Source organism: Polaromonas sp. P2_G11 (genome assembly GCF_056403595.1).
In genome coordinates this window covers 571,250-625,619 of sequence record NZ_JBFUFE010000002.1, presented here as the reverse complement: position 1 = coordinate 625,619, position 54,370 = coordinate 571,250, and the positions used below count along the sequence as shown (strand labels likewise).

Annotated in this window: 59 protein-coding genes (2 of these 59 cut by a window edge); 28 read left to right on the top strand and 31 right to left on the bottom strand. The window is 62.6% G+C overall.

Annotated elements, in window-relative coordinates; all coding sequences use genetic code 11:
- The 4 genes in view from AC1DWQ_RS09525 to AC1DWQ_RS09510 are tightly spaced (at most 49 nt apart) and all read right to left on the bottom strand, a layout consistent with a single transcriptional unit that may run on beyond the window.
- Positions 1-55, bottom strand: partial view of a TfoX/Sxy family protein gene (locus tag AC1DWQ_RS09525; RefSeq protein ID WP_477669401.1) — the 5' portion only. 275 nt of this gene lie to the left of the window's left edge; 55 of the gene's 330 nt are visible here — the first part of the coding sequence; the start codon lies at positions 53-55; the stop codon falls past the left edge of the window.
- Between the two features lie 49 nt (positions 56-104).
- The gene (locus tag AC1DWQ_RS09520; RefSeq protein WP_477648716.1) at positions 105-305 is read right to left on the bottom strand and encodes a hypothetical protein; all 201 of its coding nucleotides are present in this window, start codon (positions 303-305) and stop codon (positions 105-107) included.
- Between the two features lie 20 nt (positions 306-325).
- The gene (locus AC1DWQ_RS09515; RefSeq protein WP_092127875.1) at positions 326-541 is read right to left on the bottom strand and encodes a helix-turn-helix domain-containing protein; all 216 of its coding nucleotides are present in this window, start codon (positions 539-541) and stop codon (positions 326-328) included.
- A 33-nt stretch (positions 542-574) separates the two neighbouring features.
- Positions 575-1,144 (bottom strand): DUF2975 domain-containing protein, encoded by a 570-nt coding sequence (locus AC1DWQ_RS09510; protein ID WP_477665937.1) that lies wholly within the window; start codon positions 1,142-1,144, stop codon positions 575-577.
- Positions 1,145-1,358: 214 nt separating this feature from the next.
- Between AC1DWQ_RS09510 and AC1DWQ_RS09505 the strand changes: the two genes are divergently transcribed.
- Complete coding sequence (locus AC1DWQ_RS09505; protein WP_477669400.1) at positions 1,359-2,291, top strand: CoA transferase; 933 nt, start codon at positions 1,359-1,361, stop codon at positions 2,289-2,291.
- Between the two features lie 76 nt (positions 2,292-2,367).
- On the opposite strand, the gene AC1DWQ_RS09500 is transcribed toward AC1DWQ_RS09505, so the two are convergent.
- The 4 genes from AC1DWQ_RS09500 to AC1DWQ_RS09485 form a co-directional block, all read right to left on the bottom strand.
- Complete coding sequence (locus AC1DWQ_RS09500; RefSeq protein ID WP_477669399.1) at positions 2,368-3,210, bottom strand: hypothetical protein; 843 nt, start codon at positions 3,208-3,210, stop codon at positions 2,368-2,370.
- A 153-nt stretch (positions 3,211-3,363) separates the two neighbouring features.
- The gene (locus AC1DWQ_RS09495) at positions 3,364-3,909 is read right to left on the bottom strand and encodes an RNA polymerase sigma factor (protein WP_477669621.1); all 546 of its coding nucleotides are present in this window, start codon (positions 3,907-3,909) and stop codon (positions 3,364-3,366) included.
- Positions 3,909-4,367: a YgaP family membrane protein gene (locus AC1DWQ_RS09490; RefSeq protein WP_477669398.1), complete on the bottom strand. Its 459-nt coding sequence runs from the start codon at positions 4,365-4,367 to the stop codon at positions 3,909-3,911. Before AC1DWQ_RS09490 ends, AC1DWQ_RS09495 begins: the two co-directional genes overlap by 1 nt.
- A 53-nt stretch (positions 4,368-4,420) precedes the next feature.
- Entirely contained in the window at positions 4,421-6,820 is a 2,400-nt protein-coding gene (locus tag AC1DWQ_RS09485; RefSeq protein ID WP_477669397.1) for a YgiQ family radical SAM protein, read from the bottom strand.
- A 176-nt stretch (positions 6,821-6,996) separates the two neighbouring features.
- On the opposite strand from AC1DWQ_RS09485, the gene AC1DWQ_RS09480 reads away from it, so the two are divergent.
- Positions 6,997-7,413 carry a DUF2784 domain-containing protein gene (locus tag AC1DWQ_RS09480; protein ID WP_477669396.1) on the top strand — a complete coding sequence of 139 codons (417 nt, stop codon included), beginning with the start codon at positions 6,997-6,999 and terminating at the stop codon, positions 7,411-7,413.
- 2 nt (positions 7,414-7,415) lie between these two features.
- Here the strand turns inward: AC1DWQ_RS09480 and AC1DWQ_RS09475 are convergent, their stop codons facing one another.
- The 6 genes from AC1DWQ_RS09475 to AC1DWQ_RS09450 all read right to left on the bottom strand — a co-directional run bounded on the left by AC1DWQ_RS09475 (position 7,416) and on the right by AC1DWQ_RS09450 (position 12,887).
- Positions 7,416-7,760 (bottom strand): antibiotic biosynthesis monooxygenase family protein, encoded by a 345-nt coding sequence (locus AC1DWQ_RS09475; protein ID WP_477669395.1) that lies wholly within the window; start codon positions 7,758-7,760, stop codon positions 7,416-7,418.
- Positions 7,761-7,782: 22 nt separating this feature from the next.
- Positions 7,783-8,949, bottom strand: coding sequence for a cytochrome P450 (locus tag AC1DWQ_RS09470; RefSeq protein WP_477669394.1), 1,167 nt, complete (start codon positions 8,947-8,949; stop codon positions 7,783-7,785).
- A 266-nt stretch (positions 8,950-9,215) separates the two neighbouring features.
- A complete protein-coding gene (gene fahA / locus AC1DWQ_RS09465) occupies positions 9,216-10,493 on the bottom strand; it encodes a fumarylacetoacetase (protein WP_477669393.1) in 1,278 nt (425 codons plus the stop codon).
- 5 nt (positions 10,494-10,498) lie between these two features.
- Positions 10,499-11,803, bottom strand: coding sequence for a homogentisate 1,2-dioxygenase (gene hmgA, locus AC1DWQ_RS09460; RefSeq protein WP_477669392.1), 1,305 nt, complete (start codon positions 11,801-11,803; stop codon positions 10,499-10,501).
- A gap of 60 nt (positions 11,804-11,863) precedes the next feature.
- Complete coding sequence (locus tag AC1DWQ_RS09455; protein ID WP_477669391.1) at positions 11,864-12,322, bottom strand: MarR family winged helix-turn-helix transcriptional regulator; 459 nt, start codon at positions 12,320-12,322, stop codon at positions 11,864-11,866.
- 103 nt (positions 12,323-12,425) lie between these two features.
- Positions 12,426-12,887: a CHRD domain-containing protein gene (locus AC1DWQ_RS09450; protein ID WP_477669390.1), complete on the bottom strand. Its 462-nt coding sequence runs from the start codon at positions 12,885-12,887 to the stop codon at positions 12,426-12,428.
- Positions 12,888-13,103: 216 nt separating this feature from the next.
- Between AC1DWQ_RS09450 and ku the strand changes: the two genes are divergently transcribed.
- The 5 genes from ku (at position 13,104) to AC1DWQ_RS09425 (ending at position 17,759) form a co-directional block, all read left to right on the top strand.
- A complete protein-coding gene (gene ku, locus AC1DWQ_RS09445; protein ID WP_477669389.1) occupies positions 13,104-14,045 on the top strand; it encodes a non-homologous end joining protein Ku in 942 nt (313 codons plus the stop codon).
- 27 nt (positions 14,046-14,072) lie between these two features.
- Positions 14,073-16,748, top strand: a complete 2,676-nt coding sequence (gene ligD, locus AC1DWQ_RS09440; RefSeq protein ID WP_477669388.1) for a DNA ligase D — start codon at positions 14,073-14,075, stop codon at positions 16,746-16,748.
- A gap of 154 nt (positions 16,749-16,902) precedes the next feature.
- Positions 16,903-17,175 carry a hypothetical protein gene (locus AC1DWQ_RS09435; protein WP_477669387.1) on the top strand — a complete coding sequence of 91 codons (273 nt, stop codon included), beginning with the start codon at positions 16,903-16,905 and terminating at the stop codon, positions 17,173-17,175.
- Between the two features lie 93 nt (positions 17,176-17,268).
- Complete coding sequence (locus AC1DWQ_RS09430; RefSeq protein WP_477669386.1) at positions 17,269-17,442, top strand: hypothetical protein; 174 nt, start codon at positions 17,269-17,271, stop codon at positions 17,440-17,442.
- Entirely contained in the window at positions 17,439-17,759 is a 321-nt protein-coding gene (locus tag AC1DWQ_RS09425; protein WP_457280711.1) for a hypothetical protein, read from the top strand. Before AC1DWQ_RS09430 ends, AC1DWQ_RS09425 begins: the two co-directional genes overlap by 4 nt.
- Positions 17,760-17,879: 120 nt before the next feature.
- Here the strand turns inward: AC1DWQ_RS09425 and AC1DWQ_RS09420 are convergent, their stop codons facing one another.
- Both AC1DWQ_RS09420 and AC1DWQ_RS09415 read right to left on the bottom strand, forming a co-directional pair.
- Positions 17,880-18,845 carry a ferritin-like domain-containing protein gene (locus tag AC1DWQ_RS09420; protein WP_477669385.1) on the bottom strand — a complete coding sequence of 322 codons (966 nt, stop codon included), beginning with the start codon at positions 18,843-18,845 and terminating at the stop codon, positions 17,880-17,882.
- 334 nt (positions 18,846-19,179) lie between these two features.
- Positions 19,180-19,908 (bottom strand): glutathione S-transferase, encoded by a 729-nt coding sequence (locus AC1DWQ_RS09415; protein WP_477669384.1) that lies wholly within the window; start codon positions 19,906-19,908, stop codon positions 19,180-19,182.
- Positions 19,909-20,124: 216 nt separating this feature from the next.
- Here AC1DWQ_RS09415 and AC1DWQ_RS09410 point away from each other — a divergent pair, with 216 nt between their 5' ends.
- Positions 20,125-20,466 (top strand): MoaF N-terminal domain-containing protein, encoded by a 342-nt coding sequence (locus tag AC1DWQ_RS09410; protein ID WP_477669383.1) that lies wholly within the window; start codon positions 20,125-20,127, stop codon positions 20,464-20,466.
- On the opposite strand, the gene AC1DWQ_RS09405 is transcribed toward AC1DWQ_RS09410, so the two are convergent.
- Positions 20,463-21,131 (bottom strand): DsbA family oxidoreductase, encoded by a 669-nt coding sequence (locus AC1DWQ_RS09405; protein WP_477669382.1) that lies wholly within the window; start codon positions 21,129-21,131, stop codon positions 20,463-20,465. The genes AC1DWQ_RS09410 and AC1DWQ_RS09405 overlap by 4 nt on opposite strands.
- A gap of 268 nt (positions 21,132-21,399) precedes the next feature.
- Here AC1DWQ_RS09405 and AC1DWQ_RS09400 point away from each other — a divergent pair, with 268 nt between their 5' ends.
- The 7 genes from AC1DWQ_RS09400 to AC1DWQ_RS09370 all read left to right on the top strand — a co-directional run bounded on the left by AC1DWQ_RS09400 (position 21,400) and on the right by AC1DWQ_RS09370 (position 29,703).
- On the top strand, positions 21,400-23,358 hold the full coding sequence (locus AC1DWQ_RS09400) for a PhoX family protein (RefSeq protein ID WP_477669381.1): 1,959 nt from the start codon (positions 21,400-21,402) through the stop codon (positions 23,356-23,358).
- A gap of 301 nt (positions 23,359-23,659) precedes the next feature.
- Positions 23,660-24,709 carry an Ldh family oxidoreductase gene (locus tag AC1DWQ_RS09395; RefSeq protein ID WP_477669380.1) on the top strand — a complete coding sequence of 350 codons (1,050 nt, stop codon included), beginning with the start codon at positions 23,660-23,662 and terminating at the stop codon, positions 24,707-24,709.
- A gap of 290 nt (positions 24,710-24,999) precedes the next feature.
- Positions 25,000-26,016, top strand: a complete 1,017-nt coding sequence (xylF, locus tag AC1DWQ_RS09390) for a D-xylose ABC transporter substrate-binding protein (protein ID WP_457280705.1) — start codon at positions 25,000-25,002, stop codon at positions 26,014-26,016.
- 162 nt (positions 26,017-26,178) lie between these two features.
- The gene (locus tag AC1DWQ_RS09385; RefSeq protein WP_477669620.1) at positions 26,179-27,309 is read left to right on the top strand and encodes a sugar ABC transporter permease; all 1,131 of its coding nucleotides are present in this window, start codon (positions 26,179-26,181) and stop codon (positions 27,307-27,309) included.
- Between the two features lie 146 nt (positions 27,310-27,455).
- Entirely contained in the window at positions 27,456-28,235 is a 780-nt protein-coding gene (locus tag AC1DWQ_RS09380) for an ATP-binding cassette domain-containing protein (RefSeq protein ID WP_477669379.1), read from the top strand.
- 15 nt (positions 28,236-28,250) lie between these two features.
- The gene (locus AC1DWQ_RS09375; RefSeq protein ID WP_477669378.1) at positions 28,251-29,429 is read left to right on the top strand and encodes an ROK family protein; all 1,179 of its coding nucleotides are present in this window, start codon (positions 28,251-28,253) and stop codon (positions 29,427-29,429) included.
- A 103-nt stretch (positions 29,430-29,532) separates the two neighbouring features.
- The gene (locus tag AC1DWQ_RS09370; RefSeq protein ID WP_457280702.1) at positions 29,533-29,703 is read left to right on the top strand and encodes a hypothetical protein; all 171 of its coding nucleotides are present in this window, start codon (positions 29,533-29,535) and stop codon (positions 29,701-29,703) included.
- 22 nt (positions 29,704-29,725) lie between these two features.
- On the opposite strand, the gene AC1DWQ_RS09365 is transcribed toward AC1DWQ_RS09370, so the two are convergent.
- Positions 29,726-30,241 carry a MarR family winged helix-turn-helix transcriptional regulator gene (locus AC1DWQ_RS09365; protein WP_477669377.1) on the bottom strand — a complete coding sequence of 172 codons (516 nt, stop codon included), beginning with the start codon at positions 30,239-30,241 and terminating at the stop codon, positions 29,726-29,728.
- 60 nt (positions 30,242-30,301) lie between these two features.
- Between AC1DWQ_RS09365 and AC1DWQ_RS09360 the strand changes: the two genes are divergently transcribed.
- From AC1DWQ_RS09360 to AC1DWQ_RS09340, 5 genes are all read left to right on the top strand, one after another.
- Entirely contained in the window at positions 30,302-30,706 is a 405-nt protein-coding gene (locus AC1DWQ_RS09360; protein ID WP_477669376.1) for a GFA family protein, read from the top strand.
- A gap of 196 nt (positions 30,707-30,902) precedes the next feature.
- The gene (locus tag AC1DWQ_RS09355) at positions 30,903-32,111 is read left to right on the top strand and encodes an acetyl-CoA C-acetyltransferase (protein ID WP_477669375.1); all 1,209 of its coding nucleotides are present in this window, start codon (positions 30,903-30,905) and stop codon (positions 32,109-32,111) included.
- 118 nt (positions 32,112-32,229) lie between these two features.
- Complete coding sequence (locus AC1DWQ_RS09350; protein ID WP_477669374.1) at positions 32,230-34,377, top strand: 3-hydroxyacyl-CoA dehydrogenase NAD-binding domain-containing protein; 2,148 nt, start codon at positions 32,230-32,232, stop codon at positions 34,375-34,377.
- Positions 34,378-34,441: 64 nt separating this feature from the next.
- Positions 34,442-35,185, top strand: a complete 744-nt coding sequence (gene fabG, locus AC1DWQ_RS09345) for a 3-oxoacyl-ACP reductase FabG (RefSeq protein ID WP_477669373.1) — start codon at positions 34,442-34,444, stop codon at positions 35,183-35,185.
- A 147-nt stretch (positions 35,186-35,332) separates the two neighbouring features.
- Positions 35,333-35,671: a hypothetical protein gene (locus AC1DWQ_RS09340; protein ID WP_477669372.1), complete on the top strand. Its 339-nt coding sequence runs from the start codon at positions 35,333-35,335 to the stop codon at positions 35,669-35,671.
- 2 nt (positions 35,672-35,673) lie between these two features.
- On the opposite strand, the gene AC1DWQ_RS09335 is transcribed toward AC1DWQ_RS09340, so the two are convergent.
- Positions 35,674-36,531, bottom strand: coding sequence for an AraC family transcriptional regulator (locus AC1DWQ_RS09335; RefSeq protein ID WP_477669371.1), 858 nt, complete (start codon positions 36,529-36,531; stop codon positions 35,674-35,676).
- A gap of 99 nt (positions 36,532-36,630) precedes the next feature.
- Between AC1DWQ_RS09335 and AC1DWQ_RS09330 the strand changes: the two genes are divergently transcribed.
- The 4 genes from AC1DWQ_RS09330 (at position 36,631) to AC1DWQ_RS09315 (ending at position 39,379) form a co-directional block, all read left to right on the top strand.
- Positions 36,631-36,987 (top strand): cupin domain-containing protein, encoded by a 357-nt coding sequence (locus tag AC1DWQ_RS09330; RefSeq protein ID WP_457280693.1) that lies wholly within the window; start codon positions 36,631-36,633, stop codon positions 36,985-36,987.
- A gap of 81 nt (positions 36,988-37,068) precedes the next feature.
- Positions 37,069-38,058, top strand: a complete 990-nt coding sequence (locus AC1DWQ_RS09325) for a bifunctional helix-turn-helix transcriptional regulator/GNAT family N-acetyltransferase (protein WP_477669370.1) — start codon at positions 37,069-37,071, stop codon at positions 38,056-38,058.
- 164 nt (positions 38,059-38,222) lie between these two features.
- Positions 38,223-38,798 (top strand): chromate transporter, encoded by a 576-nt coding sequence (locus AC1DWQ_RS09320; RefSeq protein ID WP_457280691.1) that lies wholly within the window; start codon positions 38,223-38,225, stop codon positions 38,796-38,798.
- On the top strand, positions 38,795-39,379 hold the full coding sequence (locus tag AC1DWQ_RS09315) for a chromate transporter (protein WP_477649214.1): 585 nt from the start codon (positions 38,795-38,797) through the stop codon (positions 39,377-39,379). Before AC1DWQ_RS09320 ends, AC1DWQ_RS09315 begins: the two co-directional genes overlap by 4 nt.
- Before the next feature lie 18 nt (positions 39,380-39,397).
- Here AC1DWQ_RS09315 and AC1DWQ_RS09310 read toward each other — a convergent pair whose 3' ends face one another.
- Positions 39,398-40,549 carry an NAD(P)/FAD-dependent oxidoreductase gene (locus AC1DWQ_RS09310; RefSeq protein ID WP_477669369.1) on the bottom strand — a complete coding sequence of 384 codons (1,152 nt, stop codon included), beginning with the start codon at positions 40,547-40,549 and terminating at the stop codon, positions 39,398-39,400.
- Positions 40,546-41,298: a 23S rRNA (guanosine(2251)-2'-O)-methyltransferase RlmB gene (gene rlmB, locus AC1DWQ_RS09305; protein WP_477649216.1), complete on the bottom strand. Its 753-nt coding sequence runs from the start codon at positions 41,296-41,298 to the stop codon at positions 40,546-40,548. Before rlmB ends, AC1DWQ_RS09310 begins: the two co-directional genes overlap by 4 nt.
- 159 nt (positions 41,299-41,457) lie before the next feature.
- Here rlmB and AC1DWQ_RS09300 point away from each other — a divergent pair, with 159 nt between their 5' ends.
- Both AC1DWQ_RS09300 and AC1DWQ_RS09295 read left to right on the top strand, forming a co-directional pair.
- Positions 41,458-42,336: a c-type heme family protein gene (locus AC1DWQ_RS09300; protein ID WP_477669368.1), complete on the top strand. Its 879-nt coding sequence runs from the start codon at positions 41,458-41,460 to the stop codon at positions 42,334-42,336.
- A gap of 59 nt (positions 42,337-42,395) precedes the next feature.
- A complete protein-coding gene (locus tag AC1DWQ_RS09295) occupies positions 42,396-44,675 on the top strand; it encodes a protein kinase domain-containing protein (RefSeq protein ID WP_477669367.1) in 2,280 nt (759 codons plus the stop codon).
- Between the two features lie 113 nt (positions 44,676-44,788).
- Here AC1DWQ_RS09295 and AC1DWQ_RS09290 read toward each other — a convergent pair whose 3' ends face one another.
- Entirely contained in the window at positions 44,789-45,535 is a 747-nt protein-coding gene (locus tag AC1DWQ_RS09290; RefSeq protein WP_477669366.1) for an ABC transporter ATP-binding protein, read from the bottom strand.
- 103 nt (positions 45,536-45,638) lie between these two features.
- Between AC1DWQ_RS09290 and AC1DWQ_RS09285 the strand changes: the two genes are divergently transcribed.
- A complete protein-coding gene (locus tag AC1DWQ_RS09285) occupies positions 45,639-46,244 on the top strand; it encodes an arylesterase (RefSeq protein ID WP_477669619.1) in 606 nt (201 codons plus the stop codon).
- The gene (mnmH, locus tag AC1DWQ_RS09280; RefSeq protein ID WP_477669365.1) at positions 46,241-47,308 is read left to right on the top strand and encodes a tRNA 2-selenouridine(34) synthase MnmH; all 1,068 of its coding nucleotides are present in this window, start codon (positions 46,241-46,243) and stop codon (positions 47,306-47,308) included. The genes AC1DWQ_RS09285 and mnmH overlap by 4 nt, the downstream gene beginning before the upstream one ends.
- Before the next feature lie 147 nt (positions 47,309-47,455).
- Here mnmH and AC1DWQ_RS09275 read toward each other — a convergent pair whose 3' ends face one another.
- From AC1DWQ_RS09275 to hflK, 9 genes are all read right to left on the bottom strand, one after another.
- Positions 47,456-47,641 carry a hypothetical protein gene (locus AC1DWQ_RS09275; RefSeq protein WP_477669364.1) on the bottom strand — a complete coding sequence of 62 codons (186 nt, stop codon included), beginning with the start codon at positions 47,639-47,641 and terminating at the stop codon, positions 47,456-47,458.
- Positions 47,642-47,708: 67 nt separating this feature from the next.
- Positions 47,709-48,899, bottom strand: coding sequence for a PLP-dependent transferase (locus AC1DWQ_RS09270; protein WP_477669363.1), 1,191 nt, complete (start codon positions 48,897-48,899; stop codon positions 47,709-47,711).
- Positions 48,900-49,019: 120 nt separating this feature from the next.
- Positions 49,020-49,637 (bottom strand): hypothetical protein, encoded by a 618-nt coding sequence (locus AC1DWQ_RS09265; protein ID WP_477669362.1) that lies wholly within the window; start codon positions 49,635-49,637, stop codon positions 49,020-49,022.
- Between the two features lie 39 nt (positions 49,638-49,676).
- Complete coding sequence (locus AC1DWQ_RS09260; protein WP_411877599.1) at positions 49,677-50,201, bottom strand: phosphoribosyltransferase; 525 nt, start codon at positions 50,199-50,201, stop codon at positions 49,677-49,679.
- A 75-nt stretch (positions 50,202-50,276) separates the two neighbouring features.
- Positions 50,277-51,617 (bottom strand): adenylosuccinate synthase, encoded by a 1,341-nt coding sequence (locus AC1DWQ_RS09255; RefSeq protein WP_457280680.1) that lies wholly within the window; start codon positions 51,615-51,617, stop codon positions 50,277-50,279.
- A 45-nt stretch (positions 51,618-51,662) separates the two neighbouring features.
- Positions 51,663-52,853 (bottom strand): ATP phosphoribosyltransferase regulatory subunit, encoded by a 1,191-nt coding sequence (locus AC1DWQ_RS09250; protein WP_477669361.1) that lies wholly within the window; start codon positions 52,851-52,853, stop codon positions 51,663-51,665.
- A gap of 129 nt (positions 52,854-52,982) precedes the next feature.
- Positions 52,983-53,171, bottom strand: a complete 189-nt coding sequence (locus AC1DWQ_RS09245) for a DUF2065 domain-containing protein (protein ID WP_457280678.1) — start codon at positions 53,169-53,171, stop codon at positions 52,983-52,985.
- A 6-nt stretch (positions 53,172-53,177) separates the two neighbouring features.
- A complete protein-coding gene (gene hflC / locus AC1DWQ_RS09240) occupies positions 53,178-54,080 on the bottom strand; it encodes a protease modulator HflC (protein WP_457280677.1) in 903 nt (300 codons plus the stop codon).
- 11 nt (positions 54,081-54,091) lie between these two features.
- A protein-coding gene (gene hflK / locus AC1DWQ_RS09235) for an FtsH protease activity modulator HflK (RefSeq protein WP_477669360.1) crosses the window boundary here: on the bottom strand, positions 54,092-54,370 show its final stretch. 1,146 nt of this gene lie beyond the right edge of the window; only the last 279 of its 1,425 coding nucleotides appear in the window; the start codon falls outside the window, past its right edge; its stop codon occupies positions 54,092-54,094.

Sequence of the window (54,370 nt, the reverse complement as noted above, 5' to 3'; positions counted from 1 at the left end):
CCAATGGCACCAGTAGCTCCTGCACATAACGGACGAATTCGGCGCTGGCGCTCATGCTGCCCGCCCGGCTGCAGAGATTTTTTGTTTGATTTTCATGAAGGCCATTATGGCGATGGCCGCCTGCCGGCCGTCAGGCATTGCGGGTCATTGAAGGTGGCCGGATTGGCGCGGTCACAGGGAATGCTGCAATTGCCCGCACCCCGGCAAGCCGACTTGACGGATTCCTTGGCAGTTTGTTCCCAGTTGATATCAGCGCAGGCGCTGAGCAGGGCGACCAGGGCCGCGGCGATGGCAAGGCGTTTCATGAGGAAGCTCCGAAGCAGGATCAGGTGGTGTCGTCCGGCCGGGAAACCAGCAGGTCCCCCGGCTGGCAGTCGAGGAATTCGCAAATGCGCATCAGCGTGTCAAAGCGCACGCCCTTGACCTTGCCCTGCTTGAGCAAGGACAGGTTGGCTTCGGTGATGCCGACATACGCGGCCAGGTCTTTGGACCTGGCCTTGCGTTCAGACAGCATCACATCGAGCTTGACAACGATGGGCATGCGGCAAGCGGTGATCTGTGATCGGCGAAAGAGTCAGACGAACTGCGCGTTCTCTTCGGCCAGTGCCACTGCCCGCGCCATCACGGCGGCGATTTGCCAGACCATGCCGGCAAACAGCAGCGTCAGCAGTTCATTGCTGCCCATGCCCAGGGACAGCGCACGTTGGCCGGCCGGTGCGCCGGATGTCAGCACCAGGGTGATCAGCGTTGAAGACACCACGCTGGCCACCACCGACGCAAAAATACCGGCGGCAAAACCGCGCAGGTATTTGACAGTGCGCACACTGAAATATTCGGCCTGCGAAAAGCCGGAGAAGCAGCGCATGGCACACACCAGCCCGTACGACGCGCAGCACACCGGCAGCACGCCCAACAAGGCAGCAAAGCTTTTCTGGGCCAGCGTGACGTCAAGCGCCGCAGCCTGCGATGCCGACAACACAACCCCGGCGCGCAACAACAGGCTTTCAACGGGCGTACTGAGCAGGTGGTAAGCCACCGCCAGCGGCAATGCCACCGCCAGCAAGGCACAAGCCCAGGCCAGCACGCTGCTAATACCCTGAACATCCGGCCCGGCGGGGGCCATGGGAGTTGCCGTATTTTTCAAGGGAGCACCTCTTTGCCTTGTTTAAAGGCTTCCAGTGTCTCAGATTAATTACTGTTAAACAATAATTAATAGTCATAAAACAGAAATTTTCTTCCCCTCCAACCAACCGGCAATGACACCTGTGAAGCCGCCACTCAAGGGTTTGAGGTAAATTGACCCCACAACCGCCCGGTGCCCGACGCTTTGCGGCCCCCACCCGTTCACAGTGACCTCCATGCCGCCCTCACCCTCCAAACCCAACCCCGCCAAAGCGCTCCAGCCGATGCAGTCACTCAAGGGCGTGCGCGTGCTGAGCCTGGCGCTCAACCTGCCGGGCCCGGCCGCCCTGATGCGCTGCCGCGAGATGGGCGCCCGCTGCATGAAGCTGGAACCTCCGCCGCACGAAGGCGCGCCGGCCGGCGCATCGGGTGACCCGATGAAGCTCTACAACCCCACCGCCTATGCAACCCTGCATGCGGGTGTGCGCATCGCCACAGCCGACCTGAAAACCGAACGCGGCCAGACACTGCTGCACCGCGAACTGGCCCAAACCGATGTGCTGCTCACGTCGTTCAGGCCGGCGGCGCTGGCCAAGCTGGGGCTGACATGGAAAGCACTGCACAAACAGCACCCGCACCTGAGCCAGGTCGCCATCGTCGGCAGTCCGGGGGAACGGGCTGACGAGCCGGGCCACGACCTCACCTACCTCGCGCAGAACGACCTGATCACCGGTGTGGACCTGCCCGCCACGCTGTACGCCGACATGGGCGGCTCACTGATGGCCGGCGCAGCCGTGCTGCAGGCCGTGATGCACCAGCGGGCGAAGGGCAAAGGTGTTTTTCTGGAAGTGGCCCTTTCCGGCGCAGCGGCTTACCTGGCCCTGCCCCGCGCCTGGGGACTGACCCAGCCCGGCGCGGCAGTGGGCGGCGGACATGCGGGCTACCGCGTTTACCGCTGCAAGGACGGGCGCGTGGCACTCGCCGCGCTGGAGCCGCACTTTGCCGCGAGCCTGTGCGCGGCGGCTGGTATGGCGGCCTCCAGCATGAAGGCCATGTTTGCGCCCGCCATGCATGCGGCTATTGAGGCCTGGCTTCTGGGCAAGACGCGCAAGGAGCTGGACAAGCTGGCGCAGGACCAGGACATCCCACTGCATTCGCTATCAAATTAGGAGCTTCTTGCGCTTGTCCTTATTGATCAAACGGCCGATTTGATGCACGAACCGGATGCGCCGGTACCCTCGCGCATCAACATAGGGTGGAGGCTGCCGGCCGCCTTTGCCAGCGCTGCCCCAGCAACACCTGCCTGACGAAACCGTACAGGGCCCACAACAGCAGCAAGGGGATCACCAGCGTCTGCAGCACAAAAATCACAATGAGCCGGACGATGTGTTCGGTGGCCTGCTCGGCCGCCCGCTTAAGGTTCTCGAAGTGTTTTGTCACATCGCCGTTTTTTGCCAGCCAGTCTTTCAGGCTGTCCACCAGGCCGCGGTTGTCGGGTGCTGCGGCAGCCGGCGAATTGAGCTGGCTGGCCTTGCCGGTGGCGCTGTCGATCAATTGCTGGCTGGCGGCGTAGTCGGCCGCGAGGAATTTTTGCCACAGTATGTCGGTGCCCAGCGTGACCACCGGAACCGCAAAGCGCAGCATCAGCAGGATCACCAGCAGCCTTGACAGCCACAAAGGCACGTGCGGCCTGCGCAGGTAACACCACCACCAGCCCAGCACCGTGGCACTCAGCGCCAGCGATACCGGCCAGTAGCTGCCGATGCTGATCAAGGCTTTTTGAACGCCGAACGCGACACTGGCCGCCAGCATCAAATGCGAAAACTGCTCCACCAGGTCGTTGACCGGATCCAGGATTTGCCCCGGCGCAAACGTGACACCCACGCCGAAAGGCTGCACCGAAGCTTCGGTCCCCTGCGCCACCGAAATCACGCCGTTGAGCAGCCTGGCCGTGGCAAAACTCAGCAGCGCCCTTTTCAGGCCGGCATCCACCTGCCGCATGGCGGGGGCATCCAGCGGCGCCAGCCATGCGCAGGCCAGCACGGCGGCCATGGTGAAAGCGGCAAGTGCTTTGCGGGCAATGTCCATGGTGTCTCCAGAAGGTGTGAATGAAGCCAGGGCCAGTGGAAGGTCTGAGGCCTGGCGGCTTGCCTCCACTTATCTTGCCAGAGAACCCCATCACATGCGGCCATAACTACCCTCTCCTGCTGATCGCAAGGAATCCATGACGGTGAAGCGGCGTCATGCACCGGTCTTCACGCGGACAGCTCCATCAGGCCGCAGGTATTCACGCACCATCGCACGCGCCCGGTGAATGCGGCTTTTGGTGGCTTCGCGGGTGAGCTGCAGGCGCTGCGCTATTTCGGTGATGGTGAGCTGCTCCATGTCGCGCAGCAAAACCACCTCGCGGTACATCAGCGGCAGGGACTCCAGCGCACGGACCAGGTCGATGCGCAGTTCGTCCTGCGGCATCTGCGCAAAGTACTGGTCCTTGTCGTAGTCGGTAAGCGCCTGGGTGCCGCGCATCAGCGCAAGCGCCGGCAGCATGCACAGCCGCGCGATGATCTTGAACATCCAGCCGCCCAGGGCTGCGGCGTCGCGCACGGTGCCGACGCGGCGGTAGATGATGATGAGCGCCTCCTGCACCACGTCTTCGATGGCCGAGCCGCGGTGGCATTGGTAGCGGGCGTAACGGCGGGCATCGGGCTGCAGCTGCCGCAGCAGCGAAGCCAGCGCGGCCGGGTCACCGGCCTGCGCTGCGGCAAAAAGCGCCGTTTCAATGGCCATCACCAAGGGCCCGGCTTTTCCAGCTTGCGGCCCACCATGGCGCAAGCCGGGCAAAAACCCAACAGCCCTGTCAGCACTGCGACCACGCCGGCGCAGGCCGCGAGCAAACCAAGCGGCGTCACACCCAGCACCAGCAGGCCGCAAACGACCATCAAGGCGCCGGACACACCACGCGCCCACCGCTCTTTGGGCCCCACATTTTTGCGATAGAACATGAACTTTCCTTTAGCTGCCGTCAAAACCGCGGCATCGCTGCAAGGAGAGGTCATGCGGGCAAAAGGATTCACGTTGGGGAAAATATTGTTGAAATATTTGCTGGAATATCGTTCGCATGAAGAACCGGCCAAGCTTAGCCGGGCATGCCGGAGCTGCCGGGCTACTAATTCGCGCATTCCGGGGCTATCAATTCGATAGCTGCTCGCGCATGTTCCTATTGGGTCAGAAGCCAATTTCGTCATAAAAAAGGCTCCATCGGAGCCTTTTTACCTCGAAATGCCTGCGTTGGCAGCGCCTAGCGGCCCTTGCGGCCACCGGGCTTGCCACCGGCGCCCTGCGCCAGCGGCGGCAGGCCGGTGTGGCGCGTCAAGAGGCGCCCCTTGACCACCGGCGAAGCTTTCACCGTGGCGGCAGTGCCGGTCGAGTTCTTGCGCCGCGCGCTGGTGTAGCTGCCGTCGGTCATCGGCTGGAAGGTCGGAATCAGGTGGTGCTTGCCGTTACCGATCAGATCCGCCCGGCCCATGGCCTTGAGCGCTTCGCGCAGCACCGGCCAGTTGTTCGGGTCGTGGTAGCGCAAAAAGGCCTTGTGCAGCCGGCGGCGGCGCTCGCCGCGCACGATGTCCACCGTCTCGCTGTCGCGCGTGATCTTGCGCAGCGGGTTCTTGTTGGTGTGGTACATCGTCGTGGCCGTGGCCATCGGGCTTGGGTAAAACGTCTGCACCTGGTCGGCGCGGAAGCCGTTTTTCTTGAGCCAGACCGCCAGGTTCATCATGTCTTCGTCGCTGGTGCCCGGGTGGGCGGCGATGAAGTACGGAATCAGGAACTGCTTCTTGCCGGCTTCCAGCGAATACTTGTCGAACATCTGCTTGAACTTGTCATAGCTGCCGATGCCGGGCTTCATCATCTTGGTGAGCGGGCCCTGCTCGGTGTGCTCGGGCGCGATCTTGAGGTAGCCGCCCACGTGATGGCTGACGAGCTCCTTCACGTACTCGGGGCTTTGCACGGCCAGGTCGTAGCGCAGGCCCGAGCTGATGAGAATCTTCTTCACGCCCTTCAAGGCCCGCGCGCGGCGGTACATCTTGATGAGCGGGTTGTGGTCGGTGTTGAGGTTGGAGCAGATGCCCGGGTACACGCAGCTTGGCTTGCGGCAGGCAGCCTCGATTTCGGGCGACTTGCAGCCGATGCGGTACATGTTGGCAGTCGGCCCGCCCAGGTCGGAGATCGCGCCGGTAAAGCCCTTGACGGTGTCCCGGATGGCCTCGATCTCACGGATCACCGAATCTTCAGAGCGGCTCTGGATGATGCGGCCTTCGTGCTCGGTGATGGAGCAGAAGGTGCAGCCGCCGAAGCAGCCGCGCATGATGTTCACGCTGAAGCGGATCATCTCCCAAGCCGGGATCTTGGTGGCGCCGTCATGGCCGCCGTTTTCGTCGGCGTAGCGCGGGTGCGGTGAGCGCGCGTAGGGCAAGTCGAAGACGTAGTCCATCTCGGCCGTGGTCAGCGGGATGGGCGGCGGCGTGATCCACACGTCGCGCGCCGTGGCGCCCTCGCCGTGGGCCTGCACCAGGGCGCGGGCGTTGCCGGGATTGGTTTCGAGGTGCAGCACGCGGTTGGCGTGGGCGTACAGCACTGCGTCGCTCTTGACCTGCTCGTAAGACGGCAAGCGGATCACGGAGCGGTCGCGCGGCGGAACCTTGATCTTGCCTTGCGCGGTGTGCACTGTGGACGGCAGGTTGGGGTTGGCCACGAAAGTCAGCGGCTTGATGGCCGGGTTGGCCGCGGCGGCGGGCTTGACGGCCTTGGCGAGCACAGGCGAGCCTTTTGCTTCAGCCTCCACCGCCACTTCGGTGGCTTCCTCTTCGCGCGCGCAGGTAGCGCCCTGCTCCCGCGCCTGGTCGGAAATCATCAAATACGGGTTGACGTGCGCTTCGACGCGGCCGGGTGCGTCAACGCTGGTGGAATCGATTTCAAACCAGCCGTTGGCGGTTTCATCGCCGCTGCGGCGGATGAAGGCCGTACCGCGCACGTCGGTGATGTTGGCCACAGGCTCCTTGGCCGCCAGGCGGTGGGCAATTTCAACAATCGCGCGTTCGGCATTGCCGTACAGCAGCAGGTCACACTTGGCGTCGACCACCACGCTGCGGCGCACTTTGTCGGACCAGTAGTCGTAATGCGCGATGCGGCGCAGCGAGCCTTCAATGCCGCCCAGGATGATGGGCACGTCTTTGTAGGCTTCGCGGCAGCGCTGCGAATACACCAGGGCCGCGCGGTCGGGGCGTTTGCCGCCCACATCGCCGGGGGTGTAGGCGTCGTCGCTGCGAATCTTGTGGTCAGCCGTGTAGCGGTTGATCATCGAGTCCATGTTGCCGGCGGTCACGCCGAAGAACAGGTTGGGCTTGCCCAGCACGCGGAATGGGTCGGCGCTTTGCCAGTCAGGCTGGGCGATGATGCCCACGCGAAAGCCTTGCGCCTCCAGCATGCGGCCAATGACGGCCATACCGAAGCTCGGATGGTCTACATAGGCGTCGCCCGTGACGATGATGATGTCGCAGCTGTCCCAGCCGAGCGCGTCCATTTCGGCCCGGCTGGTGGGCAAAAATTTGGCCGTGCCAAAGCGGGCCGCCCAGTACTTGCGGTAACTGGTGAGCGGCTTGGCGGCGCGCGTAAAAAAGGAGACGTCGACAGGGGCGTTCATGGACTTGAGGTAACCCTCTTGGGTAACCCTCCATTGTAAGGTTTACCCTGAGTTTTGCCTCTTTATTCGGCATTTAAGCCCTACAAACACCTGTCCATGCGCTATTGGCATGTTTAAAGTGGCCTCATGACCACGAATGGCCACGAATTACCCCGCATCCTTACTCCATCATGCCCATGAGCCCTTTCACTGCGGCCCTACTTGCCGACTCCATTCTGGTGCTGCACGTGGCGATCGTCGCCTTTGCCGTGCTCGGCCAACTGCTGTTCATGGCCGGCGGCTGGCGCGGCTGGGCCTGGGTTCGCGCGCCGTGGGTCAGGCTCACGCATCTGGCGTTGATCGGCTTTGTGGTGGCGCAAAGCTGGCTGGGAGAGGTCTGCCCGCTCACCATTTGGGAACAGGCCCTGAGGCTGCAGGCCGGGCAAGCCAGTTATGGCGGCTCCTTCATTGAGCACTGGCTGTCGCGACTGATCTTTTTCGACGCGCCCGCCTGGGTGTTCATGACGGCCTACACCGGATTCGGCGTGCTGGTGCTGCTGAGCTGGTGGTGGTGGCCGCCCCGCTGGAAGCGCGCCAGGCCTCACCCCGCCTGAATTTAGCCGTGCTGCTCACGGCTGTCCGCGGGCGCCTCGTCGCGCTCGTTCAGGCCATAGTCGCGCAGCACATGGGCCACACGCAGGCGGTAATTCTCAAACACGCCGCCGCGCCCGCGGCTTTGCGCCTTGCGGTGGGACTCAAGGCGGCGCCATTCCATCACGGCGGCTTCGTCCCTGAAGAATGAGAGCGATAGCAGCTTGCCCGGGTTGCTCAGGCTTTGAAACCGTTCAACGGAAATAAAGCCGTCGATTTGCTCAAGCTGCGGTTTGAGCGCTGCGGCAATATCAAGATAGGTTTGCATGTTGCCCCCGGCGGGCTGCACTTCAAAAATGATGGCGATCATGTGGCGCTTTCAGTCGTGGTACTCAATCAGAAAAAACCGGGATGCGGGCATTCAGGGAGGGCCGGTGGTGCCAGCCTCCCGGTTTCGGCAACCGCAGCTTGCCTGAATCCAGCAAGGCCTGGACGGCCGCGGAAGCAATGATGCAGGCCAGCGACTGCCCCGGGCACTGGTGTGCGCCCCTGCCGAAGCCGGGCACCTCACGGCTTGCGCGGTCCAGCAAAAACCGTTCGGGCTCCGGGTTGCACAAGGGGTCACGGCCGGCGGCCGCCAGAACCACCAGGATGGCATCGCCCGCCTTCAGGGAAACCCCCGCCACCTCTGTTGCCTCTGCCACAAAACGGCGCGTGTTGTGAATGGACGGATCATGGCGGCTGACCTCGTACGCCATCTGAAGCAACTTGCCCGGGTCCTGACGCACGGTTTCGGCCAGGCCCGGTTGCGTGGCCAGGGCCACCAGGCTGTTCCCGACAAGGCCGGCAGTCGCCTCGCAGGTCTGCGACAGCAGGCCGACCAGGTTGGCGAGCAACGCTGCGGCGTCATTCCAGCCCGCCTTCTGAGCTTCCTGCTGGACACGGGCAACGGCGCTGTCCGGGTTTGCCTCCGCCTGCACCAGCACCGAGAACCTTGCCAGCAAGGCCGCTGCTGCATCACCCGCCGCAGCCAGTTGCTCCGGCGTGCTGAGCGGCGAGAGGCAGGCCACAAAGTCGCGCGTCCAGCCCGCAACGCGCGGCAGCTCGGCCTGCGCAAAACCCAGGGCATCGGCGACTGCCATCACAGGCACGTCAAAAGCCCAATCCGACAACGCCGCTCCGCGCAAGGGTTCGCCACCCACGGCCTTCGCCGCAATCAACCTGGTGCGCTCGCCAACACGGTCCAGATCCAGCGCGGCCAGAAAACGCTGCAAGGCCAGTTTGGGTGCGTCGTGCCGGATGCCGTCGTTCATGCGAACCAGGTGGCCGAACACCTCACCCGCCGCCGACCCGACGATGGCCTGCGGCACGGGCTCAGCCGCAGGCCGTACGCGGCACGCCGGGTTGCGCAGCACGGCATTGACCGCTGCCGCACTGGCTGCGATCCAGAGCTTGCGTGCTGCGTCAAACACCAGCGGTGGGCCGGCCACCAGCGCGGCGTAATAAGGATAGGGGTTGGGGTGGCTGGGTGCCGCGAGGACGTGTTCGGGATGCTGCATGAGCGCCATTTTTGCCCAGGTGGCCGGCGGGATGCTTCGTTGCGGGGCGAAGTGTTGGCAGTTGCCCGCCGAATGCTTACGTGCGGGGACATGGATACAACCTGCCGGCAGGGTTAAAGAGCTTCGAAGCAGCTGTTTGGGGGATTCACCGGCCCTGAAATGCTAAAAATCAGCATTTTCAGAACGAAAAGTGCCGACAGCCCTTATGTAACAAGCGCGAGCAGCTATCAACTTAATAGCAAAACGCATCTACAACACAAGGTGCCTTACAGGCCCCTGGCCGGCAGCACCTGCCCACGGCACTCGCCAAAACCAATCCGCCGGAAGCCTTCGCGCACGCAGCTTGCACGCAGGATGACGGCGTCCCCGTCCTGCAGGAAGGTGCGCTTTTCGCCATTGGCCAGGGTCAGCGCATTCTTGCCGCCCGAGCTCAGCTCCAGCAACGAGCCGGCCTGTTCCGGCGCCGGGCCTGACAGCGTGCCCGAGCCCAGCAAATCGCCGGGCTGCAGGTTGCAGCCGTTGACGGTGTGGTGCGTGAGCAGCTGCGCCACCGTCCAGTAGGCGTCACGAAAGTTCGATTGCGACAAGCGCTCGGGGCCCCGGCCAGCTTCCCGCATGGCCTCGGTCTCTATCCACACTTCCAGCGCCACATCCATACCACCCAGGCGGCGGTTGCCTTCCGAGTCCAGGTACGGCAATGGCTGCGGGTCGCCTTCGGGCCGCACGAACGGTGCGCGAAACGGCGCCAGCGCCTCCATCGTGACGACCCACGGCGAGAGCGTGCTGGCAAAGTTCTTGGACAGGAACGGTCCGAGCGGCTGGTATTCCCAGGCTTGCACGTCACGCGCCGACCAGTCGTTCAGCAGCACCATGCCAAAGGCATGTGCTTCAGCCTGAGCCATGGCGATGGGCTCGCCCAGCGCGTTGCCCTGCCCCACCAGCACGCCGAGTTCCAGTTCGTAGTCAAGTCGCTGGGTGGGACGCAACACAGGTGCCGCGTCGTCCGGGCCTTTGGTCTGGCCCATCGGGCGGGGAAAGGCCTGGCCGCTCACACCGATGGACGACGCGCGGCCGTGATAGCCGATGGGAACCCACTTGTAGTTGGGCAGCAGCGGTGCGTCAGGCCGAAACAGCTTGCCGACGGTGGTGGCGTGGTGGATGCCGGTGTAGAAGTCGGTGTAGTCGCCGATGCGGCAAGGCAGGTGCAGGGTGACCGAATCCTGGGGGGACAAAAAGTTCTTCCACTCAGCTTGCTTTGAGCTGCCCTCTGCGAGGCCTCGCGAGATCGCCGCTCGCAGCGCACTGATCGTCGCCGGGTTTTGTGCCATCAACTCATTCATGTCACCGGTATCGAGCAGCCCGGCCGCCCGAACATCCAGCACCTGGTCGCCAATGGCCACGCCAATCTTCCGCTCCCCGCCCGGCCCATGGCTGTAGGTGCCAAAAGGCAGGTTCTGGATCGGAAAGTCTGTTCCCGCGTCATTCGCAGATGCGACCCAGCTGCGCAGCTCAGGGTCGTGGGTGGCGTTGAGGGACTGGTTCATGCGCGTCAGCCCTTGAACTGGTCTTTGAGCCCGGCCCAGCAACTGCTGTAGCCGGCATCCAGTGCTCCGCCCTCTATCGCATAGGCCGTGGGAATGAAGCGGTAGCGGCTTTCAAACATGAAGGCCAGCGTGTTGTCCAGCTTGTGCGGCGCCAGCGGGGCCGTGCTGGCTTTCTCGAAGGCTTCGGTGTCCGGGCCGTGCGGCACCATGCAGTTGTGCAGCGACGCGCCGCCGGGCTTGAAGCCTTCGGGCTTGGCGTCGTACTGGCCATAGACCAGGCCCATGAACTCGCTCATGAGGTTGCGGTGGTACCAGGGCGGGCGGAAGGTGTTCTCGGCCACCAGCCAGCGTGGCGGAAAGATCACGAAGTCGCAGTTGGCCGTGCCCGGCGTGTCCGAGGGCGAGGTCAGCACGGTGAAGATGGACGGGTCCGGATGGTCATAACTGATGGAGCCGATGGTCATGAAATGAGCCGTGTCGTACTTGTAAGGCACCAGGTTGCCGTGCCAGGCCACCACATTGAAGGGGCTGGCGGCTTGCCTGGCCGACCACAGGCGGCCGCCGAATTTCTTGACGATTTCAAAGCCGCCCTTGGGTGCAGGCGCGCTGTCGAACGCCGCCGTGGGTGCCAGGAAGTCACGCGCGTTGGCCAGGCCGTTGGAGCCGATGGGGCCGAGTTCCGGCAGGCGAAAGTGCGCACCGTAGTTTTCACAGATATAGCCGCGCGATGCGCCGTCGGGCAAGGCCACGCTGAAGGCCATGCCGCGCGGTACCACGGCGATTTCCCCGGGCTTGACATCCAGGATGCCCAGCTCGGTCGTCACCACCAGCCGGCCCTGCTGCGGCACCAGCAGCATCTCGCCGTCGGCATTGACCAGCGCGCGTTGCGACATGGAACGATTGGCGACATACACCTGCGCGGCCATGCCCGTCTGCGCTTCGGCGTCGCCATTGGCGGCCACAGTGCGAATGCCGTCCACAAAATCCAGCGGCTCCGGGGGAATGGCGAATGGATTCCAGCGCAAGGGATCGGGCGGCACGGCGCAGCCGCCCGCCGCGCCGGTCGTCCACTGCGGCTGTTCATACGGCTTGTAGCCACCCGCCATTACCGAAGGCTGGCGGCGGTACATCCAGGTGCGGCGGTTCTCGGCGCGCGGTGCGGTGAAGGCGGTGCCGGAAATCAGCTCGGTGTACAGATCGTGCGGCGCGCGCTGCGGGCTGTTGCGCCCTTGCGGCAGCGCGCCGGCAACGGCCTCGCTGGCAAATTCATTGCCGAAGCCGGACTGGTAATGCAAGGTGTTGGTGCTCATGGATGTTTCTCCCGGGAATCTGCAATGTTCAGAAAAGTTCAGTTCAACGGCTCAATGCCATCAATCTTCGGCATCGTCAGGCTCACCGCCACCGGCCCTGGCCTTCTCGATCAACCTGTCGAACAAATCACTGAGCTGCGTGCGCTCGGCCGCGCTCAGCACACCAAAAATGTCCTGGTTGCGCTGCCCCACCACGTTCATGGTGCGCTGCCATGCTTTCTTGCCTTTGGGTGTGAGTGTCAGCACCACGCCGCGCCCGTCCGTCGGGCTGGCGGCCTTGACCACCAGACCCTGATCAACCAGGGACTGGGCTGCCCGGCTGGCCTGGCCTTTGTTCAGATTGGCTTTTTGCGCGAGGTCGTTCACCGACAGCGGCGCGAAGGTGCCCACGGCCGTGAGGCAACGGGCATCACTCATCGACAGGCGCGCGTCCGCCAGATAAGCACGCTGGCTTTCAATGTCCGTCAGCTTGTGCAGAAGGTGCAGGCGATAGGTCAGGGTTCTGTCGAGCTTGATCATGTAGCGACCGGGTAAGTTTATGGTTGCGCCCGCAACTATAAACCGATCCGGTTGCGCCCGCAACCATCTATAAAGGCCGGCCCGGGGGCCTCTTCAGAAGGCCCTAGTTACGCACCATCGTCATCTGGCCACGCACTTCCCCTGCGGGATAAGCGGCCGTGTGGATGTTGGCATACCAGCGGCCCGCCATCAGGTCGGCGGCCTGGGCCGCCGTCAGTGTGGCGCTGCCGTCCATAGGGGTACGGAGGGGGCTGGCCCACCCCAAAGCAACACCGGCGTTGGCGCCAATGGCGGCCGGGCCGTGAAAGTGTCCCGCAGTCGCCGGGCCGGTCAGACGGGTGTAATTGACTTTCCAGCGCAGCAGGTTGGTACTGGTATCGAAAACGGCATCGACCGAGCCGCTACCGATGCTGGCATTGGCGGGCACCTCATTGGCGCCGCGAAGCTGTGTGGTGAAGGCGACCAGGGGGGATTGCTTGTTCATCACGCCGCAGCCCGTGATGGCGGCAGCGGCTACGGCCATCGCGGCAAGGGAAACTCGGGTGGCGGTGCGGCGTGAAAGCATGGGTCAGCTCCTTGAAAAGTTGCAGCCGATTGTGCGTGCTGCACGCTGGTCAAACCCGTAGGACAAACCCCATGCGAACAGTCGGTTCCGGACGACGCCCGTACCCCATCGCACACCGACACGCCTGCCTGCGCGCGGGCTGGAGACTGGCCTGATAGTTGTGGCCTGCATCCTTCCCCAGGCCAGCCCGCAATCCTCAGTAGAAAGACTCACACCATGGCATCGCGCGTTTTATGGAAAGGGGCCATCAGTTTCGGCCTGGTTCACATCCCCGTAGCGCTGCATTCGGCCACCTCGGAGAGCGGCATTGACTTCGACTGGCTGGACAAGCGCAGCATGGACCCTGTGGGTTACAAGCGCGTCAACAAGCGCACGGGCAAAGAAATCACCCGGGAAAACATCGTCAAGGGCGTCGAATACGAAGACGGCCAGTACATCGTGCTGTCGGAAGAAGAGATCAAGTCCGCCTACCCAAAGACCACCCAGACCATTGAAATCGAAAGCTTTGTGCCCAACACGGAGATTCCCTTCGTTTACCTGGAGCGGCCCTACTACATCGCCCCCATCAACAAAGGGCAAAAAGTCTACGCACTGCTGCGCGACACCCTGCTGAAAACCCAACGCGTGGGCATCGCCCGCGTCATCATCCAGACCAAGCAGCACCTTGCCGTTCTGGTGCCTTCAGGCCCGGCACTGATATTGAACCTGCTGCGCTGGGGCGCCGACATCCGCTCGCTGGAAGAACTGGACCTGCCGCCTGTCGGCGCCAAGGCCGCGGGCCTGTCTGACAAGGAACTGGCGATGGCCAAACAGCTGGTGGACGACATGACCGGCAAATGGGACCCGGAGCAGTTCTCCGACTCCTTCAGGGACGACATCATGGCGCTGGTCAAACGCAAGGCGAAAGAAGGCAAACTGGAAAGCGTGGTGCAGCCGGAAGAATCCGACGAACCCGAAGCCCGCTCCGGCGCCAAGATCATTGACCTGACGGAGCTGTTGCAGCGCAGCCTGCGCAAAGGCGGCGGCGATGCCTCCAAAACCAGGGCAGCCGACAAAACCACAGCGAAAACCAGCAAGGCTGCAGCCAAAAGCCCGGCGCGCAAAAAACCCGCCGCGAGGGCGCGCGCGCATGCTCCCGCCAAACGGCGCGCCGCCTAGCCCGTTGCTTACCTGCAGGCTGACGACATGGGCGCCCGCGACCTGCTGAAACCCTACCGCGCCAAGCGCGATTTTTCGCGCACACCCGAGCCGGCGCAAGGCGGCACGCGCTCAGACAAGGCGCTGAGTTTCGTGATCCAGAAACACGACGCACGCAACCTGCATTACGACTTCCGCCTGGAACTGCAGGGCACGCTCAAGAGCTGGGCAGTTCCCAAAGGGCCCAGCCTGGATCCGTCCGTCAAGCGCATGGGCATGCATGTGGAAGACCATCCCATTTCCTATGCAGGTTTCGAGGGCAGCATTCCACCGAAGCAATACGGCGCGGGCGACGTGATTGTCTGGGACCGTGGCCTGTGGACGCCGCATGGGGACCCTGTCAAAGGGTTCAAGGATGGAAAACTCAAATTCGAACTGCATGGCGAAAAACTCAAGGGCGGCTGGACGCTGGTGCGAATGCATGGGCGCGGCAACGCCAAGCAGGAGCCGTGGCTGCTGATCAAGGAGCACGACGGCTACGCCCGCCCGGAAACGGAGTTCGACGTACGCGAGGCCCTGCCCAACAGCGTGCTCTCGGGCAAGCCACTGCCACGCGACACCGCGGAAAACTTCGGCAAGGCGGGCGCTTCGGCCGGCGCTGCCGTCAAGAAGGCAGCCGCCACCCGAAAGACCGCCAGGAAGATTGCCAAACAGGAACGCAGAAGCACACCCGCTACTGACATCCCCGAAGGCGCCGTCGCGGCAAAGCTGCCGCAGACACTGGCTCCGCAACTGGCCACCCTGGTCGCACGCCCTCCGGCCGCCCCGCAAGGCTGGGCCTACGAGATCAAGTATGACGGCTACCGCCTGCTGGCCCGCATCGACGGGCCGTCGGTTCGCCTCATCACGCGCAAAGGCAACGACTGGACCAGCAAGCTGCCCAAGTTGGCCAACGCCGTGGCCGCGCTGGAAATTTCCTCAGGCTGGGTGGATGGCGAAATCGTCGTGATGAACGAACACGGCGTGCCAGACTTCGGCGCGCTGCAAAACGCGTTTGACCATGCCAGCACGGCCCGCATCATTTTTTACGTGTTCGACCTGCCCTACTTTGACGGACTGGACCTGCGGCAACTGCCACTGGCACAGCGCCGTGAAATCCTCTGCGCGCTGGTCACCCGCAATCCGCAGGACACCATCCGTTTCAGCGATGCGTTTGACGAAGCACCGCAAGATCTGCTTGAGTCGGCCCGGCGTGTCGGGCTGGAAGGCGTGATCGGCAAACGCGTGGACTCGGCTTACGTGTCACGCCGCTCGCCGGACTGGATCAAGCTCAAGACCCAGCTGCGCCAGGAGTTCGTCATCGGCGGTTACACCGAACCCAAGGGTTCGCGCGCCGGCCTGGGTGCGCTGATGCTGGGCGTGCATGACAGCGAAGGCGGGCTTCTTTACGCCGGCAACGTCGGCACCGGCTTTAACGATGCAACGCTCAAGGACCTCAAGGCGCGGCTGCAGAAGATCCACGCCGAACGCAGTCCTTTTACCAAGGTGCCCGCCGGGGTCAAGGGCCAATGGGTCAAGCCGCGTCTGCTGGCCGAAGTGGCCTTTGGCGAATGGACCCATGGCGGCCATATCCGCCACTCCGTATTCCAGGGCCTGCGCACCGACAAACCCGCAACGAACATCCTCCGTGAAAAACCCGCCGTCCTGGAGCGCGGCAAGAAAGGCGCCACCGTGAATCCCGCCAAAAAAACCTCCACCGAAAAGCCCAACGCGAGGGGTAGCTTGAACGTCCCCGAAAAAAGGACCGCGAAGTCCGCCCCTGCAGCGCTGAAGTCCCTGCGTGTCACGCATGCTGACCGGGTGATCGACAGCAGCACCGGCTTTACCAAACAAAACGTGGTCGAGCACTACGCACAGGTCGCGTCGCTGATGCTGCCGCACCTCAAGGCCCGTCCCACCGCGCTGGTGCGCGCGCCCTCGGGCATCGGTGGTGAGCTGTTCTTCCAGAAGCATGCCGAGGCTACGTCAATTCCCGGCATCAAATTGCTGGACCCCGCGCTGGACCCCGGCCATGGTCCGCTGCTGGAGATTCCCTCCACAGCCGCCCTGCTGGCGGCCGCGCAGATCAACGTGATCGAGTTCCATACCTGGAACGCCACCACGCGCGCCATCCACAAGCCCGACCGCATGACGTTCGACCTGGACCCGGGTGAAGGCGTTGCCTGGCCGCAGGTTCAGGAGGCTGCGCAACTGGTGCGCGCCTTTCTCGACGAACTGAAGCTCGCGAACTTCCTGAAAACCAGCGGGGGCAAAGGCCTGCACGTGGTGGTGCCGCTCAAGCGGCAATACGACTTCGACACCGTGAAGGATTTTTCGCATGCCATCGTGATGCACCTTGCCGCCGTGATTCCCCAGCGCTTTGCCGCCAAGAGCGGCCCTAAAAACCGCATCGGCAAGATTTTTCCGGATTACCTGCGCAATGGATTTGGCGCCACCACCGTCGCAGCGTGGTCAATGCGTACCCGGCCGGGCCTCGGCGTGTCCGTCCCTGTCAATTGGGATGAACTGGCCTCACTGACCGGCGGCGCACACTGGACGGCGCAAACCCTGGGCGGGCGCCTGGCAATCGGCAACCAGCCCTGGGAGGCTTACGAGGCGTCACGCAACGGGCTCACCGCCGCCATGAAACAAGTGGGCTTCAAGGCGCCACCAGCCGCGAAATAGCCCTCTTGGCGGCCCTGCCTGGGTTGTCGTTGCACTCCTACAGACCGAAGGCCGATGGCCTGACACGCGGGTGAAGGGCTTGAGCCTAGATTCGCCTGGATAAGGAGTTCTGTTTGCCCGGCCTTATTCAAGGGATGAACCAGAAATGCTCACCATGAAGCAGCTCGATGAAATGGATTTGACGCTTTACCTGCAGACTGAAGGTCGGCGAATGGCCGCGGAGCTCCGAGGCAAGACGCTGCCGGACGCAGAAAACCGGTCGCCCGCACCGCCTGACTCCTGTCCGCCCGCGGCTCGGCACCCCAGTGCCCACGGGCCCGCTCAACAGCAATGCGCAACCCCGGCCGCCAGCCAAAAGCCGGCACGCACCCTGAGCGAGGCCTTGCAGCGCATGGGTGTGACGGGCTCACCTTCGCGCCGGGTGTAGGCATTCGCCGCGACTTGCGGCCCAAGGGCTGGCCCTGTTGCCGGCTGCGTCCTATTATTCAGACAGCGCCATAGAACGCACCTGGAGACACCCATGAAACCCTACCTGCCCTTTGTACTGGCGACCTTGTTTTTCCTGTCCGGCTGCCCCGACAACAAGGTTCCCAAAGCGCCACCCAAGGCGCCCGAGCCCAAAGCCGAAACTGTCGCCACGCCGATACCTTCCATGGTTTCAATCAAAAGCAGCCTGTCCGGCCCCCTTTCATGAAAAACCGTGGATGGCCATCCGGCATGTTTGCGGCCATTTGCCTGGCCGGATGTGCCGGCACAACAGCAGAGCCGCCCCCGCACCCCGTTAGCGTCGACGGGCAGACCTATCTCATCAGCCAGCTGACAGCCGGCACCTGGACAGCCATTGCTCCAGGGTCAAAAGGCGGCAGCGTGATATCGACCCCTGCGGGCCGCGCAGCGTTGCTGCAGGCGATTGAACTGCGCTCCGGCTGCAAGGTCACCGATGCTGACTATTCACGCAACGGCGTACAGCTCGACGCCCAGGTGGATTGTGCGAGCAGCTTGAAGAACTAACGAGGGCACTCCCGGCATGAAGGAATAAAAAAAGGGGCGACAAATGCCGCCCCTTGGTTTGCCGAGCCTCGAGTGCCGACAAAAAACAATTGATTCCTGTGTGAGCGACAGTCCTTGCGGTTATGAAGCAGTCTTCAGCGCGTCACGCAGGGCCTTCACCTGGTCATGATTGCGCTGTGCGCCCTGGGCCTGGCGTTCCACCACGGCTCTGATCCCGGCGGGGAAATTGCGCTTCAGGGCTTTGCGGTAGCGTGCCACCGCGGCGTCTTCGCCGCGCTCGCATTCATTGAGCATCGCCTGGTCGCTCAACGCGCTCAGCGTGGCCCGCACGGAAACCCATCCGCGATGCAATGCACCGCTGACCGAGCCGCCTTCGTCGGGTTTCCCGCCGAGCTGGCGAATCAGGGTTTGCAGCTCCAGGCCCGCAGCCCGGCATTCATCGGCATGGCGAAGCAGCAGTGTCTTGATGTCCTGCGCCTTGGTGTGCTCGGCGCATTCGCGGAAACCATACTCCCCGTCACGGCAGGATTCGAGCAGGTCGTTCAGGTTTTCGATGATTTCGTCATCGCCGTCCACTCCTGCCTCGCCCGTTGCGACAGCATTTTCAAAAGCACCCGGGTACAGGCTCTCAACCCGGGTCCATGCCGCGCGGCTCGCTTCCCTGGCCTGCGGCCAGGTCAATGTGGAACGCTCTCTCTTCGTATCCCAGTGGGTCCGCAAGCGGCTTTCGGTTTCGTCAAATGAACCCGTATATTCCTGCCGGCCATAGAGCCCCAGACGATAGGCCGGCGCATAGTCGTCAAAGGGCCGCCCGTCTTCGTAATAGCTTTCACGGTTGTAGTTGCCGCGCCAGTAGGCATCTTCTACAGTCGGGTCCAATGCTTCGGCAGCTTCCTTGCCGCCCAGCCCGCCAGCGACGGCGCCTGCAATGCCGCCCACTACCGCTCCCACCGGTCCGGCCACCGTTCCAGCAGCCGCGCCGGCAGCAACACCACCCGCCGCTGCGCCAATACCGGTTCCAACCGGATGGGCACCCGGCTCCTTGCTGATGGGATCAAGATTCTGATCGTGCTGTTCCTTTGCCATGGGGTACTCCTTTGTCTCTTGCAGCGTTGTAAAAAACTGCCCGGACGTTTGCTCGCACCATCGTGATGTGATGATGATTGCCAAGCAGGTAGATTGATGGTGCAACCCAGGGATGCACTGCGCGGTCAGGCAAGCACAGCCTCCTTTGTAGGAGAACGCCGCGCACCCCCCAGTCAGGTTATCGCGTCAGAAATTTGCGAAATTTCGGCCTGCAGGCCTTTCAGGAACAGCGCAGGCAGCTATCAAAACAGGAGCAACAATACGGAAGAAGACCTGGGCTTTGGCGTGCGCAGGCGATGGCAACAGCACGGCAACTGAAGACCCGGTCCACCACTCAGGCATCGAGCTCCGGGTAACGGCGAAAGATGCCGTCTTCGTTAAAGGCAATGCGCCGCTCGCTCGCAAGATAGGCTTCCACGCGCCGGTGCTGGGCCACGCTGTCGTGCAAAGCCGCAACGCGCGGCACGGTTTTCAGTGCGCGGCGGGCCGCCTTGGGAAACGCATACAGCAGCCCTTCCACCAGCTGGAACAGGGAAAGGTCGGCATAGCTCAGCCGGCCACCCACCAGATGCGCGCTGCCGCGCGGGTTGCGCTGCAACACGGTTTCAAACCAGCCCAGAAATTTCTTCACGCGCGCCGTCCTGAATTCTTTTGCGCGGCGCAGCGCTTCCTTTTTCTGGTCTTCGTAATACAGGCCGGTTCCTACCGGATGATGGGTGTCGTGCGCCTCGGCCACGACGTCGGCAATCGTGAGCTGCAGCTGGTGCGTCCACAGGCGTTGAGCCTCGCTCTTGCCCACCAGGCCCAGGCGCGGACCCAGGTAAAGCAGGATGGCTGCCGACTGCCCGACGATGGTTTTTCCGTCCACCAAAAACGGCGGCGCGAAGGGCGGGTGCGGCACGTCCGCACTCTCCATGAAGTGCATCATGGCGGGAATGCCCTGGCCGTCGCCCTCGCAGCCACGCGCCACGTCGAGGTAATTAGCGCCTGCGGCCTCCAGTGCCAGCCGGACAAATTCGCCGCGCCCCTGGATGGTGGGCCAGTAGTGAAGCTCGTAGGGCATGGATGGGAAACTCCTGTGCTTGGCGTTTCATTTTGCGTGAAACCGGGCCTTGAATCCACGGCAAATGCCAATGCGTCCGCTTGTCCTACACCCAATTGACCCACGTCCCACAAATATCCGCCTGTAGGGGAGCTAAGTTGACATTGTCGGCAAGCGAGCCCGCCTTCACCGGTCATCCAGTCGCGCTGACGTTACCTTCTACTTTTGGAGCTCTCCATGACAACCGCCCTCAACGAATCCTTGCACGGCAAGACCCTGCGCTGGAGCTTCAAGGACGGCCCGACGAAGGGCCTTAGCTTTGAGCATATTTTTTCGGGCGACGGAGGGGTGACCTGGCGCAGCACCGGTCCGGGTTCAAAAGACCACCACGAAAGCGCCAGCGCCGCCGTGAAAGTGTCGGACGACGTGCATGTGGTGTCTTATCTCTCAGCGGAAAGCGGCTACACGATCACGGTAGCGCTCAGTCTCAAGACCGGCACAGCCACAGGGTTTGCATCCAACGGCAAGGACTGGGTCCAGCAGTCGGGCACTTTTGAAGTGCTGGGCGCGAGCCGTTAGCCGGCCGCGGCGATCTGCCGCAAGGCCTGTTCGAACACCTCAGCAGGCTGTCCACCGGAGATCAGATGGCGGTCGTTGATGATGACGGCCGGCACGGAATGAATGCCCTGCGTCAGGTAGAACTGCTCACGCTCGCGCACCTCTGCCGCATATTCGCCTGACGCCAGCACCTCCCGCGCGCGGGCTTCATCCAGGCCCGCTTCGGCAGCCGCTTTCGCCAGCACCTCGTGTGAAGCCGGGCTCTGGCCGTCGGTGAAGTAGCGCTTGAACAGCAGTTCCTTCAGCGCCTTTTGCTTGCCCACCCCTTCCAGCTCGGCCCAATGCAGCAGGCGGTGGGCGTCAAAGGTGTTGTAGATGCGACTGCGACCGCCGCCGGGCTCATCGGCCATGCTGAACTTGAAGCCGACCTGCGCGCCGCGCGCGCGGATGTTCTCGCGGTTGGCCTGGGCCTGTGCGGGCGTGATGCCGTATTTCTCGGTGATGTGCTCGGTGATTTCCTGGCCTTCGGGCGCCATCTTCGGATTGAGCTCAAAGGGCTGAAAGTGCAGCTCGGCCTGGATGTCGTCGCCCACGCGCTCCAGCGCCTGGTCCAGGGACTTGAGGCCGATCACGCACCAGGGGCAGGAAACGTCGGACACAAAATCGATTTTGAGTTGGGTGGTCATAGGGGCCTTGAGGGTTGCTGTTCTGGCAGACCGATTTTGGCCCGCAGCAAAGCAGCTTGCGGTTCGCCCGGGGATATTCAAGTACCGGGCGCGAGGTTAATCAGCGGGGGCCGCCCCTGCCTGGGGCCGTCTGTGGCAGCCCTTTTCAAGAAACTGTCACACAAGCTTCCTAAGATTCCCGCAGCGCAGCCCGACTTGCCCCGCCGGAGTGCGCGGCCAGGGCTGCGGCTTCACGACCACTCCACCTGAAACACTGGAAACCATAACAATGTCCGACCTGGCCACCCCCTCCCTTCCCTCCCGCCGCACGGCCCTGAAATTCCTGGCGACCGCGCCCATGCTGCCGCTGGGGGCCCTGGCCTCCAGCACCCTGCTGTCGGGCTGCGCCACCGGAAGCGGCCCTGCCGCAGCGGGCAATTACATGGCTTCCAGCTTCACGTCCATGGCCGCCCCAACGCTTGCTGATGCGGCCGCCATGGCCACCACCACTGTGGGCTCCAGCCTGCAGGTCCGCCTCAAAGACAACAGCACGCAGAGCTACAAGCTCGCCTACCAGCCCTTCTTCGTCACCGGCGACATGGTGCCGGACGGCAAGGGCGGCACCATCCTTGCCGGCGGCTATGTGGACATCAACAACCGGCCCATCATCGACCGCTCGGTGCCGGGCAAGGAACGCCAGATATTCTCCGACTCGCCCGACGGCACTTCGCTGCTGGGTCTCGCCAACGCCAATGTCCCCGGTATCAAGGGCAAGGCGGTGTTCGCCGTGGTGCAGTTTGAATACACCACACGCGACCAGGCTGGCGCTGACGCTTACGGCAACCTGCCCTCACCCATCGCCGTGCTGACGCTGGACCAGGACCAGGCCACCGGCAAGCTCAGCCTGGTGAAGTACCACAACGTCGACATGTCCAGGGCGCACGGCCTGTGGATCACCTGCGGCGCCAGCCTGTCGCCCTGGAACACCCACCTCTCCAGCGAAGAGTACGAGCCCGACGCACCTTTTGCCGCCGAAAGTGCACAGTTCAGGAAGTTCAGCAAGAACGTCTACGGCGACGAAACCAAAGCGAACCCCTATCACTACGGCCACCTGCCTGAAGTCACCGTGCATCCCGACGGCACCGGCACGGTCAAAAAGCACTACAACATGGGCCGCATCTCGCACGAGCTGGTGCAGGTCATGCCAGACAACCGCACCGTGCTGATGGGCGACGACGCCACCAACAGCGGCCTCTTTGTCTTTGTGGCCGACCGCGAAAAAGACCTGTCTTCCGGCACGCTGTATGTGGGCAAGCTGGGCACCGGCTTCTCGGTCAACCCCGCCGATCAGGGAGCGAAGATTTCCTGGGTCAAGCTGGGCCACGCCACCAGCGCCGAGATCGAAAAAATGGCCGACACGCTCAAACCCGCCGACATCATGACGGTATCGAAAACAGACCCCGGTGATGCGAGCTTCACCAAAGTGTTCTACGGCGGCAATGCCAACTGGATCAAGATCAAGCCCGGCATGGAAAAGGCTGCCGCCTTCCTGGAAACGCACCGCTATGCCTACCTGATGGGCGGCAGCATGGGCTTTTCCAAAATGGAAGGCACCACCGTCAACATCAAGGACAAGGTCGCCTACTCGGCGCTGCAGAACATGCAGGACTCCATGGTCAAGACCGGCAAGGGGTGGAACGCGGCCAGCGGCATCGCACTTGACAAGGCCCTGATCGCCGGCGGCGTGATGGTGCACAAGCTGGACGGCGGCCAGAAAGACCTGGCCGGCACCGCCATCAACAGCGAATGGATGCCGGTGCACACCAAGGCCCTGCTGGTCGGCGAAGACATCGCCGGCGATGCACTGGGCAACAAGGCCAACCCCAACAAGGTGTCCAACCCCGACAACCTGAAGTTCTCCGAAAAAATGCGCACACTCTTCATCGGCGAAGACAGCAGCACCCACGTCAACAACTTCATCTGGGCCTACAACGTCGACACCCAACAGCTGTCGCGCCTGATGTCCATGCCTTCGGGCGCCGAAGCCACCGGCCTGCATGTGGTGGACGACCTCAACGGCTGGACCTACATCATGAGCAACTTCCAGCACGCCGGCGACTGGATTCCGGCGCTGCATGGCAAGGTGCAGGCCACGCTGGACCCGCTGGTGCGCGCGAACTACAAGGACCGCTTCGGCGCGGCTGTCGGCTACCTCACCGCAGACCCCAGCAGCATCAAGCTGGGCTGACTGACGGCATAGCCATAAACATGGTTACAGGCACCGGCTTCGGTGCCTCAGGCGGAAAGCGGGCTCATGGCCCGCTTTCCGCTTTTTGCCCCGTATGAAATGCCGCGCACGGGTTGTGCGATGTGCGACCTTACGTGTTCGTCCCTAGAATGTTCAGGACAGCGACGGCCGGCCTGACGTGGCCTGACGCGTTGGGTTATGTGCATAAAAAGCCCATCTAACCCATACAGGACGGGCGCAAGCGGCTATCAAAAACAGAGCATCTGCAGTGACAACACTGAAACAGCACCGAGACAAATCCATGCGATACGCCCAGATCGATCTGATCAACTACGCCCGAACCCTGCTGACCACCGCCGGGCTGGAGCACGACAAGGCCGCCGCCGTGGCCGACATCCTGGTCCAGGGCGACCTGATGGGCCATAACACCCACGGGCTCGCCCTGCTGCCGGGCTACCTGGCAGAGCTGGAGTCTGGCGCGATGGAAAAACTCGGCACCCCAGCCGTGCTGGCCGACCATCCGGCCGCCGTGACATGGGACGGCCGCCGCCTGCCCGGCCCCTGGCTGGTTCTGCAAGCGATGGCATTGGCCACTGAGCGTGCCGCCACCCAGGGCACCTGCACTGTTGTGATTCGCCGCAGCCACCACATCGCCTGCCTGGCCGCCTATCTCCAGCGCGCCACCGATCAGGGCCTGATGATGCTGCTGACCTGCTCGGACCCGAACACGGCCAGCGTTGCCCCCTTTGGCGGCCTGGACCCGGTGTTCACACCCAATCCGGTTTCTGCCGGCATTCCCACCAACGGCGTTCCGGTGCTGATGGATGTGTCTACCTCGGCCACGACCAACGGCATGACCAACCGGCTGCACAAGGAAGGCAAGCGGCTGCCTGCTGCCTGGGTGATGGACGGTCACGGCGTGGCCAGTGACAACCCTTCGGTGCTGTTCGACGAACCCAAGGGCACCATCCTGCCGCTGGGTGGCATGGACTCGGGCCACAAGGGTTATGGCCTCACCTTGCTGGTAGAGGCATTAACCGGCGGCCTCGCAGGTCATGGCCGCGCCGACCCGAAGGAAGGATGGGGCGCCACGGTCTTCCTGCAGGTGATTGACCCGCGCGCTTTTGCGGGCCTGGACGCATTCACGCGCCAGACTGGCCATGTCACGGATGCCTGCCGTGCATCACGACCCGCGCAAGCAGGGTCTGCCGTGCGCACTCCGGGGGAAAAAGGCATTGCGCTGGCAGCCGGGCAAATGGAATCGGGCGTGGAGCTGTATCCCTCCATCCTGCCCGCACTGTCAAGCTGGGCCATCAAGCTTGGGGTGACAGAGCCGTCTGCCGCCCACTGAAGCGCAGCCTTTCCAGCGGAAAACCGATCCGGCCAGCCGTTGCCGCTGACGGATTTTCTGCTTGCTGCGCCTGCTGATCAGCCTTTGGTATTACAGAAACCATCAAAAATTTAAAGCGCCCCCCGCATACCCGGGGTTTGTCCCTAGGCGGGGAATTTTTCAGGTCCACATAATTAGTGCGTCGTTCAAACTAATTCTGAAGTGCTGCGTTTTGCAGCGGAACGATTACCGGGATTCAGCTGGGTTTTCAAAACTACACGCCCGACTGGGCAGAACTATCGGAGACATTCATGAAACTAAAAAATTCCCTCACCGCAATGGCACTCAGCCTGGCCGCTGCCGGCGCATTTGCGCAGGTCACTGTCGGCGTCAGCTGGTCCAACTTCCAGGAGGAACGCTGGAAAACCGACGAGGCCGCCATCAAGACGCAACTTGAAAAACTGGGCGCCAAGTACATCAGCGCAGACGCAGCGGGCTCCCCTGAAAAACAACTGGCGGACATTGACGGCCTGATGGCCAAGGGTGCCAAGGTCCTGATCGTGCTGGCCATGGACAAGGACGCCATCCTGCCCGCCGTGAACAAGGCCACCAAACAAAAAGTGCCGGTTATTGCCTACGACCGCCTGATCGAGGCTCCCGGCGTGTTCTACATCACCTTCGATAACAAAGAAGTCGGCCGCATGCAGGCCCGCGCGGTGTTCCAGGCCAAGCCCAAGGGCAACTACGTGATGATCAAGGGCTCCCCCACCGACCCGAATGCAAATTTCCTGCGCGAAGGCCAGCAGGAAATCATTGACGCTGCCGTCAAGAAAGGCGACATCAAGATCGTGGGCGAGGAATACACCGAGGGCTGGAAGCCCGAAGTCGCCCAGAAAAACATGGAACAGATCCTGACCAAGAACGGCGGCAAGGTCGATGCCGTGGTGGCTTCCAATGACGGCACAGCCGGTGGTGTGGTGGCGGCTCTGAGTTCCAAGGGCCTCAAGGGCGTGCCGGTGTCCGGCCAGGACGGTGACTTTGCCGCCTTGAACCGCGTAGCCATGGGCACCCAGACCGTGTCGGTATGGAAAGATGCGCGCGACCTCGGTAAACAGGCGGCCAGCGCCGCTGTCAATCTGGGTGCCGGCAAAAAAGTCGACGGCGCGACTTCCTGGAACGGTGGCGAGAAAAAGATCGCCCTGCAGGCCCAGTTCCTCAAGCCTGTGCCCATTACCCGCGACAACCTCGACGTGGTGGTGAAGGCTGGCTGGATCAAGAAAGACGAACTCTGCAAGGGTGTCACGGGCAACGTCGCGGCCTGCAAGTAATACAGGCTTTAATACAGGCGTTCAACCACCTGCTCCCCATTCTGCGCAAGCAGGCAAGGCAACCGGCCTGTAGGTTGCCTTGGGGAGTGCCGCATCCTCAAGACCATGCAATTTCCCGTTCGATTCCTGCGCAACGCTGCTGTCGACTGGCGGCTGGTGTTCATGGGGGGCGTGCTCGCCGTCCTGGCGGGCGTATTCCAGGTCCTGTCGGGCGGCATTTTCCTGTCGCCTGAAAATCTCTACAACATTGCCCAGCAAACCGCGGTGGTGGGCATCGTGTCCACTGTCATGGTGCTGATCATTGTGGCCCGGCATATTGACCTGTCGGTCGGTTCGGTGATCGGTTTTGTCGGCGTGCTCATCGCCTATCTTCAGTACACCCTGGGATGGTCCTGGCCGGCGGCGTCACTCGCCGGGCTGGCCGCGGCGCTGGTGGTGTCGGTGTACCAGGGATGGCTGACCGCCATGCTCGGCGTCCCTTCTTTTGTGGTCACGCTGGGAGGGCTGATGTCCTTGCGCGGCGCGGCTTTTCTGGTGGCCGACGGCAAGACGCAGCCCGTCAGCGACGAGACTTTTCTGCAACTCGGCGGCGGCTATGACGGCGGCATCGGCGTGACCGCCACCTGGGTCCTGACCGCCTGCGTGAGTGTGGTGCTGGTGGTTCGCATGCTGCTGCGCCGCCGTGCCTCCACGCGCCATGAGATGCCCAACCAGCCCGTGTGGGTGGATGTACTGCTGGTGGCGGCACCGGTGGCCCTGCTGGCCGCGTTCGCCGCGACCATGAACAGCTACCTGGTCACCAACAAGGACGCCCCCCAGGGCATCCCGATTCCGGTGCTGATCTGGGCGGCCGTGGCGGTGGTGATGTCATTCATCTCCCAGCGCACCCGTTTTGGCCGCTATGTTTACGCCATGGGCGGCAACCCCGACGCCGCGGTACTGGTCGGCATACCGGTCAAGCGGGTAACGCTCATGCTGTTTGCCCTGCTCGCCGTGCTCATCACCATCGCGGCCATCGTGTCGGTGGCCCGCCTGAACGCAGGCACCAACTCGCTGGGCACCGGGATGGAGCTCTTCGTGATTGCCGCCGCAGTGATCGGCGGCACCGCACTGGCCGGAGGCAGCGGCACCATCATCGGCTCGGTCCTGGGTGCGCTCATCATGCAGTCGCTGGACAGCGGCATGCTGCTGCTGGATGTCTCCATCGGAAAACGCATGATCATCATCGGGCAGGTGCTGATTGTGGCGGTGGTATTTGACGTGCTCTACCGCAAGTGGGCACAGGAAAGCTAGGATGAAACACCCCCGAAGCGCCTTCGGCGCCTCCCCCTCAAGGGGGCGACACCAGCGGCCCGGCGAAGCCGGTTCCGCGGTGTCCCTGGCCTTTGCCGTGCGGTTTCATGTGTCGCGGGTGGCGCGCAGCGCAATGGATCACTGAAATGCAAATCACTACCGAACCTCTGGTCGAATTCAAGGACATCCGCAAGGCTTTTGGCGGCGTTCATGCCGTGGACGGCGTGAACCTGAATCTGTACCCAGGCGAAGTTGTCGCCGTCTTGGGCCACAACGGCGCCGGCAAATCCACACTCATGAAAATGCTGGCCGGAGCTTTCCCGATCGATTCGGGCGAGATCCATGTGATGGGGCAGAAAGTAAATCTCCGGACCCCGGCCGATGCACAACACCAGGGCATCGAGACCATCTACCAGACACTGGCTCTCGCCGACAACCTGGACGCCGTGGCCAACCTGTTTCTGGGCCGTGAAAAAATGACGGCCTGGAATACGCTGGACGACTACTTCATGGAGGCACAGGCACGCAAGGTGTTTGGCCGCCTGAATAAAAACTTCACCAACATCCACACCCCGGTGCGGCGCCTGTCGGGCGGGCAGCGCCAGGTGGTGGCCATCTCGCGCGCCATTTATTTCAATGCCCGCATCCTGATCATGGACGAACCCTGCGCCGCCTTGGGGCCGGAGGAGTCCGCCATGGTCGCCAACCTGGTGCTCCAGCTCAAGGCCGAAGGCGTGGGCATTTTCCTGATCACGCATGACATGCAGGATGTTTTTTCGCTCAGCGACCGTCTCTCGGTGATGAAAAACGGCCGCCTGATCGGCACTTACCGCACGGCCGACCTGAACGAAGACCAGATTCTCGGCATGATCATCGCCGGCAAGCAGCCGGAAGGGAAAACACAGGCGCCGCAACGCATTGCCTGAACCATGCCATCGGCCATGAAAACCACAGGTGACCAGCAACTTGTCAAACGCATCAACCGCAGTGTGCTGATGCGCTTGCTGCGCAACCAGCCGGGGCGCTCGCGTGCGCAGCTGGCCAACCATAGCGGGTTGACCAAGTCGACGGTCAGCCTGCTGGTGCGAGAACTTATTGATGAAGGCTGGCTCAGTGAAATCAGCATGGCCGCCGTCAACGGTGTGGGGCGGCCCTCCACGCCCCTGCAAATCGACTGCCGGTCGCGCGGCCTGATTGGTGTGGAAGTGGCAGTCGACACCTTGCGTGTGGTAAGCGTGTCCCTGCTGGGGCAAGTGCTGTGGTCAACGCAAGAACCTTTGCGCGGCACCCGGCCGCAAGACGTCTGCAGCCAGATTGCCGACCTGACAGTAGTGGCCCAGGCGCAGCTGGTATTGCGCGGCGCGCAACTTTCAGGTGTGGGCATAGGCCTGCCCGGCGCGTTTGACGAAACCACCGGTGTGGTTCGCTTTGCCCCCAACCTTGGCTGGCGCAACGTGGACTTCTTGCCGCAGATCACTCAGGCACTGATTCATGCAGGCCTGCCTCCGGTACCGGTGCACGTGCAAAACGAAGCCGACACGGCCGCGCTGAGCGAATACGAATTCTCGGAGAACGACGGCAAGGACTCGCTGATTTTTGTGACCTGCGATGTCGGCGTGGGCGCGGGCATCGTGCTCAACGACCGGTTGTTCACCGGCATGCGGGGCATGGCCGGCGAGATCGGCCACAGCATTCTGGAGCTCGACGGACCCGCGTGCTCCTGCGGACGGCGTGGGTGCGCGGAGGCCTTCATCGGTTCGGGTGCTCTGGGCCAGCTGGCGGACGCTCACCGGTCGGGACACTACCTGGGTGTGCTGCTGCAGAACCTGTGGACCACTTTCGACCCCAGCGTGCTGGTGGTGGGCGGCGCATCCTGCCAGCGTTTTCCGGACATGGTGCGGGTTGCCCAGGAGACGCTGCAAAACTACGCCACCCATGCCGGCGTAACCGCTCCGGTGGTGCGCGTGGCGCGTTACGGCCTGCTGGCTTCAGCGGTAGGTGCTGCAGCCCTGGTGCTTCACCAATATCTGCGTCCCATGCATCCGCGCGGCCGCCTCGTAAGCAATGGCCTCCCGGAGGGCTTCAAGCCCGGGGTGGCGGAATTGGCCGCAGCCTCCTGAAACCATTCGTAGGCCCTCGCTGACACCCATCAGCGCATCTACCCGATAAAGCAGCGGCTCCACGGCACGCATAGTGGGGCCACAACATTTCGTGGAGAAGAAAATGTCTTTTGCGCTTTACATGATCGGTTTCGTGATTTTCCTGGCCGGTGTCATCTGGGGCGCCGTGGTGGCCGGCGTGCCACATCTGTACATCGGGATAGGTGCGCTGATCTTCCTGGGGATTGGAATCTTCAGCGCCGTGAGCCGCACGCGCAGCAAAGACCCCTCTTAAGCGGCACGCGCCGGCACTCCAACTATTCCCGCGGCGCTTCCTGCACCATCAAAGCCTGCTGCAACTGCGCCAGCACGGCGCTCGCGGCACGTAGCTGGGCCTCATTCATCCCCTCAGCTAACGCATTGGCCCATACTTTTTGCCCTGCCTGTATGGTTTGCAAGGCCTTGCGACCTTTGGCCGTAAGCCGCAGCAGCTTGGCGCGCGCATGGGCCGGATTGTTTTCATAAGCACTGAGCCCCTCTTCCACCAGTAAATCCGCTACGCGCTGCACGCTTTGCCGCGTCAGGTTCATGGCGCGTGCGATCTGTGCCACCGACAGCGGCGCGTCTTCCACTGCGGCCAGCACCTGCCAGCGCGCCGAAGTCTGCCCGGCCGGCGCCGCCAGCGCATCGCCGGCCGCCGTCAACAAGCCGTTGAGTTGCATCACCTGCACCACCAGCCAGCTCAGGGAACTGGCGGCCGGGGTGCGCTCTACCCCCTCGTTGGCGATTCCCGATTTGACAGCATGCTGTCGTTTAACTATACTTTCAGACATGACAACATTCTGTCATATCCGGATTTTCCCAACAACCTGCAACCGTCAAGGAGTCGCCCCATGCAAAAGACCTATACCGGAAGCTGCCACTGCGGCGCCGTCCGTTTTGAAGCCGACATCGACCTCAGCAAAGGCACGGGCCGCTGCAATTGCTCCATCTGCACCAAAACCCGCAACTGGGGCGCCATCATCAAACCCGACGCATTTCGGCTTCTGGCCGGCGAGAACGAACTGAGCGACTACCAGTTCGGCACCAAAAGCGGCCACCATTTGTTTTGCAGGCACTGCGGCGTGCGGCCTTTCGGTCGGGGCTACGTGGAGCAGATAGGCGGCGACTATGTATCCATCAACATCGCCGCGCTGGACAACGCCGAGCCGGCTGAACTTATCAGCGCGCCGGTCAACTATTCGGACGGGCGCAACAACGCCTGGTGGAACACCCCTGCCGAGACGCGGCACCTCTGATTCATCGCGGGCATTCACCTCCCCTGAACGATGTCGGTCAGGAATTGAGGAAGGTCAGGTCAGGCCTTAGCCCACTACAACGCAACGCGGCTTTCCGTTCGTCTATTTATGCAAAGCGACTGCTTTGCAAAATGCATATACTTCAACGGCCCCTCCCCGCCAGCCCTGCGTTCCCGCCTTCCCGAGGAAAGCCATCATGAGCATCGAAGCCTTTATCTACGACGCCATCCGCACGCCGCGCGGCAAAGGTAAAAAAGACGGCAGCCTGCACGAGGTCAAGCCCGTCAACCTGCTGGCCGACGTGCTGACCGACCTGCAACGGCGCAGCGGCTTCGACACTGCGGCCATCGACGACGTGGTGATGGGCGTGGTTTCACCGGTGGGTGAACAGGGCGCGGTGATTGCCAAGGTGGCCGCGCTCAAGGCCGGCTGGGATTTCCGCGCCTCGGGCGTTCAGGTCAATCGCTTTTGCGCCTCGGGCCTGGAAGCCGTGAACATGGCCGCGCAGAAAGTGCGCTCCGGCTGGGAAGACCTGGTGGTGGCCGGAGGCGTCGAGAGCATGAGCCGTGTACCGATTGGCGCCGACGGCGGCGCCTGGGCGCAAGATCCGGAGACCAACAGCGCCACCCTGTTTGTGCCGCAAGGTATAGGCGCCGACCTGATCGCCACGATGGAGGGTTTCAGCCGCGCCGACGTGGATGCCTTTGCGCTCGAAAGCCAGCAGCGCGCTGCCCAAGCCCGCGCCGCTGGCCACTTCGCAAGCTCCGTCGTACCAGTCAGGGATTTTCTGGGCCAGACGATTCTGGCCGAAGACGAATTCATCAAACCCCACACCACGCTGGAAGGCCTGGCTTCACTCAAACCGGCCTTCGAGCAGCTGGGCGGCATGGGCTTTGATGCCGTGGCGCTGCAGCGCTATCCGCAGGTCGAGCGCATCCACCACGTGCACCACGCCGGTAATTCGTCGGGCATTGTGGACGGCGCGGCCGCTGTGCTGGTGGGCTCGGAAGCCGCCGGAAAAATCCACGGCCTCAAGCCGCGCGCCCGCATCGTGGCCGCCGCCCTGAGCGGCGCCGACCCCACCATCATGCTGACCGGCCCCATGCCCGCCACGCGCAAGGCGCTGGCCAGGGCCGGCATGACGGTGGAGCAGATCGACCTGTTCGAAGTCAACGAGGCTTTTGCCGCCGTGGTGATGCGCTTCATGAAAGAGATGAAGGTGCCGCACCACAAGGTCAACGTGAACGGCGGCGCCATTGCCATGGGCCATCCGCTGGGCGCCACCGGCGCGATGATCCTCGGCACGCTGGTCGACGAGCTGCACAGGCGCAAGTTGCGCTACGGCCTGGCCACGCTGTGCGTGGGTGGCGGCATGGGCATCGCGACCATCGTGGAAAGAATATGACTCCCCCCCGAAGCGCCTGCTGCGCAGCCGCCTCCCCCTCAAGGGGGCAACACCAGCGGCCCGGCAAAGCCGGTTCCGCGGTGTTTTCCGTGAAAACCCTCCTTTCCCAGCCTCTCCCATGAAAACTATCCACTATGAACTGAGTGACGGTATTGCCACCATCACGTTCGACGAGCCCGGCTCGCCCGTCAACACCATGTGCCTGCAATGGCAGGGCGATCTCAGTGAAGTCACGGCCCAAGTGGTGAAAGACAAGGACGCCCTCAAAGGCATCATCCTCGCCTCCGCCAAAAGCACTTTTTTTGCCGGCGCTGACTTGAAGGCCGTGATGCGCCTCACACCGGCCGACGCGCCCAAGGCCTACGCAGAGATCGAACGCGTCAAGAAAAACTTCCGTACCCTGGAAACGCTGGGCATCCCCGTGGCTAGTTGCCTTAACGGCACGGCACTGGGCGGCGGCTGGGAAGTCGCGTTGGTCGGCCACTACCGCGTGGCGGTGGACGACCGTAAAACGCAGTTTGGCCTGCCCGAGGTCACGCTGGGCCTGCTGCCCGGTGCCAGCGGCGTGACCAAGATGACGCGCCACCTTGGCTTGATGGGCGCGCAACCCTATCTGGTCGAGGGTAAAACCTTTAACCCACGTGAGGCGCTTGAGCTGGGCCTGGTGCACGAGCTGGTGCCTGATGCTGCCGGGTTGCAAAGCAAAGCACTTGCCTGGATCGCCACCAACCCCAAAGCCCAACACCCTTGGGAAGCCAGAGACTACAAAATCCCGGGTGGCACACCGGCCAGTTCCAAGATCGCCGCGGCGCTCAGCGTCGCGCCCGCCATGCTCAAAAAGCAGACGCGCGGCCTCTACCCCGCGCCTGCAGCCATCCTGGCCTGCATGGTGGAAGGCACACAGGTGGACCTGGAGACCGCCTTTCGCATCGAAAGCCGCTACCTCGCCAAACTCATGACGGGCACCAATGCCAAGGCCATGATCAACACCTTTTTCTTCGACATGAACGCCATCAAGAGCGGGCAGTCGCGGCCCAAAGGCGTAGGGCGTTTCAGGCCTGCCAAGGTCGGCCTGCTGGGCGCCGGCATGATGGGCGCGGGCATCGCTTACGCACAGGCCAGCAAAGGCATTGCCACCGTGCTCAAGGACGTCAGCCAGGACAAGGCCGAAGCCGGCAAGGCTTACAGCAGCAAGATCACCGCGCCGCGTGTGGAGAAAGGCCGCATGACGGCCGCCGAGCAAAGCGCCCTGCTCTCTCGCATCACCGCGACCGACCAGGTTGCGGAACTAGCCGGCTGCGACCTCATCATCGAGGCCGTCTTCGAGCGGCGCGACCTCAAGGCCAAAGTGACGCAGGAGGCCGAGCCGTTGCTGGCGCCCGGCGGTTTCTTCGCGTCCAATACCTCGACCCTGCCCATCAGCAGCCTGGCCACGGCAAGCGACAGGCCCGAAAAATTCATCGGGATCCACTTCTTCAGCCCGGTCGACAAGATGAAGCTGGTCGAGATCATTCGCGGCAAGCAAACCGACGATGAAACCGTGGCCTGCGCCTTCGACTATGTGCAGGCCCTGGGCAAGATCCCCATCGTGGTGAACGATGCGCGCGGCTTTTACACCAGCCGCACCTTCGGCACCTTTGTGATGGAAGGCGCGGCCATGCTGGGCGAAGGCATTCCCGCCGCCGCGATTGAAAATGCCGGCATCCAGGCCGGCATGCCCGTCGGCCCGCTGGCCGTGCTGGACGAAACCGCCTTGTCACTGAGCGTGCACGTGCTGGACCAGACACGCACCGACTTCACCACAGAAGGCAAGACCTACACCGCCACGCCCGGCGAGCTGCTGGTCGAACGCATGGTGAAAGAGTTGAAGCGCCCCGGCCGCGCCAGCGGCGGTGGCTTTTACGACTACCCCACCGAGCCAGGTGCGAAAAAACACCTGTGGCCCGAACTCAAGTCCCTGTTTGAAAAACCCGGCGCCGCCTGGGACATCAACGAACTCAAAGACCGGCTGCTTTACCGCCAGGCTGTGGAGACTGCCCGATGCCTCAGCGAAGGCGTACTGACCACCGTGCATGACGCCAACATCGGCTCAATTTTCGGTATCGGCTTTCCGGCCTGGACCGGAGGTGCGATGCAGTTTATCTACGGCATGGGGATTGACGCCTTTGTCTCGCACTGCGACGAACTGGCCGAAAAATTCGGGCCCGGCTTTGCGCTGACGGATGCGGTCAAAGATGCGATCCGCCAACATCAGCCGGTTTACTGAGCTGCTTCGTTTAACTCACCCTTCCTCCCATTCATCTCATCGATCCATATCCAATATCCACTTCATGCCAAGACTCCAAAACAAGATCAGCATCATCACCGGCGCCGCCCAGGGCATTGGCCTGGCCACCGCACTCAAGTTTGCCCAGGAAGGCGCCATCGTCATCGTCTGCGACGTGAAACAAGCCGGTGTGGATGAAGCCGTCAAACAGTGCCAGGCCCTGGGCGCGCAGGCCGTTGGTTATGTGATGGACGTGACCCAGCGCTCCATGGTGGATGCAGTGGTCGGCGAGGTCAAGGACCAGTTCGGCCGCATTGATGTCCTCGTCAACAACGCCGGCATCACGCAGGATGCGAGGCTGCAGAAAATGACACTGGAGCAATTTGACAAGGTGATCGACGTGAACCTGCGCGGCGTCTTTCACTGCGCGCAAGCGGTGGCCGACACCATGACAGCGCAAGGCAGCGGCGTGATACTGAACGCCAGTTCAGTCGTCGGCATCTACGGCAACTTCGGCCAGACGAATTACGCGGCCAGCAAGTTCGGCGTGATCGGCTTCACCAAAACCTGGAGCCGCGAACTGGGCCCCAAGGGCGTGCGCGTGAATGCGGTGGCCCCCGGTTTTATTTCAACGCCCATCCTCAGCACGATCCCCGACAAGGTGCTCAAGGAGATGGAAGCCCATGTGCCGCTCAAGCGCCTGGGAAGGCCGGAGGAGATTGCCAATGTCTATGCGTTCCTCGCGAGCGATGAGGCGAGTTATGTCAATGGGGCTGTGATTGAGGTTTCTGGCGGGATGTCGGTCTAAGGTGGTATCGCGAAAGCGACTTTCGCTGTCGGGAACCATGCTTGACCGAACAATCAAGCGAAAATTCCACTCATGACAATCTGCAATATAGATATAGCTTTTTAGTTCTTTGGGAGACACGGGGGAATCCCCAAAATGCACCCACAGATGGTCACAAATCCGAACTCCGTAGTTGACGACCTCATCGATCGCATCACTGAGATCGTGCTGCGAACCTATGAGGTTGATCAACTCTTGCCGCACGAAAGCGCCGAGCGCCTCTCGCTTGCCGCGCATGAACTTGTGAGCGCCATTTCGACGGACACAGGGCAAATCGAGTTCTCCTGTGAGCTGACCCTTGCCGCTCACGAAAGGAAAAGCGCATTCCTGGTAAGGGTGCAGGGCCAGGCCGCCTATGAAACCCCGATCTGGCGCATCAATGAAATCTATAACGTAGTTGTGGACCCGCTTGACCGCGGGGAGTCCTTATTTACCGACCTGCAGTAGATTCACTCGATGGTGACGGCAGAAGGGTTCATCTGCCGCAGCCACGCCCCGGGCGACAAACCCACACTGCCCTTGAAGCGCCGGCTGAAATGGCTCTGGTCGGCAAAACCGCAGGCGGCAGCCACCTCGGCCAGGCCCTGCCCGGCCAGCATGGCTGACTGGGCGCGTTCGATGCGCACGGCATTGAGGTAGATATGCGGCGGTACGCCAAACTGCCGGGCGAAGGCGCGGGTCAGATGAACACGCGACAAGCCGGCCTCGCCTGCGAGGGCATCGACGGTGATGTCCTGGTCGAAGTGGCTGCGCAGGTAGTCGCGAATGCGGGCCATGCGCGCAACGCCAGCCGGCTTCACTTCATCGCCTGAGCGCCGCTCGCCATAGCGCTGCAGCAAGTGCACCAGCACATTGCGCGTAAGCTCTTCGGCACGCAGCGACTCTTGCGCCTGCCCGCCTGCGCCTATGGCGCGCGCCAGCGCGCGGCCCATGGCGGCGTCGCGCACCACAGGTTGGCAAAAATAAGCCGCCATGTCGAGGCCGGCTTCCTTGTCACGGCATTCGTTCACCACCTGCTGCGACACATACAGCATGCTGTAGCCAAAACCTTCCTGCGTGCCGCGCTGGCCGTCGTGCGGTTCGTCGGGATTAAAAAGAATCACATCGCCGCGCAGACTGGCGTGCAGCGTGCCGCCGCAGTGAAAGGTCTGCACACCGGAGGCGGTGACCCCTATGGAATAGGTTTCGTGGCTGTGGCGCTCGAAGGTGTGCTCAGTGAAGTGGGCGTTCATCTGAGTCACGCCGGCCAGTGCGCCGGGACGAAAGCGGGCCCAGTCTTTGGGCGTGGGGGCCTGGGCGTCGTGCATGAAACAATCGTAAAGGAAACAATCGTACAAGACGCAGCAGCCCTGGACAAGGAAACTCCCTCTTCAACCGCACTCAACCGCCATGAAAGAGGAGTTCACATGAAAGAAGCCGTAGACCTGCAGACCAAGCTCGCGACCTTTGAAGGCCACTGGCAGCCGCGCACCGTGAGCGAGTTCAATGGGCACGACGTAATGGTCGTCAAGGTCCAGGGAGAATTCAGCTGGCATTCGCACCCCGAGAGCGACGATTTCTTCCTGGTGCTCAAGGGCGAGCTACACATCGACATCGACGGCCAGCCCACCGTCACGCTCAAGCCAGGCCAGCTGTACGTGGTGCCTCGCGGGGTGCGCCATCGTCCGCGGGCGCCGCAAGAGGCGCACCTGCTGCTGATTGAGCCGACCGGCGCGCCCAACAGCGGCGATGCAGCCACAGCGGCGCCGCGCCGGGTGATCTGAGGCCGGGCTGCCGAACCAGATGTGTTGCCAGAAGATGCCACATACTTGACTTTGTCAATCAATTGATTGACGATATCTACCATGATCTCGTCAATCAATACCACCGCCTCAAGCACGCCTGCCCCGCTCCAGACTGGAGCGCCCCCCGCTTCTACAGCCCACGTCAAGGCCGTGCGAAGCTTTAACCGCTTCTACACCCAGCGCATCGGCGTACTGGACCCCTATCTGGACAGCGAGTTTTCGCTGACGGAGGTGCGGGTGTTGTATGAGCTGGCCCACCGCGACCAGCCCACAGCCACGGAGCTGGGGCGCGACCTGGCACTGGACGCGGGTTACCTGAGCCGCATCCTGCGCCGCTTCGAAAGCCAAGGCTGGCTGGCGCGCGCGTCTTCGCCGGCGGACGCGCGGCAAAGCCTGCTGAAGCTGACCAAGGCCGGCCACGCTGCATTTGCGCCGCTGCAGCAGCGCTCCCGCGACGAGGCCGCCGCCCTGCTGGCCGCGCTGGCGCCGGACCACCAGCAAAAGGTGGTGACGGCCATGACCACGGTGCAGCGGCTTTTGGCCAGCCGCACGGAACCTGCCGCGACACGAACCGTGCTGTTGCGCGACCCCGGGCCCGGCGACATCGGCTGGGTGGTGCAGCAACACGGTGAAATTTATGCGCGTGAATACGGCTGGAACAGCGAGTTCGAGGCCCTGGTGGCCGATATTGCCGGCAAATACCTCAAGAACCACCAGCCGGAATGGGAGAAGTGCTGGATAGCCGAAGTCGACGGTGAGCGCGCGGGCGCGGTGTTTGTGGCGCGTAAATCAGCCACCGTGGCCCAGCTGCGCATGTTGATCCTCACGCCGCAGGCGCGCGGACTGGGCCTGGGCGGGCGACTGGCCGACGAGTGCATCGCATTTGCGCGCAGCAAGGGCTACAAAAAAATGGTGCTCTGGACCAACAGCTGCCTGGACGCAGCGCGCGCCATTTACGCCAGGCGTGGTTTCAAGCTGACCAGGAGCGAGCCCTACCATGGCTTTGGGAAAAAAAACCTGGTCGGCGAAACCTGGGAGCTGCGGCTGTAGCCGCCATGCAGGGCATGTCGGGCGCCGGCCCGGAAATTCATGCCATTTTGGCCTGCAGCGCATATTCGGCGGGCGCAAGCAGCTATCTTATTAATAGCAAACGGCGGTCCTCGGTCTCCTGTGCGCAGGCTGTGGTGCATCGATGAAGCGGCGATAATTGGTGCATGAGCACCCCTCCCGCCGAAGACCACCCGAAACCCCGATCCCTCTCCGACCTTTTCATTTCATTCACCTTGCTGGCGCTTCAGGGCTTTGGCGGTGTACTGGCTGTCGTGCAACGCGAGCTGGTCGAAAAAAAGCGCTGGATGACGCGCGAGGAATTCATTGAAGACTGGGCCGTCGCGCAAATCATGCCCGGACCCAATGTAGTCAACATCTCACTGATGATAGGTGGCCGCTACTTCGGCCTCAAGGGCGCCCTGGCAGCGCTGGCCGGCATGCTGACGGTACCGCTGGTGCTCGTGTTGCTGCTGGCCGTGGTCTATGCCCAGTTTGCCGGGCATCCCGGCGTGGCTGGCGCGCTGCGCGGCATGGGCGCCGTGGCAGCAGGGCTGATCGGCGCGACCGGCCTGAAGCTGTTCGGCGCGCTCAAGAAAAACGTGCTGGGCCTGCAGCTGTGCGCCGCGTTCGGTGTGGCCTGTTTTGTGGCCATCGCCCTGCTGCGCTTTCCGCTGGCCTACGTGCTGCTGGGGCTGGGCGGCGTGGCCTGTGTGCTCGCTTACCGCAGGCTGGCACCATGACCGAGTCGCTGCACCTCGTCTTCGGCGCTCGGGAATGGTTTGACCTCTTCCTGCATTACCTCTCGCTGTCGCTGCTGTCGATCGGCGGCGCCATCACCACCGCACCCGACATGCACCGTTTCCTGGTCGACAAGCAGCACTGGCTAACCGACGCGCAGTTCAACGCGTCCATTGCCATTGCGCAATCAGCCCCCGGGCCGAATGTGCTGTTCATCGCTTTGCTGGGGTGGAATGTGGGGCTGAACGCGGGGGGCATGCTGACCGGGCTGCTGGGCGTTTTCCTGGCGATGCTGGGCATCCTGATTCCCAGCACCACCCTCACCTACCTGGCCGCGCAGTGGGGTCACCGCAACCGCGAACTACGCGCGGTGCGGGCTTTCAAGCAGGGCATGGGACCCATCGTGGTGGCCTTGCTGATCGCGACAAGCTGGATATTGGCCACCGCCAACGGTAGTTCGCTGAAAGACTGGCCGGTGTGGCTGCTGGCGGCCACCACAGCCGTGATTGTCTGGCGCAGCAAAATCCATCTGCTGTGGCTGCTGGGCGCTGGCGCATTGCTGGGCTGGTATGGGCTGGTCTAGCAACCCGTTTCGGGGCGGCTACTCTGGTTTGCCGCGCCGGTGAAAGTACACCATGCGCGCAGCCTGCCGCATGGGTTCGGTGTCCAGGGCCATATTGAAGATCCAGTCGGCCTGAAAGCGGTCAAACAGCCAGCGCAGCGTGCGCTTGGCGCGGAACTTCGGGTAGTGCCGCACCAGCCCTTGCGCTGGATCAGCCGGGTCGCTGCCATCGGCCGAACCACCTTGCAAAAAGGCGGCTACCGCGCTGCCCACCGCGTCGCCATGCTGCAGTGCCGTGTGGATGCCACCAGCCGTCACGGGCGACACCATGCCGGCGGCGTCACCGACCAGCATGACGCGTGCATCAGACACCCGCTTCAGCACCCCGCCGCAGGGAATCATGCCGGCGCGCGTCGCCAACGGACTTGCGTTGCCGACATCCACATGCGGCGCGATTTTTTCCATGAAAGCGCCCATCCACGCCTGTTTGGCAGGCACGGACGCGCCTGAGGGGGACATCCGCCTGGCCAGCCCGATCTGGTGAATGCCGGCACCCGCAACAGCCCAGCCGATGTAGCCGGGCGCGAGCTGGCGGTCTATGAAGCAGTGCAGCAGGTTGGCATCCAGCCGGGCCTGGCCGTATTCATGCTCGATGCCGAAGAGAAACTGGGTATTGAGCGACAGGCCCAAAGCCTTGGCCACACGCGAATGGGGGCCGTCGGCGCCGACCAAATAGCGAGCCTGCAGCACCATCGGCTCCTGCGATGCAACCGACTTGACCGACACGGCCCAGCCGCCGCTGTCTCGCGCAGCCTGCTCGAACAGCGTGCCGCCCAGCAAGGTGACACCGTCCGCCACGACGGACGCACACATCCAGTCCAGCAGGGCCGGCGTGTCGGTTGCCCAGAAGTAATAACCGGGCGCGTGCAGATCGACATGGCGAAGATTGGGCGAATAAAGCCTCACGCCGTCCACCTGCCGCACCAGCGCCGCGGGCACTTGCTGCAACCACGGGATGGTGTCTATGGCATCTTTCACGATGATGCCGGTGGTGTGCAGCTTGTCGCCGGAAGAAGTCTTCTTTTCGACAATGGCGACCTGCAGGCCCGCCCTGGCCGCGGCGCGCGCGCAGGCCAGCCCGGCAAAACTGGCGCCTATGACTACCAGGTCGAAGTGCTGCGGCGTCGTCATGCCCTGCGCTGGCGCAGGGCTTCGTACAGGCACACACCGCTGGCTACGGACACATTCAGGCTTTCCACCGCGCCATGCATCGGGATGCTGACCAGCTCATCGCAAGTCTTGCGCGTGAGCTGGCGCATGCCCTCACCTTCAGCGCCGAGCACCAGCGCCACAGGGCCTTTCAGGTCCACGTCGTAAATTGTTTTTTCCGCATCGTCGCTGGTGCCTATGCACCAGATGTTGCGTTCCTTGAGCTCGCCGAGGGTACGGGCCAGGTTGGTCACCATGAAATAGGGCATGGTTTCGGCGGCGCCACTGGCGACCTTTGCGACGGTCGCATTGATACCGGCCGCGTGGTCCTTGGGCGCGATCACCGCATGGGCGCCGGCGCCATCGGCCACACGCAGGCAGGCGCCGAGGTTGTGCGGGTCGGTCACGCCGTCGAGCACCAGCAGCAGCGGCTGGGCAACACCGGCTTCTTCGAGTTGCTCCAGCAATTCGTCGAGCGATTTGACCTGCGCCAGTGCGTCGACCCGGGCCACAACACCCTGGTGGCCGTGGCTGCCGCACATCTTTGCCAGGCGCAAACCGTCGGATTCGATCAGCCGCACACCCGCCTCCCGGGCCCGGTCCGTGAACTGGCGCATGCGCGCATCGCGGCGGGACACATCGAAAAACACTTCCAGGACGGATTGGGGCGCTGTTTTGATACGAACGCCGACGGCATGGAAGCCAAAAAGCACTTTGGGAGAAGAAGACATGGCAGCGATTATCACTGTTGGCCGTAATTGGCATTACTACCGGTGTATCGGGTGCGACGAGCGGGGCACAATGGCCCCCGGGCAGGACTAAAATAGTAACAATTTGTTGGACCTGCTGAATAATCCCGCTCTGCTGACTGCAGGGCACCTGGAGGCGCTATGGGCTTGAGACTGAAATTCAATTTGGTGCTGGTCGTGGTTTTTTTGGCCGGCTTTGCCGCGGCCGGCTACATCTCGCGCCAGCTGCTGCAGGACAATGCGCGCGAAGAGGTGCTGCGCAACGCCCGCCTCATGATGGACACCGCGCTTTCCGTACGGGCCTACACCGTCGAGCAGATCAAGCCGCACCTGGACAAACAACTCGAGGAAGTGTTCCTGCCCCAGACCGTTCCGGCCTACGCCGCCACCGAAACGCTGGGCCACATCCAGAAAAAGTACCGTGACTACGGCTACAAGGAAGCCACGCTGAACCCGACCAACCCGCGCGACCGCGCCACCGACTGGGAAGCGGATATCGTCCAGCAATTTCGCCAGAATGCCGAATCGAAAGAACTGATTTCCGAGCGTTCCGCCGCCACGGGCCGCCTGCTGTACATTGCCAAGCCCATCCAGATCACCAACGCGGCGTGCCTGCAGTGCCACAGCGTACCGGCCAATGCGCCCGCCAGCATGATCAAGGTCTATGGCGAGGCTAACGGCTTCGGCTGGAAACACAACGAAATCATCGGCGCGCAGGTTGTCACCGTTCCCATGGACATTCCCATCCGCAACGCAGACCGCACCTTCAAGACCTTCATGGCCTCGCTGGCAACTGTCTTCGCCGTAGTTTTTGTCGTACTTAACCTGATGCTGAGCTGGCTCATCGTGCGGCCTATCCGCCGCATGTCCCAGGCCGCCGACAAGGTGAGCACCGGTGACTTTGATGTACCGGAATTCGCTGACGGCGGCAAAGACGAAGTGTCCGTGCTCGGCGGCGCGTTCAACCGCATGCGGCGCAGCCTCGAAAAAGCCATGCAGATGATCGACCACGGCGCCTGATGTCCGGCCGGGCTCAATAATTCACAGGCACCCTCAGCCCCCACGAATCGATCCCACGAATGGAAGAACCGGAAGAAACAACGCAAGCCCTGCCCGTGCGTCCCACAGGCGGCGAAGGCAAAGACGCGGCTGCGCTTCTGCCGGGACAAACCGTTTTTGAATACCGCATCGACAAGATGCTGGGCGGCGGCGGCTTCGGCATCACCTATCTGGCGCAGGACATCAACCTGCAGTTGCCGGTAGCCATCAAGGAGTATTTTCCCGGCGACCTGGCCGTGCGCGCGGAGGACCTGTCGGTGCACGTGCGCTCCAGTGCGAACAACGGCCAGTTCAATTGGGGGCTGGAGCGCTTCCTCGACGAAGCGCGGGCGCTGGCGTCCTTTCGCCACCCGAACATCGTGCGGGTGCTGCGTTACTTCAAGCAAAACGGGACCGCCTACATCGTCATGGAGTACGAGTCCGGCGACCCGCTCAAACGCTGGCTGGCCAGGCAGCCGGCGCTGGACCAACAGGGTCTGCTGAAGATCGTCTACCCGTTGATGGACGGGCTGGAAGCGGTGCACAAGGTGAATTTCCTGCACCGCGACATCAAGCCGGACAACATCTACATCCGCGCCGACGGCACACCGGTGCTGCTCGACTTCGGCGCCGCCCGGCGCGTGACCGGCAACCACGACATGACCAACATCGTGAGCCCTGGTTTCGCACCGTTTGAGCAGTACCACAGCAAGGGACACCAGGGGCCGTGGACGGACGTCTATTCGCTGGGGGCGGTGATGTACTGGATGACAACGGGGCACAAGCCGATGGAGTCGGCTTCGCGGGTGCGCGAGGACACCATGCCCAAGGCGGCCGACACGGCCAGCGCGGTGGTCTTCGGTGCGCCCCTGCTGCGCGCCATTGACTGGGCCATGATGCCCAACGAAACACAGCGCCCGCAGGACGTCGGAGCCCTGCGCCAGGCCCTGATCAGCTCGGACTTTCTCAAGACGCAGACCATCCGCGCCGCCAACCCGTCGTCCAACACAGCCGCCATTGCCCCGGTAGCGACGGTAGCGCCGCAGACCGATACGTCAACCACAAAGACAAGCAAGCTGCTGTCCGAAAGCGCCGTGCTCGCCTACGCGGCCAATTCCCAGTCCATTCCGCTCAATAGCGCCGAAAATCTGCGCAAGAACGTACTGGGCACGATCATGTTCCTGGACCTGGTGTCCTACTCCACCTATTCGGTCGACCAGCAGGTGGCACTGAAGACCCTGTTCAACGAACTCATCACCAAGGCCATCGGCGGCGTGAAGGAGTCGTCGCGGATCATGATCGACACCGGCGACGGCGCGGCGATCTGCTTTCTGGGCGACCCCGAAGAGGCCCTGCAATCGGCCCTGCTGCTGCGCGACCTCCTGGTACAAAAGTACGGCCGCAAGCTGTCCCTGAGGGTGGGCCTGCACCTGGGACCGATCCGCATGGTGTTTGACATCAACAACCGCGTCAATGTGGTGGGCGACGGCATCAATGTGGCCCAGCGCATCATGGACTTCTCCAGGCCCAACCAGATCGTGGTCTCGCGTGCCTATTACGACGTGATTTCACGCATCACCGACAGCGCCGCCAGCCTCTTCGACTACCTCGGCCCGCACATGGACAAGCACCTGCGCTCGCACGAGATCTATGCGGTGCTGGACCCGAACGCCGCACCGGCCGCGCCGATGTCCCGCAACATGGAGTTCGAGCACACGGCATCGTTTGCCGCGCTAGCGTCGCTCACCCCGGAAATCGCGCTGGAAATTGAAAACGAGCTGGCCAAGGCCATCGGGCCTCTGGCCAAGGTGCTGGTCAAGAAGGCCATTCCGCGCACGGTCAGCGCCCAGGGGCTGCGCGACCTGCTGGCCATTTCCATTCCCGATGCGACAGCCCGCGAAGCCTTCCTGAAGCCGCGCCACGCCAGCGCGACGGTGAATTCGGGGCTGCATGGCGCCAGTGGCCCGTTGCGGTCCACCGGCGGCAGCAGCAGCTACAGCCGGCCCATTTCCTCGACGTTTTCCCGCCCCTTGCGCAGCGACATGAGCAGGCCCCTGTCCACGTCGGCAACGACATCCGGAACGACCTCGGCATCCTCCACATCCATCAATGTGCAGAATTTCAATGCGGAGCTGCAGGCGCAACTGGAACGCGCGCTCAGCCAGCATATCGGCCCGCTCGCCAAAACCCTGGTGCGCAAGGAAGCAGCCCGGCAACTTACCTTTCTGGCACTGATCCACGCCTTGGCCCAGCAGATTGACCGGCCTGATGACCGCGCGAAATTTCTGGCGGTAGCGCAGAAAATGCACGGGGGGCGCTGAGCGCAGCTTTTTTCAGCCTCGCATACGCTATGCTTTTGATAGCTGCCTGCGCACGATGAAAAAGGCCTCCAGGCCATTTCCCCTTAAGATTTTCGCCCGGGATATTTTCGAAATCACTCCGGGCTGACACGCCCCGCATCAATGGTGATGCGCCGCTCGCAGCGCGACGCGATGGCCTGGTCATGCGTCACCAGTACCAGGGTCGTGCCGAGTTCGCGGTTGAGCTCAAACATCAGCGACATCACCGTCTCGCCGGTGGCAAAGTCCAGGCTGCCTGTCGGCTCATCGGCCAGCAGCACCGCCGGCTGCACCACAAAAGCGCGGGCCAGTGCCACACGCTGCTGTTCGCCGCCAGACAACACTTTCGGATAATGGCCCAGCCGCTCCCCCAGACCGACACGCTTGAGCATGTCGGTGGCCAGCGAGCGTGCGTTTTTGGCGCCCGACAGCTCCAGCGGCAGCATGACGTTCTCAAGCGCCGTCAAATTGCCCATGAGCTGGAAGCTCTGGAAGACAAACCCGACCTTCTGCGCTCGCAGGGCGGCCCGGTCGTCTTCGCTGATCGCAAAGATGTCCTGCCCCGCCAGCCTGACCGTGCCCTGCGTCGGGGTATCCAGCCCTGCGATGATGGACAACAAGGTGCTTTTGCCGGAACCCGACGCACCGACAATGGCGGCGGTTTCCCGGGGAGCCAGGGCGAAGTCAATATCGCGCAAAATGGCCAATGTGCCGGTGGAGTCGGTGACCGACTTGAAAACATGCTCAACGGAAATAATTGAAGACGTCGGGGACGGTGCGGGCACAGCGGAAGCCGCAGCCCTGGAACCATCATTCACGCCACTCACCACGGGTTCAAACATGTCGGCCTTGTCAGGAAATATGAATTCAGACTTTACCAAGCTTGCCCTTGCGGCGGCAAAGCGTTTGCTAAAACCTTTCGGGGCGCTGCTTGTGGCCGCCGTGATGGGTGGCGGCGCTCCGGCGGCAATAGCGCAAACGCCGGTGCCCAAAGGGGAAACCATTCTGGTGGTCGGTGATTCACTCAGCGCCGAATACGGCCTGAAACGCGGAACGGGCTGGGTGCCGCTGCTTGAAAAACAGCTTGCCAGCGAAAAAAAGACGGCCAAAGTCGTCAACGCCAGCATCAGCGGTGACACCACTTCGGGCGGCAGTTCGCGCCTGCCGGCGCTGCTCGCGCAGCACAAGCCTGCGGTGGTGGTGATTGAGTTGGGCGGCAACGATGCCCTGCGGGGATTGCCGCTGGACATGACCGAAAGGAATCTTGTCACGATGACGCAGGCGTCCAAAAAAACAGGGGCCAGGGTGCTGCTGGTAGGCATGCAGGTGCCGCCCAACTACGGCAGCGCCTACGCGGCCACGTTTTCAGGGCTGTTCGGCAAGATCGCCAAGGCGGAAAAAGTAGCCCTGGTGCCCTTCTTTCTCAAGGGCATTGCCGACGCGGCCGACCCGGTGGCCAACTTCCAGGCGGACCGGATCCACCCGAACGAGCAGTCGCAGGCGAAGATGCTTGCCAATGTGTGGCCCGAACTGAAGAAACTGGTCAAGTGAGCCTGGACCGAATTTCTGCCGAAGAGGCGCTCCAAACGCTCGGGAGTTATTCCGGGGTGATTGACGCCCGCAGCGAAGGCGAATACGCCGAAGACCACCTCCCGGGCGCGGTGAACTGGCCCAGCCTGCGCGACGAAGAACGCAAAATCGTCGGCACCAAATACAAGCAGATCAGCCAGTTCGAAGCCAAAAAACTGGGCGCGGCGCTGGTGGCCAAAAACATTGCCGAGCACATCCAGCGTGACGTGCTGGACAAACCCCGGGAATGGCAACCGCTGCTGTATTGCTGGCGCGGCGGCAAGCGCAGCGGCTCGCTGGCGCTGGTGTTGGACCAGATCGGCTTCAAGGTGACGCTGGTGGACGGCGGTTACAAGGCATTTCGCGCCGCGCTGGTGGCGGATTTGCCGCAGCTGGCCGGCCGCTTTAGCTACCGGGTGGTGTGCGGCCCCACGGGTTCGGGCAAGACCCGGCTGTTGCAGGCCCTGGCGGCCGAAGGCGCGCAGGTGCTGGACCTGGAAGCGCTGGCCAACCACCGCAGTTCGGTGCTGGGCGCCATCCCCGGTGTGCAGCAGCCCAGCCAGAAGGCGTTTGACAGCAGCATCTGGGCTGCGCTGAAACGTTTTGATCCGGCCCAGCCGGTCTACATTGAAAGTGAAAGCAAGAAAGTCGGCAATGTGGCCGTGCCGGAAGGCCTGATCACCGCCATGCGGGCCAGCCCTTGCCTGCAGCTGGACCTGCCGGAGGATGAACGCGTAGCGCTGCTGCTGGAAGACTATGACTTTTTCGTGAAAGACATCGCGTTCTTCTGCGAACGCCTGGGCGCCCTGACGGAAGCACGCGGCAAGGCCGTTGTGCAGGACTGGCAGGCACGCGCCCGCAGTGGCGACGTGGCTTCGGTGGTGCGTGAACTGCTGGTCCAACACTACGACCCGGGCTATCTCCAGTCGATGCAGCGCAATTTTTCCGGGCATGCCACGGCCCGTGTGCTTTCGCCGCAGGACCACAGCACCGCAGCCATGGCCGCGCTGGCGCAAGCCCTGCGGGCTGAAAATTCCGCTCCCTGAAACGACAAACCCGGCAGACCTTTACAGGTATTGCCGGGCTTTTGATTGCCTGCCGTTCTTCCCGGCGTTTGGTTGCTACCAAATCAATAGCTGCTTGCGCTTGTCCATAAAGGGCTGCAGCCTTTTTTCATTAAAAATCGCGGGGACTCAGGGGGCCGGGTCTACAGGCGGGAGGCCACCGGGCGCCTCACCGTCGGGATCGGGCGTATCGGTCCCGTCGTCAGCGGCATCGTCCGGCTTGCCCTCTGCCTTGCGCTTGAGCTTTTCTTCTTTTTTGCGTTTTTTCGCAAGCTCTTTCTGGCGCTTTTCGTAAGAGTAATTGGGAGTTGCCACTGCGTGCTTTCGTGAATAGGTAACCCTTACTGTACTGCATTGCCGTCACGGTATGCCAAGCCTTTGATCAGGCTTTTTCCAGCGCCTGGGCAATGTCCGCCTGCAGGTCCGTAACGGCCTCCAGGCCCACCGAAAAGCGCACCAGACCCCCCTTGTACGGCCATGCCGTGGTGCGCAGGGCCGGTATGTCGTACGGCGCACACAGGCTCACGGGGCCCGCCCAGCTATAGCCCAGTTTGAAGAGCTTGAGGCTGTCACAAAAGCGGTCCACCCGGTCCTGCGTGAACTCCGGCTTGAAGACGGCACTCATCAGGCAGGCGGCGCCCCTGCTGTCGCGCTTCCAGGTTTCATGGCCAGGCGAGCCGGGCAAGGCCGGGTGCAGCACGGCCGCGATTTGCGGCCGGGTTTGCAGCCAGCCGGCCAGCTCCCGCGTCGCGGCATCCTGCGCGGCATAACGCAAGGCCATGCTGTTCAGGCCGCGCAACACCAGTTCAGCATCGTTGCCGCCTATGCCGTAGCCGACGCGCATGTGGCAAAAGTGAACCAGATGATGCAGCGCCTCGTCGCGCGTGACGACGGAGCCCATCAGCACATCGGCACCGCCGCTGGGGTATTTGGTCAGGGCCTGGACCGAAATATCGAGCCCCAGGTCAAATGCATTGAAAGCCAGGCCGGCGCCCCAGGTGTTGTCGAGCGCGGTCACGATGCCGGCGGGGTGGGCATTCTGGTGCGCCTTGATGGTGGCGACCAGCGCCGGCATGTCGGGAAACTCCAGCGTGATGGAGCCCGGCGCTTCGATCCACACCAGCCGGGTTTTGGGGCCCAGCTTGGCGGCCAGGTCGGCCGGGTTCATCGCGTCGTAAAAGCGGTGGGTGATGCCCCAGGCGGCCAGCTCGCCCTGCGCGAAGCTCTTGTTCGGCCCGTAGGCATTGTCGGGAATCAGCAGTTCGTCGCCGGCCTTAAGCAGCGCCATGCCAACCAGCACCACTGCCGCCAGGCCACTGGGCACCAGCGTGCAGTATTTGCCCCCTTCCAGGGTGGCGATGCGCTCTTCCAGCGTGAAGGTGGTGGGGGTTCCGTGCAGGCCGTAGGTGTAGCCGGTCTTGTGCTTCCAGTCGCGGCTGCGCAGCGCGGCGACTGTCGGAAAGGCAATGGTGGAGGCCTTGTAGACCCCGGGCGGTATGGCGTCAAACCCGGCGGGGGGCTTGTAGGGGTGGTGGATCAGGGTGGTGGAAATGTCGGATGGAGAATCGCTCATGCAGCGATATTACGGCAGTTTTCCAGCGCTGCTCAACCCTCGTTCGGGGTAATTCGGCCATCCAGGGGACATGGAATTGGCAAGCAGAAAACAACCCTCCGGGCAGCATCGGCAAGGACCTTATCGCTCCTTGTCGAAATAGCCCGCGTCCGCGATGCCCATCAACTTCACCAACTCGTGGCGCAAGGCCGCACTCTCCGGGCCTTCGGTGCGTAACCCGCGAAATGTGTTGGCACATCTCTGCCAGCGGGATTCGCCACGGGCCACCGCACCAAAGCGTCCTACTTCAAGCGCTGGTCTCGTCGTTTTGAAAAGTAGCTCAACCACCACCCAATATATATCGTCGTCCCCGAATCTTTGCACCGACCGAACCGCACGGAATTCATCGAAATCGTATTCGTCGAAGCTTCTCCCGAGAAAGAGAGATGTTTTCCAATCGCGAATACGCTTTGTCTTTTGATTGACGTCAAAATTGAAACTGCCATGCTGGGAAGTCCATAGCATCCACCATACGGTGCCAACCATCATGAATGTACCGGTGCAAAGGAGAAGCCATGACAACCACGGCTCTGGTGCCCGGCGACCCAAAAACGCGATGAAACCGCCGCTGCAAATCATCAACGGAACCGCCAAAATGAGGAGTATCCAAGCAGCCAAACCAGCAGATGCTTCGGTTTGAAGTGACCTCCAGTTTTGCGGCCCGTCAGTGGACGGCAAGACCGGCGGACTTTGCGTCATGCGGCGCTGATGGGCGTCAAACGGAGATATCCGACGCCTCTAGATCTTCCACTTCGCCATCAACTGCGCGGGTGACAGCGAGTCGTAGCCTTCAAAAGGCTGGTGGATCCATGGATTGGTGGGCAGCAACTCAACCGAATAATCAGGCTGAAAAGTAGACACGCCCTTGGTCCAGATCACAGCGCTGCGCAGCTCGGTGATGGGTTTGTAGTTGTTCTTGAGCTGGTGGATCACGGCGTTGAGCGTGTGGCCGGAATCGGCCAGGTCATCGACCAGCAGCACCTTGCCCGCGATTTCGCCCTTGGGCGTGGTGATGAAGCGGGCGATGTCGAGGTTGCCCTGCGTCATGCCGGCGTCGGCGCGGTAGGAGCTGGTGGACATGATGGCCAGCGGCTTGTCGAAAATGCGAGAAAGGATGTCGCCGGGACGCATGCCACCGCGAGCCAGACACAGGATGGTGTCGAACTGCCAGCCGGACTGGTGGATCTTGATGGCCAGTTTTTCAATCAGGTTATGGTACTCGTCGTAGCTCACATAGAGATGCTTGCCGTCTTCTGTCAACATGAAATGCTCCTGATTTGATAGCTGCTTGCGCCCGTCCCTATTGGGTTGGGTGCATTTTTTGCTGAGGTTTTCTGGCTAGGCGGCGTACGGATTGCGCAGCAGGATGGTGTGGTCACGGTCCGGGCTGGTCGAAATCATGTGGATCGGCACACCGGTGACTTCCTCGATCCGGTGCAGGTATTTCTGCGCGGCAGCCGGCAGCTTGTCGTATTGCGTGACGCCCACGGTGCTCTGGCTCCAGCCCGGCAAGGTCTCATAAATCGGCTTGCAGCGCTCGATCTCTTCAGCGCCCATCGGCAGGATGTCGGTGATATGGCCGTCAAGCTCGTAGCCGGTGCACAGCTTGAGCTCGTCGATGCCGTCCAGCACGTCGAGCTTGGTGATGCACAGGCCCGAGAGGCCGTTGACCTGGGCCGAGCGCTTGAGCAGCGCAGCGTCAAACCAGCCGCAGCGACGGCTACGTCCCGTGGTCACGCCTTTTTCGGCGCCCACGGTACTGAGGTGGTAGCCCACCGTGCCGGGCTTTTCCCAGTCGAGTTCGGTCGGAAAAGGCCCGCCGCCCACGCGGGTGCAGTAAGCCTTGGTGATGCCGAGGATGTAATGCAGCATGCCCGGGCCCACGCCCGCGCCCGCAGCGGCATTGCCGGCCACACAGTTGCTGGAGGTCACATAGGGATAGGTGCCGTGATCGACATCGAGCAAGGTGCCTTGCGCGCCTTCAAACAGCAGGTTGGCACCGGCCTCGTTGGCATCGTTGAGCTCGCGCGAGACGTCGGCCATCATGGGTTTGAGCAACTCGGCGTGGCGCATGGCTTCTGCGTAGACGGTATCGAAGTCGACTGCCGGCGCATGCAGGTAGCCGGTGAGCACGAAATTGTGCAGGTCGAGCAATTCACGCAGCTTGGCGGCAAAGCGATCGGGATATTTCAGGTCCTGCACGCGCAGCGCGCGGCGGGCAATCTTGTCTTCATACGCGGGGCCGATGCCGCGGCCGGTGGTACCGATCTTGGTCGTGCCACCCTTCTCGCGGTAAGCCTCGCGCGCGACATCCAGCGCGACGTGAAAAGGCAGGATCAGCGGGCAGGCTTCGCTGACGCGCAGGCGGGAACGCACCTCAACGCCGGCTTTTTCCAGCCCCTCAATTTCTTCGAACAATTTGGCGGCCGACAACACCACGCCGTTGCCGATATAGCACTTCACGCCGGGGCGCATGATGCCGCTGGGAATCAGGTGCAGCGCCGTTTTCACACCATTGATGACCAGCGTGTGGCCGGCATTGTGGCCGCCCTGGAAGCGCACCACGCCTTGCGACATCTCGGTCAGCCAGTCGACCAGCTTGCCCTTGCCTTCGTCGCCCCACTGGGTGCCCACGACCACGACATTACGGCCCGCGGCTGCGGTTTGTTTGTTTGTCATCTTCAATTCTCGTTAAGGTTTCGGGATAAAGCCGGGCGCAGGCCCTCAAGCGGCTTTTTTAAGGGGCTGGACCACCCATTGACCGGCAGCGTTTGCCAGTTCGCGGTCGCAATCAAACTCATTGACTTCATGTTCGTGGCCGGGCAACACGCAGGCCACGGTTTCGCCGCCCGCGCGCAGGCGGGCGATGGCGGCACGCAGGCCGATATCTTCGCCCCAGGGCGCACGGATGGCTGCCTTGAGGGCCCGAGGAGGCAGCACACTGACCAGCTCTTTGAGGTCAAGGCTGAAGCCCGCTGCAGGCCGGTTGCGGCCGAACACGGCACCGACTTCGTCATAGCGGCCGCCGCGCACCAGTTCGGCGCCCTGCCCGTAAATGGCAAAGCGGGTGCCGCTGTAATAAGCGTAGCCGCGCAGGTCGGCCAGGTCAAAACTGACCTTGACGTCGCCTTTTTCACCCCTGGTGTGTGCGGCCAGCCATTTCAGGTTTTGCAGCGCTGCTTTCAGGCCCGTTGAGGGCGGCAGGATTTTTTCCGCTTCGGCCAGCACTTTCTCGTCACCATAAAGCTGCAACAACGCCTTGAGGCCGTCTCGCGCCGCAGCCGAAATGCCGTCCTTGAGGCTGGCGATCAGGCTGCCGAGCTCGCTCGCGTCCTTGGCCGCCAGCGCGGCATGGATGAGCGCCAGGGTTTTGCCGTTGACGGTGGCGCCAGCCAGCAAGCTGTTGACGATGCGGACATCCGCCATGTCCACGCTCAGTTCAGTGACGCCGGCCGCCTTGAGGCCTTCCAGCGCCAGCTGCTGGGCTTCCAGATCTGCCTCCAGGCCGGCATGGCCATAGATTTCCGCGCCAAACTGCAGCGGTTCACGGGTGGCATGAGGCCGGTCGGCACGGGTATGCAGCACCGGGCCGCAATAGCACAGGCGGGCAACACCGCTGCGGTTGAGCAAATGCGCATCAATGCGGGCTACCTGGGGCGTGGTGTCGGCACGCAGGCCCAGCGTTCGGCCGGAGAGTTGGTCCACCAGCTTGAAAGTCTGCAGATCAAGGGCCTCGCCAGTGCCGGTCAGGAGCGACTCGAGGTGCTCCAGCAGCGGAGGCATGACAAGTTCATAGCCATAGCTGCGGGCGGTGTCGAGGAACAGACGGCGCAGCTCTTCGATGTGGCGCGCCTCGGAAGGCAGGACATCGGCAATTTGATCGGGCAATTGCCATGATGACGACCAGGCGGGCATTGTGATTTTCGTGGGCTGTTAAAAACAGCATTTTACCGGGCTTGAAGCGGGTTTTCGGCCCGCTGAAGGCCCAATGACGCACTCTGGCGGAAATACGTGGCAGTGAGCGGCTTGCCGAGGGAGGCGAAATCAGGCCAGCACAGCCAGCAGGATCAGGCCCGCCGCAATACTGCACAAGCCGAAGAAGCGGATCTGGCCGTTACCCAGAGTGAGAATCTGCTCGAACATGCGGCGCCAGCCGCCGGGAGAGATGAAAGGCAACAGGCCCTCGATGACCAGCATCAGGGCCAGCGCCATCCAGAAGGTGTTGCCGTCCACGCCGGCTTATTTTTTGGCGGGTGCGGCGTTACCGGAGCCTGGGCCGCGCATCGCCTTGAAAAAGTCGGACGAAGGGTCAAGAACCATCACGTCGCTCTTCTTGTTGAAGCTGGCTTTGTAGGCATCGAGGCTGCGATAGAACTGGGCGAACTGCGGGTCGCGGCCGAACGATTCGGCATAGGTGCGAGCGGCTTCGGCATCGCCCTCGCCTTTGACCTTTTGCGCATCGCGGTAGGCGTTGGCGATGGTGACTTCTCGCTGGCGGTCGGCGTCGGCACGGATTTTTTCGCCTTCTGCCAAACCGGTAGAACGCAGTTCATTGGCCACGCGTTGGCGCTCCGCAACCATGCGCTTGTAGACGGAATCGGTGATGGCTTCCACATAGTCCACGCGCGTGATACGCACGTCGACCACGTCAACGCCCCAGGGCTGCGCACCCTGCACGGCTTGAAGCACTTCCCGCTTGACGTCGGCCATCAGGGCTTCGCGCTTGAGCGAAAGCAGGTCCTTGACGGTGCGTTTGTTGATCTCTTCCTGGAAGGCATTGCGCACCACGCGGTTGAGCTGGTTGGCGCCGGTTTTTTCGTCCAGGCCGACGTTGCGGATGTAGTCGGTGGGCTGGATGATGCGCCAGCGCACGTACCAGTCGATCACGACACGCTGCTTTTCTGCCGTCAGCATGGGCTCGGCGTCGACGCTGTCGAGCACCAGCAGGCGCTTGTCGATGTAAGAGACGTTCTGGAACGGCGGTGGCATCTTGAAATGCAGGCCCGGTTCAGTGACCACATCCTTGATCTGCCCCAACGCATAAACCACGCCGAACTGCCGCTGGTCCACCACAAAAAGCGTGGAGCTGAGCAATGCCAGGATCACCAGCAACGAAGAAATGATAAATCCAACTCTATTCACGATCGTCTTCCTTAGCGTGTTTCACGATCGCGCGTGCGGGAAGCATCGCGGGATCGGGCATCAAGGGGCAAGCTGGAAACAGGCGCGGCAGGCACCGTTGGCGAAGACGCTGCGCCGGGAACCAGCGCGGGCTCTGCGGTACTGCCAGCATCACCCTGCGTCGTCATCTGCATGATTTTGTCCAGCGGCAGGTACAGCAGGTTGGAGCCCTGACGGGACTCGACCATCACCTTGGTCACACTGGAATAAACCTGCTGCATGGCGTCGGTGTACATACGGTCACGGGTCAC

Bases quoted from the DNA above. Each gene is read 5' to 3' on its own strand.
- AC1DWQ_RS09515 (WP_092127875.1), bottom strand. From the start codon at position 541: ATGCCCATCGTTGTCAAGCTCGATGTGATGCTGTCTGAACGCAAGGCC.
- AC1DWQ_RS09375 (WP_477669378.1), top strand. From the start codon at position 28,251: ATGAAAACCACAGGTGACCAGCAACTTGTCAAACGCATCAACCGCAGT.
- AC1DWQ_RS09485 (WP_477669397.1), bottom strand. From the start codon at position 6,820: ATGAACGCCCCTGTCGACGTCTCCTTTTTTACGCGCGCCGCCAAGCCG.
- AC1DWQ_RS09270 (WP_477669363.1), bottom strand. From the start codon at position 48,899: ATGAGCGATTCTCCATCCGACATTTCCACCACCCTGATCCACCACCCC.
- AC1DWQ_RS09470 (WP_477669394.1), bottom strand. From the start codon at position 8,949: ATGCAGCATCCCGAACACGTCCTCGCGGCACCCAGCCACCCCAACCCC.
- AC1DWQ_RS09430 (WP_477669386.1), top strand. From the start codon at position 17,269: ATGAAACCCTACCTGCCCTTTGTACTGGCGACCTTGTTTTTCCTGTCC.
- AC1DWQ_RS09520 (WP_477648716.1), bottom strand. From the start codon at position 305: ATGAAACGCCTTGCCATCGCCGCGGCCCTGGTCGCCCTGCTCAGCGCC.
- AC1DWQ_RS09295 (WP_477669367.1), top strand. From the start codon at position 42,396: ATGGAAGAACCGGAAGAAACAACGCAAGCCCTGCCCGTGCGTCCCACA.
- AC1DWQ_RS09475 (WP_477669395.1), bottom strand. From the start codon at position 7,760: ATGATCGCCATCATTTTTGAAGTGCAGCCCGCCGGGGGCAACATGCAA.
- AC1DWQ_RS09500 (WP_477669399.1), bottom strand. From the start codon at position 3,210: ATGGACATTGCCCGCAAAGCACTTGCCGCTTTCACCATGGCCGCCGTG.
- AC1DWQ_RS09320 (WP_457280691.1), top strand. From the start codon at position 38,223: ATGAGCACCCCTCCCGCCGAAGACCACCCGAAACCCCGATCCCTCTCC.
- AC1DWQ_RS09315 (WP_477649214.1), top strand. From the start codon at position 38,795: ATGACCGAGTCGCTGCACCTCGTCTTCGGCGCTCGGGAATGGTTTGAC.
- AC1DWQ_RS09255 (WP_457280680.1), bottom strand. From the start codon at position 51,617: ATGACAAACAAACAAACCGCAGCCGCGGGCCGTAATGTCGTGGTCGTG.
- AC1DWQ_RS09490 (WP_477669398.1), bottom strand. From the start codon at position 4,367: ATGACGAAATTGGCTTCTGACCCAATAGGAACATGCGCGAGCAGCTAT.
- AC1DWQ_RS09355 (WP_477669375.1), top strand. From the start codon at position 30,903: ATGAGCATCGAAGCCTTTATCTACGACGCCATCCGCACGCCGCGCGGC.
- AC1DWQ_RS09340 (WP_477669372.1), top strand. From the start codon at position 35,333: ATGGTCACAAATCCGAACTCCGTAGTTGACGACCTCATCGATCGCATC.
- AC1DWQ_RS09265 (WP_477669362.1), bottom strand. From the start codon at position 49,637: ATGACGCAAAGTCCGCCGGTCTTGCCGTCCACTGACGGGCCGCAAAAC.
- AC1DWQ_RS09310 (WP_477669369.1), bottom strand. From the start codon at position 40,549: ATGACGACGCCGCAGCACTTCGACCTGGTAGTCATAGGCGCCAGTTTT.
- AC1DWQ_RS09415 (WP_477669384.1), bottom strand. From the start codon at position 19,908: ATGCCCTACGAGCTTCACTACTGGCCCACCATCCAGGGGCGCGGCGAA.
- xylF (WP_457280705.1), top strand. From the start codon at position 25,000: ATGAAACTAAAAAATTCCCTCACCGCAATGGCACTCAGCCTGGCCGCT.
- AC1DWQ_RS09365 (WP_477669377.1), bottom strand. From the start codon at position 30,241: ATGTCTGAAAGTATAGTTAAACGACAGCATGCTGTCAAATCGGGAATC.
- AC1DWQ_RS09405 (WP_477669382.1), bottom strand. From the start codon at position 21,131: ATGACCACCCAACTCAAAATCGATTTTGTGTCCGACGTTTCCTGCCCC.
- AC1DWQ_RS09495 (WP_477669621.1), bottom strand. From the start codon at position 3,909: ATGGCCATTGAAACGGCGCTTTTTGCCGCAGCGCAGGCCGGTGACCCG.
- ku (WP_477669389.1), top strand. From the start codon at position 13,104: ATGGCATCGCGCGTTTTATGGAAAGGGGCCATCAGTTTCGGCCTGGTT.
- AC1DWQ_RS09260 (WP_411877599.1), bottom strand. From the start codon at position 50,201: ATGTTGACAGAAGACGGCAAGCATCTCTATGTGAGCTACGACGAGTAC.
- hmgA (WP_477669392.1), bottom strand. From the start codon at position 11,803: ATGAGCACCAACACCTTGCATTACCAGTCCGGCTTCGGCAATGAATTT.
- AC1DWQ_RS09450 (WP_477669390.1), bottom strand. From the start codon at position 12,887: ATGCTTTCACGCCGCACCGCCACCCGAGTTTCCCTTGCCGCGATGGCC.
- AC1DWQ_RS09250 (WP_477669361.1), bottom strand. From the start codon at position 52,853: ATGCCCGCCTGGTCGTCATCATGGCAATTGCCCGATCAAATTGCCGAT.
- AC1DWQ_RS09400 (WP_477669381.1), top strand. From the start codon at position 21,400: ATGTCCGACCTGGCCACCCCCTCCCTTCCCTCCCGCCGCACGGCCCTG.
- AC1DWQ_RS09350 (WP_477669374.1), top strand. From the start codon at position 32,230: ATGAAAACTATCCACTATGAACTGAGTGACGGTATTGCCACCATCACG.
- AC1DWQ_RS09370 (WP_457280702.1), top strand. From the start codon at position 29,533: ATGTCTTTTGCGCTTTACATGATCGGTTTCGTGATTTTCCTGGCCGGT.
- AC1DWQ_RS09325 (WP_477669370.1), top strand. From the start codon at position 37,069: ATGATCTCGTCAATCAATACCACCGCCTCAAGCACGCCTGCCCCGCTC.
- AC1DWQ_RS09300 (WP_477669368.1), top strand. From the start codon at position 41,458: ATGGGCTTGAGACTGAAATTCAATTTGGTGCTGGTCGTGGTTTTTTTG.
- AC1DWQ_RS09285 (WP_477669619.1), top strand. From the start codon at position 45,639: ATGGGTGGCGGCGCTCCGGCGGCAATAGCGCAAACGCCGGTGCCCAAA.
- AC1DWQ_RS09330 (WP_457280693.1), top strand. From the start codon at position 36,631: ATGAAAGAAGCCGTAGACCTGCAGACCAAGCTCGCGACCTTTGAAGGC.
- AC1DWQ_RS09410 (WP_477669383.1), top strand. From the start codon at position 20,125: ATGACAACCGCCCTCAACGAATCCTTGCACGGCAAGACCCTGCGCTGG.
- AC1DWQ_RS09505 (WP_477669400.1), top strand. From the start codon at position 1,359: ATGCCGCCCTCACCCTCCAAACCCAACCCCGCCAAAGCGCTCCAGCCG.
- ligD (WP_477669388.1), top strand. From the start codon at position 14,073: ATGGGCGCCCGCGACCTGCTGAAACCCTACCGCGCCAAGCGCGATTTT.
- fabG (WP_477669373.1), top strand. From the start codon at position 34,442: ATGCCAAGACTCCAAAACAAGATCAGCATCATCACCGGCGCCGCCCAG.
- AC1DWQ_RS09435 (WP_477669387.1), top strand. From the start codon at position 16,903: ATGAAGCAGCTCGATGAAATGGATTTGACGCTTTACCTGCAGACTGAA.
- rlmB (WP_477649216.1), bottom strand. From the start codon at position 41,298: ATGTCTTCTTCTCCCAAAGTGCTTTTTGGCTTCCATGCCGTCGGCGTT.
- AC1DWQ_RS09335 (WP_477669371.1), bottom strand. From the start codon at position 36,531: ATGCACGACGCCCAGGCCCCCACGCCCAAAGACTGGGCCCGCTTTCGT.
- AC1DWQ_RS09360 (WP_477669376.1), top strand. From the start codon at position 30,302: ATGCAAAAGACCTATACCGGAAGCTGCCACTGCGGCGCCGTCCGTTTT.
- AC1DWQ_RS09425 (WP_457280711.1), top strand. From the start codon at position 17,439: ATGAAAAACCGTGGATGGCCATCCGGCATGTTTGCGGCCATTTGCCTG.
- AC1DWQ_RS09395 (WP_477669380.1), top strand. From the start codon at position 23,660: ATGCGATACGCCCAGATCGATCTGATCAACTACGCCCGAACCCTGCTG.
- AC1DWQ_RS09480 (WP_477669396.1), top strand. From the start codon at position 6,997: ATGAGCCCTTTCACTGCGGCCCTACTTGCCGACTCCATTCTGGTGCTG.
- AC1DWQ_RS09385 (WP_477669620.1), top strand. From the start codon at position 26,179: ATGGGGGGCGTGCTCGCCGTCCTGGCGGGCGTATTCCAGGTCCTGTCG.
- AC1DWQ_RS09380 (WP_477669379.1), top strand. From the start codon at position 27,456: ATGCAAATCACTACCGAACCTCTGGTCGAATTCAAGGACATCCGCAAG.
- fahA (WP_477669393.1), bottom strand. From the start codon at position 10,493: ATGAACCAGTCCCTCAACGCCACCCACGACCCTGAGCTGCGCAGCTGG.
- AC1DWQ_RS09420 (WP_477669385.1), bottom strand. From the start codon at position 18,845: ATGGCAAAGGAACAGCACGATCAGAATCTTGATCCCATCAGCAAGGAG.
- AC1DWQ_RS09455 (WP_477669391.1), bottom strand. From the start codon at position 12,322: ATGATCAAGCTCGACAGAACCCTGACCTATCGCCTGCACCTTCTGCAC.
- AC1DWQ_RS09290 (WP_477669366.1), bottom strand. From the start codon at position 45,535: ATGTTTGAACCCGTGGTGAGTGGCGTGAATGATGGTTCCAGGGCTGCG.